The organism is Actinoplanes sp. NPDC051470 (assembly GCF_040682035.1).
Classification (GTDB): domain Bacteria; phylum Actinomycetota; class Actinomycetes; order Mycobacteriales; family Micromonosporaceae; genus Actinoplanes.
Genome location: NZ_JBFBAA010000037.1, coordinates 55,289 through 102,753, shown reverse-complemented (window position 1 = coordinate 102,753; position 47,465 = coordinate 55,289). Strand labels below are relative to the sequence as shown.

41 protein-coding genes and 2 pseudogenes (1 of these 43 cut by a window edge) are annotated in these 47,465 nt (G+C 72.0%); 29 read left to right on the top strand and 14 right to left on the bottom strand.

The window, feature by feature from the left end:
• Nucleotides 1-73 precede the first annotated feature (73 nt).
• Nucleotides 74-694 (bottom strand): hypothetical protein, encoded by a 621-nt coding sequence (locus AB0M54_RS41095; RefSeq protein WP_364320504.1) that lies wholly within the window; start codon nucleotides 692-694, stop codon nucleotides 74-76.
• Between the two features lie 202 nt (nucleotides 695-896).
• Here AB0M54_RS41095 and AB0M54_RS41090 point away from each other — a divergent pair, with 202 nt between their 5' ends.
• The 3 genes from AB0M54_RS41090 (at nucleotide 897) to AB0M54_RS41080 (ending at nucleotide 5,262) form a co-directional block, all read left to right on the top strand.
• Nucleotides 897-3,551, top strand: coding sequence for a valine--tRNA ligase (locus tag AB0M54_RS41090; RefSeq protein WP_364320506.1), 2,655 nt, complete (start codon nucleotides 897-899; stop codon nucleotides 3,549-3,551).
• Complete coding sequence (locus AB0M54_RS41085) at nucleotides 3,548-4,873, top strand: folylpolyglutamate synthase/dihydrofolate synthase family protein (RefSeq protein WP_364320508.1); 1,326 nt, start codon at nucleotides 3,548-3,550, stop codon at nucleotides 4,871-4,873. The genes AB0M54_RS41090 and AB0M54_RS41085 overlap by 4 nt, the downstream gene beginning before the upstream one ends.
• Before the next feature lie 83 nt (nucleotides 4,874-4,956).
• Nucleotides 4,957-5,262, top strand: a complete 306-nt coding sequence (locus AB0M54_RS41080) for a DUF4233 domain-containing protein (RefSeq protein WP_364477561.1) — start codon at nucleotides 4,957-4,959, stop codon at nucleotides 5,260-5,262.
• A 110-nt stretch (nucleotides 5,263-5,372) separates the two neighbouring features.
• Here AB0M54_RS41080 and AB0M54_RS41075 read toward each other — a convergent pair whose 3' ends face one another.
• Nucleotides 5,373-8,588: a VOC family protein gene (locus AB0M54_RS41075; protein WP_364477558.1), complete on the bottom strand. Its 3,216-nt coding sequence runs from the start codon at nucleotides 8,586-8,588 to the stop codon at nucleotides 5,373-5,375.
• Between the two features lie 140 nt (nucleotides 8,589-8,728).
• Here AB0M54_RS41075 and ndk point away from each other — a divergent pair, with 140 nt between their 5' ends.
• Together ndk and AB0M54_RS41065 are read left to right on the top strand one after the other, a co-directional pair.
• Nucleotides 8,729-9,151: a nucleoside-diphosphate kinase gene (gene ndk / locus AB0M54_RS41070; RefSeq protein WP_364320514.1), complete on the top strand. Its 423-nt coding sequence runs from the start codon at nucleotides 8,729-8,731 to the stop codon at nucleotides 9,149-9,151.
• A gap of 6 nt (nucleotides 9,152-9,157) precedes the next feature.
• On the top strand, nucleotides 9,158-10,084 hold the full coding sequence (locus AB0M54_RS41065; protein WP_364477555.1) for a D-2-hydroxyacid dehydrogenase family protein: 927 nt from the start codon (nucleotides 9,158-9,160) through the stop codon (nucleotides 10,082-10,084).
• 138 nt (nucleotides 10,085-10,222) lie between these two features.
• On the opposite strand, the gene AB0M54_RS41060 is transcribed toward AB0M54_RS41065, so the two are convergent.
• The 5 genes from AB0M54_RS41060 to AB0M54_RS41040 are packed head-to-tail and all read right to left on the bottom strand — an operon-like array spanning nucleotide 10,223 to nucleotide 14,263.
• Nucleotides 10,223-10,648 carry a carboxymuconolactone decarboxylase family protein gene (locus tag AB0M54_RS41060; RefSeq protein ID WP_364320518.1) on the bottom strand — a complete coding sequence of 142 codons (426 nt, stop codon included), beginning with the start codon at nucleotides 10,646-10,648 and terminating at the stop codon, nucleotides 10,223-10,225.
• A gap of 59 nt (nucleotides 10,649-10,707) precedes the next feature.
• Complete coding sequence (locus AB0M54_RS41055) at nucleotides 10,708-11,493, bottom strand: ABC transporter permease (protein ID WP_364320519.1); 786 nt, start codon at nucleotides 11,491-11,493, stop codon at nucleotides 10,708-10,710.
• Nucleotides 11,490-12,260: an ABC transporter permease gene (locus tag AB0M54_RS41050; RefSeq protein ID WP_364320521.1), complete on the bottom strand. Its 771-nt coding sequence runs from the start codon at nucleotides 12,258-12,260 to the stop codon at nucleotides 11,490-11,492. Before AB0M54_RS41050 ends, AB0M54_RS41055 begins: the two co-directional genes overlap by 4 nt.
• Nucleotides 12,257-13,228 (bottom strand): ABC transporter ATP-binding protein, encoded by a 972-nt coding sequence (locus tag AB0M54_RS41045; protein ID WP_364320523.1) that lies wholly within the window; start codon nucleotides 13,226-13,228, stop codon nucleotides 12,257-12,259. The genes AB0M54_RS41050 and AB0M54_RS41045 overlap by 4 nt, the downstream gene beginning before the upstream one ends.
• A 30-nt stretch (nucleotides 13,229-13,258) precedes the next feature.
• Complete coding sequence (locus AB0M54_RS41040; protein WP_364477552.1) at nucleotides 13,259-14,263, bottom strand: ArsR family transcriptional regulator; 1,005 nt, start codon at nucleotides 14,261-14,263, stop codon at nucleotides 13,259-13,261.
• A gap of 69 nt (nucleotides 14,264-14,332) precedes the next feature.
• Between AB0M54_RS41040 and AB0M54_RS41035 the strand changes: the two are divergent.
• Nucleotides 14,333-15,245, top strand: a pseudogene (locus AB0M54_RS41035) (alkaline phosphatase D family protein).
• A 129-nt stretch (nucleotides 15,246-15,374) separates the two neighbouring features.
• Nucleotides 15,375-16,067 (top strand): lysophospholipid acyltransferase family protein, encoded by a 693-nt coding sequence (locus AB0M54_RS41030; protein ID WP_364477549.1) that lies wholly within the window; start codon nucleotides 15,375-15,377, stop codon nucleotides 16,065-16,067.
• Nucleotides 16,068-16,081: 14 nt separating this feature from the next.
• Here the strand turns inward: AB0M54_RS41030 and AB0M54_RS41025 are convergent, their stop codons facing one another.
• The 3 genes from AB0M54_RS41025 to AB0M54_RS41015 all read right to left on the bottom strand — a co-directional run bounded on the left by AB0M54_RS41025 (nucleotide 16,082) and on the right by AB0M54_RS41015 (nucleotide 18,185).
• Complete coding sequence (locus tag AB0M54_RS41025) at nucleotides 16,082-16,345, bottom strand: hypothetical protein (protein WP_364477547.1); 264 nt, start codon at nucleotides 16,343-16,345, stop codon at nucleotides 16,082-16,084.
• A complete protein-coding gene (locus tag AB0M54_RS41020) occupies nucleotides 16,342-16,914 on the bottom strand; it encodes a cryptochrome/photolyase family protein (RefSeq protein WP_364477544.1) in 573 nt (190 codons plus the stop codon). The genes AB0M54_RS41025 and AB0M54_RS41020 overlap by 4 nt, the downstream gene beginning before the upstream one ends.
• Before the next feature lie 125 nt (nucleotides 16,915-17,039).
• Nucleotides 17,040-18,185, bottom strand: coding sequence for a hypothetical protein (locus AB0M54_RS41015; RefSeq protein ID WP_364477541.1), 1,146 nt, complete (start codon nucleotides 18,183-18,185; stop codon nucleotides 17,040-17,042).
• A gap of 170 nt (nucleotides 18,186-18,355) precedes the next feature.
• Here AB0M54_RS41015 and AB0M54_RS41010 point away from each other — a divergent pair, with 170 nt between their 5' ends.
• From AB0M54_RS41010 to AB0M54_RS40925, 18 genes are all read left to right on the top strand, one after another.
• Nucleotides 18,356-19,147 carry an alpha/beta hydrolase gene (locus AB0M54_RS41010; protein WP_364477538.1) on the top strand — a complete coding sequence of 264 codons (792 nt, stop codon included), beginning with the start codon at nucleotides 18,356-18,358 and terminating at the stop codon, nucleotides 19,145-19,147.
• A 17-nt stretch (nucleotides 19,148-19,164) separates the two neighbouring features.
• Entirely contained in the window at nucleotides 19,165-21,609 is a 2,445-nt protein-coding gene (locus tag AB0M54_RS41005) for a SpoIIE family protein phosphatase (RefSeq protein WP_364477535.1), read from the top strand.
• On the top strand, nucleotides 21,606-21,959 hold the full coding sequence (locus AB0M54_RS41000) for an STAS domain-containing protein (protein ID WP_364320535.1): 354 nt from the start codon (nucleotides 21,606-21,608) through the stop codon (nucleotides 21,957-21,959). Before AB0M54_RS41005 ends, AB0M54_RS41000 begins: the two co-directional genes overlap by 4 nt.
• A gap of 64 nt (nucleotides 21,960-22,023) precedes the next feature.
• Complete coding sequence (locus AB0M54_RS40995; RefSeq protein WP_364477532.1) at nucleotides 22,024-23,967, top strand: TIGR03960 family B12-binding radical SAM protein; 1,944 nt, start codon at nucleotides 22,024-22,026, stop codon at nucleotides 23,965-23,967.
• Nucleotide 23,968: 1 nt separating this feature from the next.
• A complete protein-coding gene (locus tag AB0M54_RS40990) occupies nucleotides 23,969-24,748 on the top strand; it encodes a TIGR03936 family radical SAM-associated protein (protein ID WP_364320539.1) in 780 nt (259 codons plus the stop codon).
• Between the two features lie 132 nt (nucleotides 24,749-24,880).
• Entirely contained in the window at nucleotides 24,881-27,838 is a 2,958-nt protein-coding gene (locus AB0M54_RS40985) for an Rne/Rng family ribonuclease (RefSeq protein ID WP_364477529.1), read from the top strand.
• A 79-nt stretch (nucleotides 27,839-27,917) separates the two neighbouring features.
• Complete coding sequence (locus AB0M54_RS40980; RefSeq protein ID WP_364477526.1) at nucleotides 27,918-28,415, top strand: hypothetical protein; 498 nt, start codon at nucleotides 27,918-27,920, stop codon at nucleotides 28,413-28,415.
• A gap of 173 nt (nucleotides 28,416-28,588) precedes the next feature.
• On the top strand, nucleotides 28,589-28,903 hold the full coding sequence (rplU, locus tag AB0M54_RS40975) for a 50S ribosomal protein L21 (RefSeq protein ID WP_364320545.1): 315 nt from the start codon (nucleotides 28,589-28,591) through the stop codon (nucleotides 28,901-28,903).
• A gap of 11 nt (nucleotides 28,904-28,914) precedes the next feature.
• Nucleotides 28,915-29,172: a 50S ribosomal protein L27 gene (rpmA, locus tag AB0M54_RS40970; RefSeq protein WP_364320548.1), complete on the top strand. Its 258-nt coding sequence runs from the start codon at nucleotides 28,915-28,917 to the stop codon at nucleotides 29,170-29,172.
• A gap of 71 nt (nucleotides 29,173-29,243) precedes the next feature.
• Nucleotides 29,244-30,737, top strand: a complete 1,494-nt coding sequence (obgE, locus tag AB0M54_RS40965) for a GTPase ObgE (RefSeq protein WP_364320550.1) — start codon at nucleotides 29,244-29,246, stop codon at nucleotides 30,735-30,737.
• A gap of 56 nt (nucleotides 30,738-30,793) precedes the next feature.
• Nucleotides 30,794-31,234: a GNAT family N-acetyltransferase gene (locus tag AB0M54_RS40960; RefSeq protein ID WP_364477523.1), complete on the top strand. Its 441-nt coding sequence runs from the start codon at nucleotides 30,794-30,796 to the stop codon at nucleotides 31,232-31,234.
• 121 nt (nucleotides 31,235-31,355) lie between these two features.
• Entirely contained in the window at nucleotides 31,356-33,854 is a 2,499-nt protein-coding gene (gene pepN / locus AB0M54_RS40955) for an aminopeptidase N (protein ID WP_364477520.1), read from the top strand.
• A 51-nt stretch (nucleotides 33,855-33,905) separates the two neighbouring features.
• The gene (locus tag AB0M54_RS40950; RefSeq protein WP_364320555.1) at nucleotides 33,906-35,036 is read left to right on the top strand and encodes an ATP-binding protein; all 1,131 of its coding nucleotides are present in this window, start codon (nucleotides 33,906-33,908) and stop codon (nucleotides 35,034-35,036) included.
• Between the two features lie 14 nt (nucleotides 35,037-35,050).
• Nucleotides 35,051-35,659: a nicotinate-nucleotide adenylyltransferase gene (gene nadD, locus AB0M54_RS40945; RefSeq protein ID WP_364320557.1), complete on the top strand. Its 609-nt coding sequence runs from the start codon at nucleotides 35,051-35,053 to the stop codon at nucleotides 35,657-35,659.
• A gap of 41 nt (nucleotides 35,660-35,700) precedes the next feature.
• On the top strand, nucleotides 35,701-36,099 hold the full coding sequence (gene rsfS, locus AB0M54_RS40940) for a ribosome silencing factor (RefSeq protein WP_364477570.1): 399 nt from the start codon (nucleotides 35,701-35,703) through the stop codon (nucleotides 36,097-36,099).
• Nucleotides 36,096-36,728, top strand: coding sequence for a histidine phosphatase family protein (locus tag AB0M54_RS40935; RefSeq protein ID WP_364477517.1), 633 nt, complete (start codon nucleotides 36,096-36,098; stop codon nucleotides 36,726-36,728). Before rsfS ends, AB0M54_RS40935 begins: the two co-directional genes overlap by 4 nt.
• A 137-nt stretch (nucleotides 36,729-36,865) precedes the next feature.
• Nucleotides 36,866-37,294, top strand: a complete 429-nt coding sequence (locus AB0M54_RS40930) for a hypothetical protein (protein ID WP_364477515.1) — start codon at nucleotides 36,866-36,868, stop codon at nucleotides 37,292-37,294.
• A 45-nt stretch (nucleotides 37,295-37,339) separates the two neighbouring features.
• Complete coding sequence (locus AB0M54_RS40925; protein ID WP_364320561.1) at nucleotides 37,340-38,185, top strand: DegV family protein; 846 nt, start codon at nucleotides 37,340-37,342, stop codon at nucleotides 38,183-38,185.
• 137 nt (nucleotides 38,186-38,322) lie between these two features.
• On the opposite strand, the gene AB0M54_RS40920 is transcribed toward AB0M54_RS40925, so the two are convergent.
• The gene (locus AB0M54_RS40920) at nucleotides 38,323-39,459 is read right to left on the bottom strand and encodes a hypothetical protein (protein WP_364477513.1); all 1,137 of its coding nucleotides are present in this window, start codon (nucleotides 39,457-39,459) and stop codon (nucleotides 38,323-38,325) included.
• A gap of 31 nt (nucleotides 39,460-39,490) precedes the next feature.
• Nucleotides 39,491-40,252, bottom strand: coding sequence for a putative protein N(5)-glutamine methyltransferase (locus AB0M54_RS40915; RefSeq protein ID WP_364477511.1), 762 nt, complete (start codon nucleotides 40,250-40,252; stop codon nucleotides 39,491-39,493).
• Nucleotides 40,253-40,360: 108 nt separating this feature from the next.
• On the opposite strand from AB0M54_RS40915, the gene AB0M54_RS40910 reads away from it, so the two are divergent.
• The 4 genes and pseudogenes from AB0M54_RS40910 to AB0M54_RS40895 all read left to right on the top strand — a co-directional run.
• Entirely contained in the window at nucleotides 40,361-41,314 is a 954-nt protein-coding gene (locus AB0M54_RS40910) for a ComEA family DNA-binding protein (RefSeq protein ID WP_364477509.1), read from the top strand.
• Nucleotides 41,314-43,590 carry a ComEC/Rec2 family competence protein gene (locus AB0M54_RS40905; RefSeq protein ID WP_364477567.1) on the top strand — a complete coding sequence of 759 codons (2,277 nt, stop codon included), beginning with the start codon at nucleotides 41,314-41,316 and terminating at the stop codon, nucleotides 43,588-43,590. The genes AB0M54_RS40910 and AB0M54_RS40905 overlap by 1 nt, the downstream gene beginning before the upstream one ends.
• Nucleotides 43,591-44,028: 438 nt before the next feature.
• Nucleotides 44,029-45,009, top strand: a complete 981-nt coding sequence (gene holA / locus AB0M54_RS40900; protein ID WP_364477507.1) for a DNA polymerase III subunit delta — start codon at nucleotides 44,029-44,031, stop codon at nucleotides 45,007-45,009.
• Nucleotides 45,006-45,239 (top strand): annotated as a pseudogene (locus AB0M54_RS40895) (hypothetical protein); the annotation flags it as partial. The gene holA and the pseudogene AB0M54_RS40895, both read left to right, overlap by 4 nt.
• Before the next feature lie 1,391 nt (nucleotides 45,240-46,630).
• Here AB0M54_RS40895 and rpsT read toward each other — a convergent pair.
• On the bottom strand, nucleotides 46,631-46,897 hold the full coding sequence (gene rpsT / locus AB0M54_RS40890) for a 30S ribosomal protein S20 (protein WP_364320571.1): 267 nt from the start codon (nucleotides 46,895-46,897) through the stop codon (nucleotides 46,631-46,633).
• A 107-nt stretch (nucleotides 46,898-47,004) separates the two neighbouring features.
• Nucleotides 47,005-47,465 carry the 3' end of a phosphotransferase gene (locus AB0M54_RS40885; RefSeq protein ID WP_364477505.1) on the bottom strand. The gene runs 523 nt beyond the window's last position, so only the last 461 of its 984 coding nucleotides appear in the window; the start codon falls outside the window, past its right edge; its stop codon occupies nucleotides 47,005-47,007.

The following is a 47,465-nucleotide window of genomic DNA, read 5'->3' as shown; positions in this document are numbered from 1 at the left end:
TTTCCGGGGTTAACTCGTTACTGCCCCCTGAAAATTGCTTGGCCCACCCGCGGGTAAGAACCGCGCGGGTGGGCTATTCGCGTTTCTGGGCCACGGTGCGGAAGCCGCGGAGAAGCGTGGCGGCCTCGTCCTCGGCCCGGCCGGGGAACAGGCCCACGGCCAGGCTGCCGTGGTCGGACCAGCCGCAGACCGACATGGCGCCCTCGGAGGTCTTCGTCGCGCCGCATTTCATCGTGCCGCCCAGGTCGCCGGCCGGCACGTCGTGCACCCCGGTGACCGCACCCTGGTCGTCGGCGATCAGGGTGAACGCGGAGTCGAGGTCGTCGCCCGGGCTCCAGATCAGCGCGGTGCCGCCGAAGAACAGCACGCCCTTCTGTGGATCGGCGGCGTCGCGGTAGACGGCGCCGACCGTCTTGTCCAGGTCGACCTCGGCGGACAGGGCGGTGGTGAGGTAGTCGGCGGTGTTGCGACCGTTCTCGCTGTCGTCGACATGGAGCCCGCTGATCTCGGCCGGCGGCGTGAGCGTGGCGTCCTTCTGGGAGTAGATGCGCGCGCCCGTGATGCTGACCACGACGGCGCCGGCGACACCTACGGCCAGCAGGCCGGCGAGCAGGATGGTCCGGGTGCGGGACTTCGGCCTGCTGGCCGGCTCGCTGTCGTCGGAGCCGGTCAGCGGGAACGGGCTGTCGCCCACCTCGATGGGACGGTCAGGCGCTTGACCTGCGTCGACCTGCGCAGATGGCTCACTGGGAGGGGATGTGGTCATGGGGTCGGACTCGGTCGGACCGCTGCTGCGCTCGGACATCGGGGCAGCCTAACAATCCACAGCCACCCGGTTATCCACAACCATGCAATCCCGTGGCCGGCTCCGTACACCACCTCCGTAGAATTGCCGGGTGAGCGAAACAACCCAGACCAGCGCCCCCGACGGCCGTCCCACCGGAGAACTCTCTGCCCAGTACCAGCCGGGTGAGGTAGAGCAGCGGCGGTACGAGTCGTGGGTATCGTCCGGGCTGTTCGTGGCCGACCCCAAGAGTGACAAGCCGGCGTTCTCGATCGTCATCCCGCCGCCCAACGTCACCGGCTCGCTGCATGTCGGTCACGCGCTCGACCACACCATTCAGGACACGCTGTCCCGGCTCAAGCGAATGCAGGGCTTCGAGGTCCTGTGGCTGCCGGGCATGGACCACGCCGGCATCGCCACGCAGAACGTCGTGGAGCGCCAGCTCGCCTCCCAGGGCAAGTCCCGGCACGACCTGGGGCGTGAGGCCTTCGTCGAGAAGGTGTGGCAGTGGAAGGGCGAGTCCGGCGGAGCCATCCTCGGGCAGATGCGCCGGCTCGGTGACTCGGTCGACTGGTCGCGCGAGCGGTTCACGATGGACGACGGACTGTCGCGCGCGGTGCAGACGATCTTCAAGCGGCTGTACGACGACGACCTGATCCATCGCGCCGAGCGGATCATCAACTGGTGCCCGCGCTGCCTGACCGCGCTGAGCGACATCGAGGTCGAGCACACCGACGACGACGGTGAGCTGATCTCGATCCGGTACGGCGCCGGCGACAACGCGATCGTGGTCGCGACCACGCGGGCCGAGACGATGCTCGGTGACACCGCGGTGGCCGTGCACCCGGAGGACGAGCGCTACAAGCACCTGATCGGCACCGAGGTCGAGCTGCCGCTGACCGGGCGGCGGATCCCGATCGTCGCCGACGAGCATGTCGACCCGAGCTTCGGCACGGGCGCGGTCAAGGTCACGCCGGCGCACGACCCCAACGACTTCGAGATCGGGCAGCGCCACGGGCTGCCGAGCATCACGATGATGGACGAACGCGCCGTGGTCACCGTACCCGGACCGTTTGAAGGTCTTGATCGTTATGAGGCCCGGCCGGCGGTCGTGGCGGCGCTGCGGGCGGAGGGCCGGATCGTCGCCGAGAAGCGGCCGTACGTGCACTCGGTGGGGCATTGCTCGCGGTGCAAGACGACGGTGGAGCCGCGGCTGTCGCTCCAGTGGTTCGTGCGGACCGGGCCGCTGGCGCAGGCGGCCGGCGACGCGGTGCGGGACGGGCGGGTGGCGATCGAGCCGGCCGAGCTGGCCAAGCGCTACTTCTCGTGGGTCGACAACATGCACGACTGGTGCATCTCGCGTCAGCTGTGGTGGGGGCACCGGATCCCGGTCTGGTACGGGCCGGACGGCGAGGTCGTGTGCGTGGGGCCGGACGACGCGACGCCCACCGGCGAGGGCTGGCGGCAGGACGAGGACGTGCTGGACACGTGGTTCTCGTCGGCGCTGTGGCCGTTCTCGACCATGGGCTGGCCCGACCGTACCCTCGAACTGGAGAAGTTCTATCCGACGTCGGTGCTGGTCACCGGGTACGACATCCTGTTCTTCTGGGTCGCCCGGATGATGATGTTCGGGCTGTACGCGATGGACGGGAAGCAGCCGTTCGACGTGGTCGCGCTGCACGGGATGGTGCGCGACGGGCATGGCAAGAAGATGTCGAAGTCGTTCGGCAACGTGGTCGACCCACTCGACTGGATCGAGCGGTACGGCGCCGACGCCACCCGGTTCACGCTGGCGCGCGGCGCCAACCCGGGGTCCGACGTGCCGATCAGCGAGGAGTGGTGCCAGGGCTCCCGCAACTTCTGCAACAAGCTGTGGAACGCGACGCGGTTCGCGCTGATGAACGGGGCCACGGTCGCGGGCGGGCTGCCGGAGCAGAGTGAGCTCAACGCCGTCGACCGGTGGGTGCTGTCCCGCCTTCAGCACGTGATCGCCGAGGTGGGCGAGCAGGCGGCGACGTACGAGTTCGCGAAGTTCTGCGACACGCTCTACCACTTCGCCTGGGACGACGTGTGTGACTGGTACGTCGAGCTGAGCAAGCCGGTGCTGGCCGCCGGCGGCGCCGAGGCGGACAAGACGCGGCGGGTGCTCGGGCACGTGCTCGACCAGCTGCTGCGCCTGCTCCACCCGGTGATCCCGTTCGTCACCGAGGAGCTGTGGACGAACCTGACCGGCGAGACGACCGTCGTCACGGCGGCCTGGCCGGCGGCCGAGGCCGGGCGGATCGACGACGCCGCGGAAGATGAGCTGGCCGCGCTGCAGAAGGTGGTGACCGAGGTGCGGCGGTTCCGGTCCGACCAGGGGCTGCGGCCCGGGCAGCGGGTCCACGCCGCGCTCACCGGCCTGGGCAACGTCGGCATCGACACGCACGAGCCGCTGATCCGGTCGCTGGCCCGGCTCGACGCGCCCGCCGACGACTTCACCGCCACGGCGACGCTGAACGTGGCCGGCGGCATCACCGTCGACCTGGACACCCGCGGCACGATCGACGTCGCGGCCGAGCGGGCCCGCCTGGAGAAAGACCGCGCCGCCGCCGAGAAGGAGGCCGCGCAGTGCCGGAGCAAGCTGAACAACGAGTCGTTCGTGAGCAAGGCGCCCGAGCAGGTGGTCACCAAGATCAAGGACCGGCTCGCGACGGCTGAGGCGGATCTCACGAGAATCGCGACGGCCCTCTCGGCGTTGCCACGGTCTGAGGGAGGCTCATCATGAGCGAGTACGACGAGGTTGACGCCGCGCTGCTGAAACGCGGCTTCACCCGGATGGATTTCGACCTCCGGAAGATCAAGGACCTGATGGACGTCCTGGGCAGCCCGCAGCGGGCGTACCCGTCGATCCATCTGACCGGCACCAACGGCAAGACGTCGACCGCGCGCATGATCGACTCGCTGCTGCGGGCGCACGGGCTGCACACCGGCCGCTACACCAGCCCCCACCTGGAGACGATCCGCGAGCGGATCAGCCTCGACGGCGAGCCGATCTCCGAGGAGGAGCTGGTCGCCACCTACAACGAGGTCGAGCCGCTGGCCGAGCTGATCGACTCGCGGGTGACCGAGCCGCTGACCTACTTCGACCTGACCACGGCGATGGCGTACGCGAAGTTCGCCGACGCGCCGGTCGACGTGGCCGTGATCGAGGTCGGCATGGGCGGTGAGGACGACGCCACCAACGTGATCGAGGCGGGCGTCTGCGTGATCACCCCGATCGGGCTCGACCACACCGAGTGGCTGGGCGACACGATCGAGGACATCGCCTGGGCCAAGGCCGGCATCATCCACAAGGACGCCACGGTGATCACCGCGCTCCAGACCGAGGACGCGATGCGGCCGCTGCTCGAACGCAGCGCCGAGATGAGCGCGACGCTGGCCCGCGAGGGCAGCGAGTTCGGGGTGGTGCGCCGGGACATCGCGGTGGCCGGCCAGCTGCTCACCCTTCAGGGTCTGGGCGGCGTGTACGACGAGATCTTCCTGCCACTGCATGGCGCACACCAGGCCCAGAACGCGGCGCTGGCACTCGCCGCGGTCGAGGCGTTCCTGGGCGCGGGCGAAGACAAGCAGCTCGAGCCCGAGGTCGTGCGCGCGGGCTTCGCGCAGGTGGATTCGCCCGGGCGGTTGGAGCGCGTACGCAGCGCGCCCGCGATCCTCCTCGACGGCGCGCACAACCCGCACGGCATGGCGGCGACCGTGGCCGCGCTGGAAGAGGAGTTCTCGTTCCGGCACCTGGTCGCCGTGGTGGCGGTGCTCGGCGACAAGGACGCGTCCGGGCTGCTCGACCTGCTCGAGCCGATCGCCGCGCGGATCGTCGTCACGCGGAACAGCTCGCCCCGGTCGATGCCGCTCGAAGAGCTGAAGCAGGCGGCCGAGGAGATCTTCGGCGAAGACCGGGTGACCGTGGCCGAGAACATGCCGGACGCGATCGAGGAGGCCGTGGTGCTGGCCGAGTCCGACACCGACGGCGAGCTCAGTGGCGTGGGCGTGCTGATCACCGGCTCGATCATGACCGTGGCTGATGCGCGGAAGCTGCTGAAGAGGTGACGTCGGCGCCGGACTCTTCCCCGCCGTCGGATTCCTCTTCGTCTGGGGACCGGCCCTCGGGGCTACGGAATCCGGCGGCGGCGGTGCGCGGGCTGGGGTCGGGCACGCTCATTCTCGAGGCGATCGTGCTGCTGCTGGCGATTCAGCCGATTCGGGTGCTCGGCGGGCATCTGAGCGGGTGGGGGATCGGGGCGGTGGTGGCGCTCGCGGTGCTGTGCGTGGTGGTCGCCGGGAGCATGAAGCGGCGGTGGGCCTGGCCGGCCGGCACTGTGCTGCAGGCGTTGTTGCTGGTCAGTGGGCTGTTTCACTGGTCGCTGGCGGCGGTTGGGTTGATCTTCGGGGCGGCCTGGGCTTACGCGTTGCACGTACGCCGGAAGATCTTGGGTTAAGCCTCTGGTGGCGGCCCGGCCTTTTCTTTTGGCCGGGCCTTTTCTTTTGGCCCGGCCTTTCTTTTGGCCCGGTCTTTCTTCGATCGGGCCGACGTCCGCGGCTCTTGTCCTCAGCGGATGGCGCGCCACTGGGTGATGGCGATGTTGTGGCCGTCCGGGTCGTAGAAGGTGGCGGCCCAGAGCTCGAGCTTGTCGCCGCGGTTGACCGGGCGGGGGCCGTGCAGGAACTTCACGCCCTTGGTCTTGAGTTCCTCGTAGACGGCGTCGACGTCGCCCACCTCCAGGTTGAGGTAGATCAGGCGGCCGATGTCCGGCGACAGCGAGTGGACGGCGCGGAGGACCAGGCGGGTATCGCCCGAGGCCAGGACCGCGCTGCCGGTGCCGGTGTCGATCTGGAAGAAGCCGAGGGTGTCGCGGTAGAAGTCGATCGAGCGGTCCATGTTGGTGACCAGGACCGTGATGCCTACGCCGTGGATCGCGCCGGCCGGACCGGGGCGGGCGCTGGGGTAGGCGGTGATGACCTCTTCGGTGCGCTCGCTCGGTTCGTAGCCTGAGCCCTCCAGGTCTGACCACGGGCGGGTGTTCCTGGCGGCGGGGCGGGCGGTCGCCGAGACGACCACCGGCTTGGGCGAATCGGCCTCGCCGGCCGCGCTGGCCGAATTGGCCGAATTGGCCGGGCTGGCCGGATTGGCCGCGTTCGGGGAGTTGGCCGGGCTCGGGTCGGTCGTCTTCGGGTCGGCCGGGGACGTGATCGGCTCGGCTGAGGCTCGGCTTTCTTGCTGGGCGTTGCTCGATCGGACGTTTGTTGCTGCGGCTGAGGCGACGCCGGCGGCAGCGGCCGCGCCGATCACTGGGCCTGCGCCGGTCTCGCGCGGGGTGTCCGCCGACGTGGGCTCGGATGCCGAAGTCGCGGAGGCCTCCGGCCGTGAGGTGGCCGTGCTGGTGGTGCGCGCTTCGGGCGTCGAGGGCGTGGTCGGACCGGTCGCGGGTGCTCCGCTGGTGGTGGCGGGACCCGGCGTGGGCGCTGCACCGGCGGACGTATGACCCGGCGCGGGTGCTGAGCCTGTGGGGGTGTGGCTCGGCGCGGGTGCTGAGCCTGTGGGGGTGTGGCTCGGCGCGGGGGGTGCGCTCTGGGTGGTGGGGCCGGGTTCGGGTGGGGAGTCCGGGGTGGTGTCTACGCCGGAGATGGTAGGGCGGTCGGTGGGGTCGGCGGCCTCCGCGGCTGCGCGGCGGACCTCCCATGGGGGTGGGCCCGGGTCGTCCAGGAGGTCGTCCAGGAGGGGGTCTTCCAGCAGCGGCTCGTCGGCCAGCGGCTCGGATCGGGTGGCTGCCGGGTCTACGGGGCGGGAGGACTCGGGTGTGCTGCCTGCCACTCGGGGGCCTGGGGTGCGGCTTGTCTCCCAGGGGCGGGAAGCGGCGACGTTGCTGGTGGGTGCGGGGGGTGGTTCGTGGGGGATGCGGCTGGCTTCCCAGGGGCGGGGGGACGTGTCGCCGGTGGCGGCGGCTCGGTCGGCGGCGGCTGCGGCTGCTGTTTGTTCTGGTGGGGTGACCTGGTCTTCCGGTGTGGAAGGGGGGCGCTTCGAGATGGGGATCTCGGTGGGCGGGGTTGCTGGGGTGGCGCCGGCGGCCCAGGAGCGGGGCTCCTCGGGGGCGTCCACCGGAGGGGCTATGAGGTCGTTGTCCAGGCTTCGGCGGGCCTCGGGAGCGAACTCCGGCGGGGGCTGGAGGTCGCTGTCGTCCAAGGGGAGGTCGATGTCCGGGTCGTAGGCGGTGCGCTGCTCGGGGACCACCCCGGCGGGGGGAGGTGGCGGGGTCTCGGCGGACTGGGTGGACGTACCCGGAAGGGGTTCTGAGGGTTTGCGGGGGCGCGGGCTGGGGCGGCGGCGGTCCGATTCGAGGTCCGAGGTTGCGGTGGGTGACTGGGGGGTGTCACTCGCTGCGGTCGGCGGTTCGGCGGCGGCTGCGGAGGGTGACTCTTGGACGGGTTGGTACGCCGGGTGGGTCTGGTCGGTCACGGGGGTGTACGAGGACCTGGCCGGTCGGGGCTCGGGAGGCTGCTCGTAGAACGCGGTGCGCTGGTGAGGGGTGGGCCGGGAGGATTCCGGTTTCGGGACATCTTCTGGTTCGAGAGGAATGTCCGTCTCGGGGTCGGGCGGGGAGTCGGCCTCGGCCCGGTCGGACCTGGGAGGCGCCTCGGCCCTGGACCGGTGGGTCGTGTCTGGATCGGTCAGGTCGGCTGCCCCGACGCCGGACTCTTCTGCTTCGGTCTGGCGGGGCGGCGCCTCGGCCCAGGGAGGAACGTCTGATTCCGCGCGGCGGGGTTCGGGGGCGGTTCGCCAGGGGGCGGGGCCGGCTGCGCGCGGGTCGATGGTGGGGTCGTCGGGGTCGTGGAGCCTGGGCGACGCCTCGGCGGGGGAGGGAGCGTCGGGCCTGGGCGGGGCGTCGGCGGGCGTCGACGGCCTGGGCGGGGCCTCGGCGTAGGAAGGGTCGTCGCGGTGGGGTGGGGCGTCGGCGGGCGGGGGGTCGCTGAGCAGCGGGTCGTCGGTCAAGGGGTCGTCGTCGACCAGGGGGACCGCCGTGGCGTGGGGCTCGGCGTGGTGGGGGCGGCGGGCCGCGCGCTGGGGGAGAACCTGGGGGTTGTCGTCGTGGTCGACGTACTCGCCCTCGAGGACCACGCCGGCGGGGGTTTCGTGGACCACCACCGTGGTGCCGGGGCGTTCCTCGGTGGCGACCGGCGCGGCGGCGGGGGACATGGGCTCGTCGGGGCCGCGGCCCCAGGAGCGGTCCCGGTTCACCCACGGCGGCGGCTCGGGCTCGCCCAGGAGATCGTCGTCGAGGAACTCCTCGAGCGGCTCGGCGGGAGCCGGCGGCGGGGGGTCGCCGTCGTCGGAGCGGTCCTCGACGTCGCCCCACTCGATCTTGCAGCGGCGCATGTCGTCGACGTCCACCGAGATCGGCAGGGTTTCGTTGACTCGGGGCCACTTGCCGATGGGTACGCGCGGGTCGCGCACCAGCACCTCGGTCACGGGGAGTCCGGGCGCCACCACGACCAGCTGGAGCTCGGCCCGCCCGTACGCGCCAGAGGGTGGTGGGTCGGAAATGGCCTTCACCTGACCGTGGCCGGTCACCCAGGCGCGGGCGCCGCGCCGGACCACGTTGACCATGCCCAGGGCGATCGCCAGCGCCAGCAGCGCGGCGCCCAGGGCGACGATCGGCCAGCTCGACAGGCCGAGCCCGAACACCATCACGAACACCGCGAAGGTGCCCAGCACCGCCGCCACGAGCTTGCGCGCCGGCGCGACGGGCCGCCCGGTTTGGTTCGCCACAGTGGACCCCCCTTTTGTCCCTGTCAGGCTATGGCGCGGCAGGGGTGGAGGGAAAGTGCGGTAACCGGAGGTTGGCGGCGTGGCCGGTGTCGGTACCGATAGGCTGACATTCCGCGTGTCGACCATCGGAGGAACCAACCGTGACCAGCCCGTCCGGCGAGCGTTCGCTCGTGCTGATCAAGCCTGACGCCGTGCGCCGGGGCCTGGTCGGCGAGATCATCGGCCGGTTCGAGCGCAAGGGACTCGCGGTCGACGCGATGGTGTTGCGGTCGATGGATGCCGAGATGGCCGACCAGCACTACGCCGAGCACGTCGACAAGGCGTTCTACCCGCCGCTCAAGGACTTCATGACCTCCGGGCCGCTGGTCGCGCTGGTGGTGTCCGGCGACGAGGTGATCGAGGTGGTCCGGGCGATGATCGGCGCCACCGACGGCCGGAAGGCCGCGGCCGGCACGATCCGGGGCGACCTGGCCCTGTCGAACCGCGAGAACCTGGTGCACGCCTCCGACTCGCCCGAGAGCGCCAAGCGGGAGCTCCAGCTCTGGTTCCCCGAGCTCGGCTGACCGGCCGTGCGGGTCGCCGTCCTCGATGACTACCAGCAGGTGGCCTCGGGGTACGCCGACTGGTCGGGCCTCGATGTCACGTTCTTCGCCGGGCTGGGAGCCGGGCTGGGAGCCGGGCTGGGAGCTGATCTGACCCCGTTCGACGTGATCGTGGCCATGCGCGAGCGCACCCCCTTCCCGGCCGAGGTGCTCGACCGCCTGCCCAACCTGCGCCTGCTCGTCACGACGGGCATGAAGAACGCCGCCATCGACCTGGCCGCCGCGCAGCGGAACGGCATCGTGGTCTGCGGCACCAGGTCGGGTCCACCCGGCGCGGTGGTCGAGCTGACCTGGGGGCTGATCCTGGGGCTGTCCCGACACCTGGTCGCCGAGGACCAGCAGATCAGGGCGGGCGGCTGGCAACACACCGTGGGCCTGAGCCTGAGCGGGCGACGGCTCGGCGTGATCGGTCTCGGGCGACTGGGCACACCGGTCGCCGCGGTCGGCGCCGCCTTCGGGATGGACGTGGTGACCTGGAGCCGGAGCCTGGAGAAGGCGGGCGGGATCACCAAGGACGAGCTGCTGGCCACCTCCGACGTGGTGACCCTGCACGTGCCGCTCACCCCGGCGAGCCGGGGACTGATCGGCCGGGCCGACCTGGCCCGGATGAAGCCGTCGGCCCTGCTGATCAACACGTCCCGTGGCCCGCTGGTCGACGAGGCCGCCCTGCTGGAGGCCCTGTACGCGGGCACGATCGGCGGCGCGGGGCTCGACGTGTTCGACATCGAGCCCCTGCCGGCCGATTCGCCCTGGCGCAGCGCGCCCCGGACCCTGCTCGCCCCGCATCTCGGCTATGTCACCGGCGCCACCTACGAGGTGTTCTTCACCGACGCCGTCGAGGACATCCGGGCCTTCGCCGCCGGCCATCCGATCCGCACGCTCGCGTCATCCTGACGGTCGCCCACCTGGGTGGTGGGTGGGTTGCGCTGACCGACGACCCGCCGCCTCCCCCACCCCGGCACTGGGTGGGCCGAGAATCTAGCGCGGGGAAATGACGATCTCGAGAACTGTCCACAGGCACAGGACGCTGCCCTAGGCGTCCGGCAGGTCCTGCTTGGTGGCGATGGCCAGGCGGTTCCAGACGTTGATGGTGACGATGGCCATCAGGAGGTTGCCCAGTTCGGTCTTGTCGAAGTGGCGGGCGGCCTCGTCCCACACGTTGTCGGGGACGCCGTGTTCGCCGAGCTTGGTGACGGCGTCGGTCAGGGCGAAGGCCGCCCGCTCCTGCTCGGTGAACAGGCTGCCGGCCTCGCGCCAGGCCGACACCGCGAACAGGCGCCGGCTCGACTCGCCGGCCTTCTGTGCCTCGGTGGCGTGCATGTCGACGCAGAAGCCGCAGCCGTTGACCATCGAGGCGCGCAGCTTCACCAACTCGTACAGCTGAGGGTCGTTGTTCTGGCGGGCGTAGATCTCCATGCCCAGGACGGCCTGGTAGGCCCCGGGCGCGACATCGTTCATGTTCAGTCGGCTCATGTGAGGGGGACGAGCCGGCTCCGGGGAACGTGACGTGACCGTGGTCACAGGGTGTCCAGGCTGGCCGTACGCCGGGATTCCAGCTCGAAGATCTTGAGCAGGGCGGCCGCGAGCAGCGCCCAGGCCGAGCCGACGAGCACCTCCAGACCGAGCTGCGGCACCGCCTCGGCGAAGGGGGAGCCGGCGGAGAGCAGGCGGGCCGCCGCGGCCGCGTGGGTGATCGGCAGGACCTGCCCGATCGCGGCCATCCACCCGGGCAGGGCCGCGGCCGGCACGTTCACGCCGGTGAGCAGGAGCATCAGGGCCACCGAGACGTTGGAGACCACCCAGACGTCACGGAACCGGAGGCCGAGCGCGCCCAGGGTGAGCCCGAAGAAGCCGCAGGACAGCGATCCGGCGGCCAGCGCCACGGCCAGCCCGGGCAGCGCGGCCGGCGGGATGCGCAGCCCGAGCAGCAACGCGCCCCCGGCCAGCGTGAACACGGCGATGAGCAGGCCGTTCCCGGCGTACGGGAGGGCGCGCCCGAGGAACACCGCGGTCCGGCTGCGTGGTGACAGCAGGACGTGCCCGAGGGTGCCGTAGCGCCGCTCGTTGGAGATCGCCATGGTGCCGCCGAACACGCAGGCCAGCGAGGCCGCGAGCACCGCGTTGCCGACGATGAAGAAGCGGTCGTCGCCGACCTGGAGCTGCCGGCCGAGGTAGGCGAAGAACAGCAGCTGGAACAGCGGCCCGATCAGCAGCGTGCCGACGAACATGCCGGGCGAGGTCCAGTTGAACAGGGCGCGGTAGGCGATCGTGCCGCCGACCGTGAGCAGGCGGATCGTGTTCATGCCAGGGCCAGGGTGGCGGCGGCGCGGGCGCGGCGTTCGACGTGGGTCAGGGCGATCGCTCCCAGGGTCAGGCCGGCGAGGGAGACGGCGGCGCAGATCGCCACGGACGGCCAGACCGGGCCGCCGGTGGTGGCCTCGCGCAGGGCGCGTGCGGCCCAGGTGGTCGGCAGGGCGGCGGCGATCGGGGTGGTCCAGGTGGGCAGGACCGTGATGGGTACGAGGATCCCGGACACCAGCCACACCGGATACTCGAGCGTGTTGGCCAGCGCGTTGGCGTTGCGCAGCAGCACGAACGTGGCCGCGAGCAGCAGCCCGAACATGCCCAGCGACAGGATCACCACGGGCGCCGCGACCGCGAACGCGACCGGGTGGGCGAGGTCGAGCCGGATCCCGTAGAGCAGCCGGCCCCACAGCAGCGTCGCGAGCAGCGCGTAGGTGCCGGTGAGGGCGGTGGCCAGGGTGATCGGCAGCAGCACGAGCACCGGCCGGCGCGGCGCCAGCATGATCATCTCCAGGGTGCCCTGCCAGCGCTGGTTCTGGATGGCGCCGCCCGAGCCGAACAGCACCGAGGACCAGACGCCCATCATCCCGGCGCCGACCGCGGCCTCGAGCAGGCGATCGGCCGAGCCGCCGGAACGGAACAGGTACACCGCCATGGTCGCCTGGACGATCGGGATGAACAGGCTGATGGTCAGCTCGAGCCCCGAGCGGCTGAGCTGTTTCACGTGAAGCAGCGTGCCGACGGTGATCATCCGCAGCGTTCTCATGAGGCGCTGACGATCGCGACGTAGGCGTCTTCGAGCGTGGGCTCCCGGGTGGACACCCGGCCGAGGCGCACGCCCCCGAGCGCGTGCAGCACCTCACCTTGCACGTCCACCCCGGAATCGGACTGGACGGTGAGGATCTGCAGCGCCCCGCGCGCCTCGACCGCGGCCTCCCGCACCCCGGGCAGCCCCTGCAAGCCGGCCACGGTGTCGTCCGGCACCCCGTACGCCTCGACCTCCACCACCCGGCGCCCGTCCGCGTGCCGGCGCAGTTCGGCCGGCGTGCCCAAGGCCTGGATCCGCCCGTCGGCGATCACCGCGATCCGGTCGCAGAGCTCGTCCGCCTCGGCCATGTAGTGCGTGGTCAGCAGCACCGTGGTGCCGGTCGCGGCCAGGTCGGCGACGGTGCGGCGCAGTTCCCGGGCGGCCACCGGGTCGACCCCGATGGACGGCTCGTCGAGGAACAGCACCTCGGGGGAGTGCAGCAGGCCACGGGCGATGTGCAGGCGCTGGCGCATGCCCCGGGAGTAGCCCTCGACCCGTTCCCGCTCGCGGCCGGTCAGCCGGACCAGTTCCAGCAACTCGGCCATCCGCCGCTTCTGGTCGCGGGCCGGCACCCCGTACAGCTCGGCGAAGTAGCGCAGGTTGTCCAGGCCGGACAGCCGGTCGTAGAGGCCGCGGTCGCCGCCGAACACGTACCCGATCCGCCGGCGTACCTCCCGGGTCTCCTGCTCGACGTCGAACCCGCAGATCCGCGCCGTGCCCGAGGTCGGGATCAGCAGCGTGTTGAGCATCTTGATGGTGGTGGTCTTGCCGGCCCCGTTCGGGCCCAGCAGGCCGAACAGCTCGCCGCGGGCCACGGTCAGATCAACACCGCGCACGGCCTCGATCTCGGTGGTCCGGCGCCGGACAAAACCGGTGCGGCTCCGGTACGTACGCCGCAGTCGCGCGGCCTCGATGGCATCCCCCATGGCCCGGGACGGTAATGACGTGAACCGTCCTCAGGAAACGAATTCGGCCGCTCCCGAATCCAGCAGGGTGACCAGCGCGACGCCGGCCGGCTCGAGCCCGTAGAGCACCCGGCGCCCGGCCCGCCGGCGGTGCACGACGCCCGCCGCCTGGAGCGCGCTCAGATGTTCGGACACCGTCGAGGGGGCCAGGCCCAGCGCGGTGGCCAGCCCGGTCGTGGTGGCCGGGCTGGTCAGGGCGCGCAGCACGGTGGCGCGCCCGCGGCCGATCAGGATGGCCAGCCGATCCGCCGGAGCCGATGGCGCGACGCGATCGGCGAGGACGGCGGCGCCCCGGGACTGGTAGGTCACCATGATCACGTCGGGATCGTCGCCGGAACACAGCAGCGCGCCGCGCGAGAAGATCAGCGGGACCAGCAGCAGTCGCTTGTCGAACGCGTCGAAGCTCTGCTCCAGAGGCTTCACCAGGGTGAGGATCGGGCGCTCCCAGAGCACCCGGTCATGCAGCTTGGCCAGCAGCGCGTCCGGCCCGTCGGCGGCCAGCGCCCGGGCCCGGAGCAGCACCTCCTCCTCGAGCGCGGCGCGCATGGCCGGCCAGTACGGCGCCAGCGCCGCCGCCCAGTAGGCGGCCAGCCCGTCGGACAGCCGGGCGAGCGCCGCCGCCCGGTCGATACGGAACGGCCGCAGGATCTCCGGCTCGCCGTCCGGGTAGTGCTTGGCGAACTGTGCCTCGATCACCTCGGCCGGGGTCGCGCGGAGACCGGCCAGCTCTTCGTCGAGGCTCGGCAGGGCGCTCGGCGGGTGTGGGCCGAGGAAGTCGGGCCAGACCGAGCCGAGCCGGAAGTACAGGAGGACCGGCTCGACCGCCGGGTCGGTGCGCAGGATCTCGCGGGCCCGCGCCGCCCAGTCCTGGTACGGCCACGGCACCGGGCCCGGGTTGCGTTCGAGCAGGAAGAGACCGCAGAGCAGTTCGCAGAGCGGGCTGATCGCGATCCGGGTGCGGGCGAGCGTCGGCTCATCGATCTCGATGCGGATCACCCGGACGAGTTTAGGTGCCGTCCATCTTCCGAGGGTGCCCTCGTCACATCGAGCCGATAGGCCATCATCATGACCTCGATCAGGAGAAGGACCCTGCTGCGGGCCGGTCTGGCCGGGCCGGCGGCTTTCGTCTTCGTGCCACACGGGCGGCCGGTGCTGACCCATGGCGTGCAGAGTGGCGACGCGGCGGCCGAGTCCGCCGTGGTGTGGACGAGGGCCGACCGGCCCGGCCGGATGTGGGTGGAGGTGGCCCGCCGGCCCGACTTCCAGGGCGCGCGGCTGGTCCGCGGCCCGGTGCTCACGCCGGACACCGATCACACCGGCAAGGTGCGGTCTGGAACAACCTGGTGACCGAGGAGAAGTCCAAGGTCGCCGAGACCCTCAAGGAATACCGCGGGCAGTACGCCTACAACCTGCTCGACGAGCACTACCGGCGGTTCGCGGCCCAGGTGCCGCAGCTGAACCAGTGGGACGACCACGAGGTGACCAACAACTGGTACCCGGGGGAGATCCTGGACGACGCCCGCTACACCGAGAAGCGGGTGGACGTGCTCGCGGCCCGGGCCATGCGGGCGTACCACGAATGGGTGCCGACGCCCGAGTCGGCGGGAACGGTTTACCGCAAGCTGTCGTACGGTCCGCTGCTCGACATCTTCGTGCTCGACATGCGGACGTTCAAGGACGTCAACGACGGCAACACGTACGCCGACCCGGACCGCGGCCTGCTCGGCGCCGAGCAGCGCGAGTGGCTGATCAACGGCCTGAGGCGCAGCCCGGGGCGTTCGGCCCGAACGCGATGGACGCCACGTTCGGGCCGGAGGTGGTGTTCAGCCACACCCCGCCGGCCGCCAACACCTCACCCGCCCAGGGCTTCCAGCACTTCGGCGAGGTGGAGATCGACGGGCGGAGCAAGGCGTTCACCGTGCACCTGCGCGACCGTGACGGCGTGTCGCTCTGGACCACCACGCTGCCGGCTCCCTGATCCGGTAACCGCAGGTCGAACTCCCGGCCCGGGGTCACCCGGGCCGGGAGATCGGCGCGGACTTTCAGGGTGGCGTGGTTTAGTCTCTTCACGCCCCCTCTACACGTTGTTCCCTCCCGGAGGAACCCGTTGCCGCTGCTCTATTCGTTCGGAAAGATCACCGTCGGTAATGCGATGATCTTGGGCTGGCGGCCGCGTGTCGAAGGCCTGGAGAACATTCCGAAGAGCGGCGGCGCGATCTTCGCGAGCAACCACCTGTCCGTCGCCGACGAGCTCTTCCTCGGCGCGACGGTGCCGCGACACCTGGCCTTCTGGGCCAAGTCGGACTACTTCGACGGCACCGGTCTGCGCGGCCGGTTCAACCGCTTCATCATGGAGGGCCTCGGCGCGATCCGGGTCGACCGGTCCGGCGGCCGGGCCGCGCTGGGCGCGTTCGACGCCGCCATCCCGGCGCTCAAGGCCGGTGACATGGTGGTCGTCTATCCCGAGGGCACCCGCTCGCCGGACGGCAAGCTCTACCGCGGCCGCACCGGCGCCGCCCGGCTCGCCGTCGGCGCGGGCGTCCCGATCATCCCGGTCGGCGTGATCGGCACCGAGAAGATCCAGCCCATCGGTCAGCCGTACCCGAAGCTGGTGGGCTGGGGCAAGGCCACGATCAAGTTCGGGAAGCCGATCGAGGCGGCCGGCCGGCCCGACGACCGCACCGCGTTGCGGGTGCTCACCGACGAGGTGATGGCCGAGATCCAGAAGCTGACCGGCCAGGAGTACGTGTCGCGTTACGCGCCCACCAAGCCGCAGAAGGACGACGACCCAGCCGCCTAGCGCCTGTCAAAAACCTAGGGCGCACGACTGCCGCGGGCCGCCTCCTGCTCGACCAGCTGGTCGAGATCCTTGAGCCGGTCCAGCCCGCGCAACGGCTGACGCATCCGATAGTTGTCGCGCAGCTTCGGCTCGTTGCGGTGCAGGAAGGCCCAGTAACCGGCGGTGAACGGGCAGGCGTTGTCGCCCACCCGCACCCTGGGGTCGTACCGGCAGCCGCCGCAGTAGTCGCTCATCCGGTCGATGTAGGCGCCACCGCCCGCGTACGGCTTGGAGCTCATCCGAGCCGGCGTCGAGATCGGCGAACCATCGGGGTACGCGGCCGGCGGCGCCCAGTTCGTTGGCGCGGCGGTAGCCCGGCTCGAAGTACCAGTAGAGGTGCCAGACGAAGTCGCGCCGGCCGAGGATCTGCCGGACGAAAGCCCTCGACCGAGGCCAGCGGCGCGTCGCCCGCGCGGTGGGCGTCCTCGGCCCGGTGGATCACCTCGATCGGGTCGAGCAGGCTCAGGTTGATCGGCGCCGGGAGCAGGCTGTGCGCCATCCACGGATCACCGGCCAGCATCGCGTCCTCGTACCGGCCGAACGTGGGCAGCCGGTGCTCGACGAAGTGGTTCAGCCGGGCCAGCGCCTCACGCCGGGTCGCCGGGAACAGCCGCGGCCCGTCGCGGCCCAGGAACGTGACGCCGTCCTCGCGTTCCCAGCGGTCCAGGTCGGCGCGAACCTGCTCGTCGATCTCGTCCTCGACGATCTTCGGGGGCTCGGGTACGCCCAGAGCAGCCGTCCTCGGCGGTGGCTCCCGGTTGTCGGCGTCCAGGTTCCACCGGCCGCCGGCCGGCTCGGCCCCGTCCATCAGCACTGGAAGCGGCGGCGCCGGAACACCGCCTTCGACTCGATCAGCAGGACCGGCTGCTCCGGCGCGTCGAGGAAGTGCGGGCCGAGCTGGTCGGCGAACAGCCATCGGGTCACGGGTTTTTTCTACCCGCGGTTGAGCACCGCACTCCGCAGAACCGCGGTGAGATCGGCGCTGTCGGCGATGGAACGCCTGGTCATCAGCACGGTCACCAGGCTGCCGTGGTCGGCCCAGGCGCACACCACGACGGTGTTGCGGCCGGCCCGGCCCTTGCCGCAGCGCTCGTGCACGCCGGTCTCGCCCATGTCGAACGGCCGCACGTCCTCGATGTCGTAGTCCGGGGTGAGCTGCCGGATCTGCGCCTCGACGTCCTGCTCCGGGGTGATCCGCAGGCCGGTGGTGCCGAAGATGGTGACCCGCTTGCCGTTGCCGTCGGCGTAGATGCCGGCGAACGCCTGGCCGCCGTCGCTGAGTTCGGCGGCCAGGCGCTGGGCGGCGCGGCGGCTGGTGGCGTCGTCGCGGCGGTCGAGGTCGGAGACGGAGTCGGGCAGGCTGGCGCTGACCGGGTACTGGCCGGCCGCAGGCCACAGGAAGATCGCCGGGACGCCGGCGCAGAAGACCAGGCTGAGCAGGGCGAACGTGCCCAGGGTGCGCAGCGGGCGGCGCTTCTTGCGCGGCGGCGGCAGGCCCTTCCGGGGCGGGCGCTGGGGTCCCGGCAGGCCGGGCGGGCGCGGCGGGCCGGGCGGCCGCTGGACGACCTGCCGGGCGTATTCCGGCGGGACGGAGGTGGGCCGGGGCTGGACCGGGACGCGGTTGACCGGCGGCGGGGGCTGCTTCTGGGCCCGCTTCGCCTCGCGCTTCTCGGCGCGCGTCGGCTTCGGAGGCGGCGGTGGCGGCAGAGGCGGTGGCGCCGGGGCAGGAGCCGGGGCGGGCGCGTCGATGCGGGTCGGTGGCGGCGCCGGCGCCTCGATGCGGGTCGGCGGCATCGGCGCGGGCGCCGGCATGGGCGCCGGGAGCTGCAGCGGGTCCCAGGGGGTGTCCTGGCCGGCCCACGGGTCGACGGCCGGCGTCGTGCCCCAGTCGTCGTCCTCGTCCGCGGCGGCGGCCGTGCGGCGCGGCCAGAGGGACTTCTTCGGCTGCGGCGGAGGGATGGCGGCCGACCCGCTCCAGCGCGCCGGAGCGTCCACAGTCGAGGGGTCACCGTCCGCCGCGATCCTCGTCGGGTCGGGCGATCGGGCGTCCGGGGGATTCCCGCCCGGCTGATCGGCCATCCGTTCGTATCCTCCTAAGGCTGGGCGTCGCACCCCTGGTGTGACGCCAAACCCCAGGTTATCCGGGGTGTGCCAGGCCTTGGACGGCCGTCGAACCAGACACCGGCTCACAAATGCCGGACAACCTGACCGTCGTGCGGAACGCTCCGGAGTCGTAAGGTGACCCCACGATGAATACGACCGCGCGCAACGCCGTGACCGTGACCGGTAACCCCTCCGGGCAGCCGATCATGTTCGTCCACGGCTACGGCTGTGATCAGAACATGTGGCGCCTCGTCACTCCCGCCTTCGCCGACACCCATCGGATCGTGCTGTTCGACCACGTCGGCAACGGCAAGTCCGACCTGCGGGAGTACGACGAGAAGAAGTACTCCACCCTGAACGGGTACGCCGACGACGTGCTGGAGATCATCGACGAGCACGGCCTGAGCGACGTGGTCTTCGTCGGCCACTCGGTGAGCGCGATGATCGGCATCCTGGCCGCGATCCGCGAGCCCGAGAAGTTCGCCAAGCTGGTGCTGATCGGCCCGTCGCCGCGTTACCTCGACGACGAGGGCTACACCGGCGGCTTCCAGCGCGCCGACCTCGAGGACATGCTCGACTCGCTGGACAGCAACTATCTGGGCTGGTCGAGCGCGATGGCGCCGGTGATCATGGGCCATCCCGAACGGCCCGAGCTGGCCGACGAACTGAAGAACAGCTTCTGCCGCACCGACCCGGAGATCGCCCGGCACTTCGCCCGGGTCACGTTCCTCTCCGACAACCGCGCCGACCTGCCCCGGCTGCGGACGCCGGCGCTCGTGCTCCAGTGCTCGGACGACGTCATCGCCCCGACACCCGTGGGGGAGTACGTGCATGCCCAACTCCCGGGTAGCACACTGGTCTACATGAATGCCACGGGTCACTGTCCCAACCTCAGCGCGCCCGACGAGACGATCGCCGCCATTCGGGCCTACTTGTAGGCATGGATGACCGGGACGTGACTCAGGATCTGCGCGTGCCGTGGGAGGAGGATCCCAGCGAGTTGTATGAGCACGCTCCGTGCGGATATCTGACCACCACGCCCGACGGCACCATCGTCAAGGTCAACGAGACGTTCCTCGCCTGGACCGGCTACACCCGCGCTGAGCTGGTCGGCGTCCGTCGCTTCCGCGATCTGCTGACGCCCGGCGGGCAGATCTACCACGAGAGTCACTACGCGCCGCTCCTGCGGATGCAGAACGATGTGCACGAGGTCGCCTTCGATCTGGTCTGCGCCGACGGCCGCCGGCTGCCCGCGCTGATCAACTCGATGCTCGGCCGCGACCCGGCCGGACTGCCCCGCCTGATCCGAACCATGATCTTCAACGCCACCGAACGGCGCGGGTACGAGCGGGAACTGCTGAACGCCCGCCGCATCGCCGAGGACTCCGAGCGCCGGGTGCGCGTACTCCAGACGATCGTCGCGGGCCTGGCCGCCGCGGCCACCGAGGCCGAGGTCGCCGAGGTTCTGGCCGGCGCGCCCGGTCCGGCCTTCGGCGCCACCGCGAGCAGCGTCTGGCTCACCGGCGCCGACCGCGGCGGGCTGATCGAGGTCTCGGCGGCCGACCCGGGCGTGACCGCCGGCGCGGCGGCCGAGGTGGCCCGCCGGGGCGAGCTCGAGGTGATCAGCGCGCCGGAGAAGGCCGAGGACCGGTTCGGCGGGCTGGCCGAGGCCATGCGCGACGCCGGTCGGACCCTGGCCGTGCTGCTGCCGCTGGCCACCGGCCCGGCCGACGACCAGACCGAGGTTCGCGGGGTGCTCGCGTTCAGCTTCGCCGAGCCGCGCGAGCTCAGCGAGAGCGAACTGCTGGTGATCCGGCTGCTCGGCCAGCAGGGCGGGCAGTCGCTGGACCGGGCCCGGCTGTACGACGCGGCGCGGCTGCGCGAGGCGCGGGTCACCTTCCTGGCCGGGACGACCCGCGAGATGGACGAGGAGAACCGGCTCACCGCCCGGGCCAAGCGCCTGGTCGAGCGGCTGGTGCCGGAGGTCGCCGAGTGGGCCTCGGTGCGCCTGCAGGTGGGTGGCCCGCCCGGGCTGCTCGCCGAGTCGGGCGGCCCGCCACCCGACCCCGAGCTGATCGCCGACCAGATCGCCCGGGTCACGGTCAGCGGCGAGGCGCTGTGGCCGGCTGCCGACGCCACCGAGGTGGGCACCGCGGTGCTGCCGCTGACCGCCCGCGGCCTGGTGCTGGGCACGCTGGCGCTGCGGCTCGAGGGCGCCCGCCGGACCGTGGCCGAGTCGGGTTTCCTGACCGAACTGACCTCGCGCGCCGCGCTGGCCCTGGAGAACGCCCGGCTCTACGAGCAGGAGCGGGCGGTCGCCCGTACGCTGCAGCGCAGCCTGCTCTCCGGGTCGACGCCCCGCGACTCGCGGTTCGTGGTCGAGACGCAGTACCACGCGGCGGCGCAGGGCCTGGAGGTCGGCGGCGACTGGTTCGACGCCTTCATGATCTCGCCGGACAAGCTGGCCGTCGTGGTCGGTGACGTGGTCGGCCGGGGCATCGACGCGGCCGCCACCATGGGCCAGCTGCGCAGCGCGGTCCGGGCCGTGGCCTCGGCCGACGCCGGACCGGCCAAGGTGCTGCGGAAGCTCGACCGGTTCGTCGACCGGGTGATCACCGCGAAGATGGCGACCGTCGCCTACTGCGAGATCAACCTGGCCACCAACGTGATGACGTACGCCTGCGCCGGCCACCTCCCGCCGCTGCTGCATGAGCCGGCCAGCCAGGCCCGCTACCTGATGGGCGCCCGGTCCGCGCCGCTCGGCTCGCGGGCCGGCAAGCGCGACCGGGTGGAGGAGAAGGTCAAGCTGGCCTCCGGCAGCCGCCTGCTGCTCTACACCGACGGCCTGGTCGAGCGCCGCAACCGCCCGATCGACCAGGGCCTGGACACGATGGCCCGGGAGTGGGCCCGGCGCCGGGACGCGCCCACGGCCGGGCTGGCCGCCGGGTTCGCCGACCTGATGGTGGGCACCGACCACACCGACGACGTCTGCCTGCTCTGCCTGACCCTGGGCACCGACGAGCGCCTGGAGCGTTCCATCGGCGCTGACCCGATGCAGATTGCACTGCTCCGCAAGGAGATGAAGGCCTGGCTGATCACGCACCAGGTGGACGAGGAGAGCGTCCAGGGCGTGCTGCTGGCCTGCTCGGAGGCGGTCGCCAACGCGATCGAGCACGGCTATCGGGACGACCCGTTCGGTCAGGTCGAGATCGTCGCGACGGTGTCGGGCGAGGCCGTCGAGGTGGTCGTGGCCGACCGGGGCGTGTGGCGGCCGGCCCGCTCCGACGTGTCGCGTGGGCGGGGGCTTCAACTCATCCGACAGGTGATGGATCATGTGTCGTTCGATCGGAGCGCCGGCACCGTGGTGACCATGCGGCGCACCCGGAAGGAGAACGCGTGAACCACGAGGCGGGCAAGGCGGTCGCCTACTCGCGCCGTGGACCGGTCGCCGTGGTCTCGATCACCGGCGAGATCGACCTCGCCACCGCGGCCGCGATCGGCCGGGAGATCGTCGGGTACGTGGGCGGCGAGGACCCGGTCGTGATCGACCTGACCTCGGTGTCGTTCCTGGACAGCGCCGGGGTGCGGCTGCTCGACTGGATCGTCGGCGACATGGACGATCGGGGCCGCGGCATCCGGCTGGTCGTCGGCGCGACCGGGCCGGCCCGGATGACGCTCCAGCTGTGCGCCTTCCGGGACGATCTCCTCGCCACCGATCTCGACAAGGCCGCGGCCGACCTGGGCGGGTAAGCCGCACGTCCGCCGCCCCGCCCACCACCCAAAGCCGGACTGAAGGCGGCTAGTCTGGGTCCCCATGAGCGTCGCTTCCGTCTTCCCCCAGCTCGAACTGCTGCTGCCCCGGGTCAGCAAGCCGATCCAGTACGTGGGTGGCGAGCTCGGCGCCGTCGTCAAGGACTGGGACTCCGCCAGCGTCCGCTGGGCGCTGATGTATCCCGACGCGTACGAGGTGGGCCTGCCCAACCAGGGCGTGCAGATCCTCTACGAGGTGCTCAACGAGCAGCCCGACGTGCTGGCCGAACGCACCTACGCGGTCTGGCCCGACCTCGAGGCGCTGATGAAGGAGAACGGCGTCCCGCAGTTCACCCTCGAGGCGCACCGCCCGGTTCACGCCTTCGACGTGCTGGGTGTCTCGTTCGCCACCGAGCTGGGCTACACCAACCTGCTCTCCGCGCTCGACCTCGCCCAGATCCCGATGCTGGCCGCCGACCGGGGCGACGAGTTCCCGATCGTGCTGGCCGGCGGGCACGCCAGCTTCAACCCCGAGCCGATCGCCGACTTCATCGACGCCGCCGTGCTGGGCGACGGTGAGGAAGCCGTGCTGGAGATCACCGGCATCATCCGGGAGTGGAAGGCCGAGGGCCGTCCCGGCGGGCGCGACGAGCTGCTGCTGCGTCTGGCGCGTACCGAGAGTATCTATGTCCCTCGCTTCTACGACGTCGACTACCTGCCCGACGGGCGGATCCAGCGCATCGTCCCCAACCGGCCGGACGTGCCGTTCCGGGTGCACAAGCGGACCACGATGGATCTCGACGCGTGGCCGTACCCGAAGAAGCCGCTGGTCCCGCTGGCCGAGACGGTCCACGAGCGGTACGCGGTGGAGATCTTCCGGGGCTGCACCCGCGGCTGCCGGTTCTGCCAGGCGGGCATGATCACCCGCCCGGTGCGTGAGCGCTCGATCACCACGGTGGGCCAGATGGTGAAAGAGGGCCTGGAGTTCTCCGGGTTCAACGAGGTGGGCCTGCTGTCGCTGTCCAGCGCCGACCACTCGGAGATCGGCGACATGTGCTCCGGCCTGGCCGAGCAGTACGCCGACACCAACGTCTCGCTGTCCCTGCCCTCGACCCGGGTCGACGCGTTCAACATCGACCTGGCCCAGGAGCTCTCCCGCAACGGGCGGCGCACCGGCCTCACCTTCGCCCCCGAGGGCGGCTCGGAGCGGATCCGCAAGGTCATCAACAAGATGGTGACCGAGGAGGACCTGATCCGGACGGTCGTCACGGCCTACTCCAACGGCTGGCGGCAGGTGAAGCTCTACTTCATGTGCGGCCTGCCCACCGAGACCGACGAAGATGTGCTGCAGATCGGCCGGATGGCCCACGAGGTGATCAAGGCCGGCCGGGCCGCCGCCGGCACCAAGGACATCCGCTGCACGGTCTCCATCGGCGGGTTCGTGCCCAAGCCGCACACCCCGTTCCAGTGGGCGAAGATGGAACGGCCCGAGGTGATCGACGCTCGGCTCAAGATGCTCAAGCAGGAGATCAACTCGGACCGGTCGCTGGGCCGGGCGATCGGCTACCGCTACCACGACGGCGAGCCGTCGCTGATCGAGGGCCTGCTGTCCCGCGGCGACCGGCGGGTCGGCCAGGTGATCCGCCGGGTCTGGGAGAAGGGCGGCCGGTTCGACGGCTGGTCCGAGCACTTCTCGTACGCGCGGTGGGTCGAGGCCTGCGCCGAGGTGTTGCCCGCGTTCGGCGTCGACCTCGACTGGTTCACCACCCGCGAGCGCGAGCAGCTCGAGGTTCTGCCCTGGGACCACCTCGACTCCGGTCTCGACAAGGACTGGCTCTGGCAGGACTGGCAGGACTCCATGTCCGAGTACGAGCAGGACGACTGCCGCTGGACGCCCTGCTTCGACTGCGGCGTGTGCCCGTCCATGGACACCGAGATCCAGATCGGGCCCACCGGCAAGAAGCTGCTGCCGCTGACCCCGGTGAACAGCCTCCGGGTGCCGGTCTGAGATGGCGCCCAAGAACCAGCCCGCCGGCGGTCAGGCGCCGGTGGTCCAGCGGATCCGGATCCGGTACGCCAAGCGTGGCCCGTTGCGCTTCACCTCACACCGCGACTTCGCTCGTGCGTTCGAACGGGCGTTGCGGCGTGCGGCCGTACCCATCGCCTTCTCCCAGGGTTTCCACCCCCACCCCAAGATCTCGTACGCGAGCGCGGCGCCCACCGGCGTGGCCAGCGAGGCCGAATACCTGGAGATCGCTCTCCAGGCCCCGGTCGACCCGGCCGAGCTGCGGGTCGCGCTGGACGCGGCACTGTCGCCCGGCCTGGACGTGCTCGACGCGGTGATCGCCCGTGAGGGGACCAGCCTGGCCGAGCGGATCGACGCGTCGCGGTGGCGCCTGGAGCTCCCGGGCGTGGCGACGGCCGACGCCGCGGACGCTCTGCAACGGTTCATGAGCGCTCCGGAAGTGCAGGTCGAGCGCATGACCAAGCAGGGCCGGCGGACCTTCGACGCGCGGGTGGCGGTGACTTCCGGCACCGTGATCGACGAACCTGGCGCACCTTCCGGGGAGGTCGCGTCGCCGTGTGCGATACTCGACCTTGTCGTACGGCAGGTCACGCCCGCCGTTCGACCCGATGACGTCCTGTCCGGTCTACGCGTGGTGGCCGGTCTGGAGCCGCCGGCGCCGCCTCGAGCGACCCGGCTGGCCCAGGGTTCACTCACCGCGCAGGGGAATTTCGTCGATCCGTTGGACGCGGATCGCGAGGACGTACCCATCGGAGGGCGTTAGCCGATTCGGCTGGCGTCCGTCGGAGACTTCGGTCGACTCGGCCGCCACCACGGCGGGCGGGCCCGAAAAACTTGCGGCGACCCTGCGTGGCAGCGCTCACACGCGCCCGGGGCCGCCAGAACTGGAGAGCCCATGCTCGATAACGAGCCTCAGGGTGGAAACGAGGGCGAGGTCACACCTCAGCCTGCGGAGGCCACCGAGAGCAACGCAGCCGTCACGCCCGTGAAGCGGACGAGGGCCCGGAAGAAGGCCGCCCCGGCGGCCGTGCCGCCGGAACCTCCCGCCGACGAGCCCGGCGCGGCCGTCGAGGCAGCCGCGACCGAGGCGCCGGCCCGCGTCCGCCGGACCAGGAAGAAGGCGGCGCCGGCCGTTTCCTCCTCGCCGGTCGACGAGGTGGCCGGGGTGCCGGCCGAGGCGCCGGCCACGCCGGAGGCCGAGGCGCCGCCCGCGGAGAAGCCGGTCAAGCGCACCCGGGCCCGGAAGAAGGCCGCGCCGCCGCCGGTCGAGGAGCCGGTGGCCGTCGTCGAGCCCGAGGACGAGGAAGACACCGCGATCGTCGTCCTCCCGCTGGAGGACGAGCTGGTCGAGGAGGACAAGCCGGCCCGGCCGCGGGCCGCCGCCGTGCCCGCCGCGGTGCTGTTCATCCCGCCCGACGCGCAGGTGGCGGAACTGCCCGCCCCGGCCCGTCGCAGCCGGAAGAAGGCCGTCCCGGCCGTCGTCGAGGCCGAGGTCCCGGAGCAGCCGGTGGCCGAGGACGAGCCGGTCGAGGAGGCGCCGCGCCGGAGCAGCCGTCGCCGTCGCCGCGGCGGGGCCGAGGAGGCGCCCGCCGAGACCGAGGCCCCCGCGGCCGCGGTCGTCGAGCTGCCCCCGCTGGACGAGATCGACGAGAGCGCGGACGACGTCGAGGACGAGGACTCCGCCGACGAGGGTGACGACGACGATGACTCGGCCGCCGGCCGCCGCCGTCGCCGCCGTGGCCGTCGTGGCCGGGGCCGGGGCAAGGGCCCGTCCGACGAGGGCGATGACGCCGAGCCCGCCGCGGCCGACGCCGGCGAGGCGGAGGCCGAGGGCGAGGACGACGAGGAGAGCGACGAGGGCGACGGGGTGACCCGCCGCCGCCGCCGGCGCCGGCGCAAGGGCTCCGGTGGCAGCGACGATTCGGGTGGCGTCGAGGACGGCGTGCACACCGTGGTGCGGGTCCGTGAGCCGCGCCGCAGCGACGAGGTGCAGGGCGTCTCCGGCTCGACCCGGCTCGAGGCCAAGCGCCAGCGCCGCCGGGACGGCCGCGAGCAGCGCCGGACCCGTCCGCCGATCCTCAGCGAGTCGGAGTTCCTGGCCCGCCGCGAGGCGGTCGACCGGGTGATGGTGGTGCGCCAGAAGCCCGACCGCACCCAGATCGCCGTGCTCGAGGACGGCGTCCTGGTCGAGCACTACGTGTCCCGGTCCACCTCCGGCACCATGGTCGGCAACGTGTACCTGGGCAAGGTCCAGAACGTGCTGCCCAGCATGGAGGCGGCGTTCGTGGACGTCGGCCGGGGCCGCAACGCGGTGCTCTACGCCGGCGAGGTCAACTGGGACGCCACCGGGCTGGAGGGTCGCGCCCGCTCGATCGAGCAGGCGATGCGCTCCGGCGACTCGGTGCTGGTCCAGGTGACCAAGGACCCGATCGGGCACAAGGGCGCCCGGCTGTCCAGCCACATCGCGCTGTCCGGCCGGCACCTGGTCTACGTGCCCAACGGCAACGCCTCCGGAATCAGCCGCAAGCTGCCGGACACCGAGCGCAAGCGGCTCCGCGACGTGCTGAAGAAGCTGGTGCCGGATGGCGCGGGCGTGATCGTGCGGACCGCGGCCGAGGGCGCCAGCGAGGACGAGCTGGCCCGCGACGTCAAGCGGCTGCAGGCGCAGTGGGAGGACATCCAGGCCAAGGCCGCGCAGGGGCACGCCCCGGCCGCCCTGTCCGAGGAGCCCGACCTGGTCATCCGGGTGGTCCGCGACCTCTTCAACGAGGACTTCAACGACCTCGTGGTCCAGGGCGACCAGGCCTACGGCGAGATCGAGAACTACCTGAACAGCGTCTCGCCCGACCTGGTCGAGCGGCTGCACCGGCACACCGGCGTCTCCGACGTCTTCGCCGACAAGCGGATCGACGAGCAGATCCTCAAGGGCCTGGACCGCAAGGTCTTCCTGCCCTCGGGTGGCCACCTGGTGATCGACCGCACCGAGGCGATGACGGTGGTCGACGTCAACACCGGTAAGTACACCGGCGCGGGCGGCAACCTGGAGGAGACGGTCACCCGCAACAACCTGGAGGCGGCCGAGGAGATCGTGCGTCAGCTGCGGCTGCGCGACCTCGGCGGCATCGTGGTGATCGACTTCATCGACATGGTGCTGGAGAGCAACCGCGACCTGGTGCTGCGCCGGCTGACCGAGTGCCTGGGCCGTGACCGGACCAAGCACCAGGTCACCGAGATCACCTCGCTGGGCCTGGTGCAGATGACCCGCAAGCGGATCGGCGCGGGCCTGCTGGAGGCGTTCAGCGAGACCTGCGATCACTGCAAGGGCCGCGGGGTGATGATCCACACCGAGCCGGTGCCGGAGAAGCGCTCGTCCGGCGCGGTGAACCAGGTGAAGTCGGTGGCCGCGGCGACCACGCCGGCCACGCCGACCAAGTCGTCGTCCCGGCGGCGGGGCCGGAACACCGAGCCGGCGCCGGTGGAAGAGCCGGTGGCCGAGCTCGTGGTCATCGACGAGCCGGACGACGAGCCGCTGGAGTTCGAGGTCGCGGTCGAGGCGGACGAGCCGGTGGCGCCGGTCGAGCCGGTGGCGCCGGCGGCTCCGGTCACCGGGTCGGGCATCATCGGCTCCAAGAAGGTGCTGACCACCAGCGACAACGACGACGACTACGACATGAGCGGGTACGACCTGTCCCGTTTCGAGTCGAACGGCTCGGCGGCGCCGCTGGCCGGTTCCGACGACCCGGACGCCGCGGGTGACGAGGACGAGGACGAGGACGACGAGCCGGTGGGCGCCGGCGCCGGTGGCCGGCGACGGTCGCGGCGCGGGGGAACCCGGCGGCGTACCCGCCCCTGATCGATCCGGGGATGGCGGTTCGGTAAAGAAAGTTAACTGCCGAGCCGCCATCGCCATCGACGTCGGTTACTCTCTCCCGATGCGACGCCTGCTACTCCTGCTCCCGCTGCTGTTCAGCCTGCCGATCGCCGCGTGCTCGTCGTCGCCCGACGCCGCCGCGACGACGGCGACCCCGGGCGCGATCCCGCCGCCGGCCACCGCGGCCGCCCCCAGCGGCGCCCCGGCCAAGGCGGCCGGGGGTGACGCCGCGCTGTCGAAGGACACCAAGGCCATCTGCACCCAGGCCGACAAGGTGACCGCCCAGTTCGGCGCGACCTTCACGCGGGACCTGAAGGTGCTCACCGGGGCCACCGACGCCGTCAAGGCCGAGGTCGAGCAGAAGACCAAGCGTGACGTGCAGAACTTCTCGTTCGCCCTGAAGGACCTCTCCACCCTGGCCGGCGACGCCGGGCTGAAGAAGGCCCTGGGCGAGATGAGCACCGAGGTCAAGGCGCTCAACGGCGACGTGCGCAAGCTGGACGCCGACAAGCTGGGAGAGCTCAGCGGAACGCTGGACAAGGCCTGCGGGCGGGGCTGACCCCGGTTTGGGCTCTGCCGCCTCGATGAAGTAGGCTAATCAACGGCGCTTTTCCAGGCGCCCTCTTCCTGTGCGGCCCTTGGGGTCGAGCGTTAGACGAGCACGGTAAGACGAGCACCATCCGCCAAGCAGCGCAATCGTGGGCTGCGTAAGTGTCAGGGAGTCCGCGTCCGATGTACGCGATCGTCAAGACCGGCGGCAAGCAGTACAAGGTTGCCGAGGGCGACGTGATCGAGGTCGAGAAGCTTGCTGGTGCTCCCGGCGACTCGCTGACGCTCGCTCCGCTCCTCCTCGTCGACGGTGACGATCTGGTGACCGATGCGGCCAAGCTTGCCAAGGTGACGGTGTCCGGCGAGATCGCCGAGCACACCAAGGGTCCGAAGATCCGGATCCACAAGTTCAAGAACAAGACCGGCTACCACAAGCGCCAGGGTCACCGTCAGCCGCTGACCCGCGTCAAGGTCACCGGCATCTCCACCGGGAAGTAGGGGGCGCAGTCATGGCTCACAAAAAGGGTGCTTCCAGCTCGCGGAACGGTCGCGACTCCGCCGCCCAGCGGCTCGGTGTCAAGCGTTTCGGCGGCCAGCTGGTCAACGCGGGCGAGATCCTGATCCGCCAGCGCGGCACGAAGTTCCACCCGGGCGACCTGGTCGGCCGGGGCGGCGACGACACGCTGTTCGCCCTCGCGCAGGGCAACGTGTTGTTCGGCACCAAGCGTGGCCGCAAGACGGTCAGCATCGTGCCGGTCGCGCAGTAACTTCTTTTTTCCGGCGGGCCGCGGACCTCAGGGTCCCGCGGCCCGTTTGTGTTTTCGGGCAGGAGACAACAGTGACCACCTTCGTCGACCGCGTCGTCCTTCATCTGCAGGCAGGTGACGGCGGGCACGGCTGCGTGTCCGTGAAGCGGGAGAAGTTCAAGCCGCTCGGCGGCCCGGACGGCGGCGACGGCGGCCACGGCGGCGGCATCACGCTCGAGGTCGACCCGCAGCAGCACACCCTGCTCGACTTCCACTTCCGGCCGCACGTCAAGGCGACCAACGGCGCCGGCGGGGCGGGCGCCAACCGGGACGGCGCGAACGGCGCCGACCTGGTGCTCAAGGTGCCGGACGGCACGGTCGTGATGACCACCGAGGGCGAGGTGCTGGCCGACCTGATCGGGGCGGACGCCTCCTTCGAGGTGGCCCGCGGCGGCCGCGGCGGGCGCGGCAACCACTCGCTGGCCAACACCCGGCGCAAGGTGCCGGGTTTCGCCGAGCTGGGCGAGCCGGGCGACCAGCTCGACGTGGTGCTCGAGCTGAAGAGCGTCGCCGACGTCGGCCTGGTCGGCTTCCCGTCGGCCGGCAAGTCGTCGCTGATCTCGGTGATCTCGGCGGCCAAGCCCAAGATCGCCGACTACCCGTTCACCACCCTGGTGCCCAACCTGGGCGTGGTGCAGGCCGGCGAGGAGACCTTCACGGTCGCCGACGTGCCCGGCCTGATCCCGGGCGCGGCCACCGGCAAGGGCCTGGGCATGCAGTTCCTGCGGCACATCGAGCGGACCTCGGTGCTGCTCCACGTGCTCGACTCGGCGGCGCCGGAGATCGAGCGCGACCCGCTGGCCGATCTGGACGCGATCGAGGCCGAGCTGGCCGCGTACGGCGGACTGGAGGACCGGCCGCGGATGGTCGTCCTCAACAAGATCGACATCCCGGACGGGCGGGACCTGGCCGAGATGGTCAAGCCCGACCTGGAGGCGCGCGGCTACCAGGTGTTCATGGTGAGCGCGGTGACCCGCGAGGGCCTCAAGGAACTGATCTTCGCGCTGGCCCGGGCGGTCGACGAGCACCGGCTGGCCGCGCCGCCGGCCGAGCCGTCCCGGACCGTGGTGCGGCCGCGCGCGGTCGACGAGAAGGGCTTCACCGTCGAGCAGGACGGCGAAGGCGTGTGGGTCGTCCGCGGCGTCCAGGTCGAGCGCTGGATCCGGCAGACCAACTTCGACAACGACGAGGCCGTGGGCTACCTGGCCGACCGGCTGGATCGCCTCGGGGTGGAGGCCACCCTGGCCAAGAAGGGCGCGCAGCCGGGCGACCCGGTGCGGATCGGCGCCCAGGAGTTCGACTACCAGCCCGCCGCCAGCGCCTACGTCCAGGGCCCGCGTGGCACCGACTCCCGGCTGGAGGACGAGAACCACCGGCCCAGCGCCGCCCAGCGCCTGGCCGCCCGCAAGGCACGCCGGATGCGCTCGGACGACGAGCTGCTGCACATGTCCGACGACGGCACGATCACCACGGTGGCCAACGCGACCCGACCGGTCCTGGTGGAGGGCGACGACACCGAGGGATAGATTCCCGGCCAGCTGGGCGCAACCCTGGCGAAACGGACGACGACTAGGCTTCGAGCGTGCAGATCCAGGCGCGCGAGGCGCTCGACCCCGAAGTCGCCGCCCTGGTCACGGCGCAGCAGCGAGAGCTGGCCGAGTCCGGCGACGAGTTCGTCTACCCGGCCCCTGACGTCCATTACCTGGTCGCGCTGATCGGCGGCCGGGCCGTCGCCTGCGGTGGCTGGCAGCCCCTGGAGGAGGGGGTGGCCGAGCTGAAGCGGATGTTCGTGCGGCCGTCCTACCGCGGTCAGGGCATCGCCCGGGCACTGGTCGTGGCGCTCGAGGAAGAGGCGCTGGCGGCCGGCCACACCACGGTGCGGCTGGAGACCGGCGTCTACCTCACCGGCGCGATCGCGCTCTACCGCTCGGCGGGTTACCGGCCCATCCCGGTGTACGGGGAATACGTCGGCAACCCGCTCAGCGTGTGCTTCGAGAAGCGCCTTCCGGCGTTGGTTCAATAGGCGTAGAGGCCCATGGCCGACCGGGCGCGGCGGCCAGGATGTCAGCACGTTGGTGACGCCGTGCTGTCGACACGCGCGCGAGACGAGGATATCCCGGACTTTCTACCGGCATGATTGGCGTATGCCCAGCCTGACCCGTGCCGAGGCCGCCGATCGGGCCGCGACGATCGAAGTCGAGTCGTACGAGATCGACCTGGATCTGACCGATCCGGCCGGCTCGTTCCTGTCCCGGACCGTGGTGCGGTTCGCCGCGACCCCGGGTGGCTCGACCTTCGCCGACCTGGAGCCGGCCGAGCTGATCTCGGTCACCCTGAACGGCGCCCGCGTCGACCCGGCCGGCCTGGCCGACAAGCGGCTGCCGCTGACCGGGCTGGCCGCCGCCAACGAGCTGGTGGTCGAGGCGCGGATGCGGTTCGCCAACGACGCCGAGGGGCTGCACCGCTACGTCGACCCGGGCGACAAGCGCACCTATCTCTACGCCAACCTGTTCCTGGACGGCGCCCGCAAGGTGTTCGCCTGCTTCGACCAGCCCGACCTGAAGGCGCCGTACACGCTGCGGGTCACCGCCGCGCCCGAGTGGGAGGTGGCCGCCAACGGCCGGGTCGCCTCGGCCGGGGACGGGCGCTGGGAGTTCGCGCCGACCGCGCCGCTGGCCACCTACTTCGTGTCGCTGCTGGCCGGGCCGTACCACGTGGTGCGGGACGAGCACGGTGACGTGCCGCTGGCCGTCTACGGCCGGCAGTCGCTGGGCGCGCACCTGGACGAGCAGGCGCCCGAGCTGTTCGAGATCACCAAGCAGTGCCTCGACCGGTACGCCGAGATCTTCGAGATCCCGTACCCGTTCGGGCACTACCAGCAGGCCTTCGTTCCCGAGTTCAACGCTGGAGCGATGGAGAACCCGGGACTGGTGACGTTCCGGGACGAGTTCATCTTCCAGTCGGCGGTGACCGACAGCGAACGGCAGATGCGGGCCGCCGTGATCGCGCACGAGATGGCCCACATGTGGTTCGGCGACCTGGTCACCATGAGCTGGTGGGACGACCTGTGGCTGAACGAGTCGTTCGCCGAGCACATGGGATATCGGATCACCGCCGAGGCGACCCGCTTCACCAGCGCGTGGACCAGTTTCGCGGTGGCCCGCAAGTCCTGGGGCCTGCGCGCCGACCAGCTCCCGTCGACCCATCCGGTGGCGCCGGCCCGGGTCGACGACACCGAGCTGGCGCTGCTCAACTTCGACGGCATCTCGTACGCCAAGGGCGCGTGCGTGCTCAAGCAGCTCGTCGCCTTCCTCGGTGACGACGTCTTCTTCGCCGGGGTCAACGAGCACTTCGCCGCGCACCAGTTCGGCAACGCCACGCTGGCCGACCTGCTCGGCACGCTGACCAAGGTGAGCGGCCGCGACCTGACCGGCTGGGCCGAGGCCTGGCTGCGGACGGCCGAGGTGAACACGCTGCGCACCGAGGTGACGCTGGCCGAGGACGGCACCTACGCCGAGGTGGCGGTGGTGCAGACCGCGCACGAGAAGTACCCGGTGCTGCGCCCGCACCGGATCGGGATGGGCGTGTTCGACCACCGGGCCGACGCCACCGTGACCCGCCGCCGGCTGATCGAGGTGGACATCCCGGCCGGCGCCGCGCGGACTGTGCTGCCCGAGCTGACCGGAACCCCGGCCGCCGACCTGCTGCTGCTCAACGACGGCGACCTGGCCTTCGCCAAGATCCGCCTGGACGACGCCTCGCTGGCCGCCGTGCCGATGCTCCTGCCACTGCTCGGCGACTCGCTGGCCCGCGCGGTGATCTGGGGCGCCGTCATCGACGCCGCGCGGGACGCCGAGCGGCCGGTGGCCGAGCTGGTCACCCTGGTGATGGCCGCGCTGCCGATGGAGACCGAGGTGGTGGTCATCGAGGACGTGCTCGCGATGACCCGCCGGCTGGCCGACCGCTACTCCACCCCGGAGACCCGCCCGGCCGCGCTGGAGCTGATGGCCCAGGCCTGTGACCGGCTGCTGACCGTCGCCGAGCCGGCCGGGTCGCGGCAGCTCGCCGCGGCCCGGATGCTGATCGCGTCGACCGTGGACACCGGGCGGATCCGGGGCTGGCTGAACGACGAGGGTGTGCCCGAGGGCCTGGCCGTCGACGCCGAGGTGCGCTGGTACATCCTCTACCGGCTGGTGAAGCTGGGCGCCGCCACCGAGGCGGAGATCGAGGCCGAGTTCGCCCGGGACCGCACGGCCACCGGCGAGCGGTTCGCGATGCGCTGCCGGGCCGCGCTGCCCACCCCCGAAGCGAAGGCCGCCGCGTGGCGGCGGATCGTCGACCCGGGCACCTCGGCGCGGATGGCCGAGGCGGCGGCGCTGGGCTTCTGGCAGCCCGAGCAGGCCGCGCTGACCGACGCGTACGTGGCCCGCTACTTCACCGAGATGCCGGAACTGTTCAAGGAGCGGGGCGGGTCCGGGGCCGAGCTGATCGGGACCGCGCTCTATCCGTCGCTGGCCGTGGCCGAGTCGACCCGCGCCCTGGCGGCCGGCCTGCTCGCCCGGCCCGACGTGAACGCCACGCTGCGGCGCACGGTGATCGACCAGGACGACGACATGCGCAAGGCACTACTGGCGCGTCGTTGATGAGCGTGTCTGGGTTTGCGCCCAGTTTCAACCCGTAAGCTGGCATTTGTGGTGAATGAGCGGGCGGAGCGCCTGGAGAGCCTTGGCCGGCTGGCCGGTGGTATCGCGCACGACTTCAACAACCTGCTCGGCGTGATCCTCAACTACGCGCACTTCGTGATCGAGGAGGCGTCCTCGGACAAGCCCGACCTGGCCGCGATCGCCGACGACGCGCGGCAGGTGGTCCGGGCCGGCGAGCGCGGCACCGACCTCACGCACAAGCTGCTGGCCTTCGCCCGCCGCGAGGTGGCCCGCCCGCGGGTCGTCGACTTCAACGAGGTGGTCACCGGCCTCGACGAAGCCGTGCGGGCCGAGATCAACGACCGGATCAGCCTGACCGTACGCCCGGGGCCGGATCTGCCCCCGGTGACCTGCGACCCCGGCCAGATCGAGCAGATGCTCGCCAGCCTGGCCGCGAATGCCCGCGACGCCATGCCCGACGGGGGCGAGCTGGTGATCGACACCGCGTACCAGCGGATCGGCGCCGGGCATCGCGAGCTGACCCCCGGCGAGTACGTGCGGCTCCGGGTCAGCGACTCCGGCGAGGGCATGCCGCCGGACGTGGCCGAGCGCGCGTTCGAGCCGTTCTTCAGCACCAAGAGCGGCAACACCGGGCTCGGGCTGGCCACCGTCTACGGCCTCGCCGGCCAGTCCGGCGGCGCGGTGTCGCTGACCTCAGAGCCGGGGGTCGGCACCACGGTCACCGTGCTGCTGCCGGTCGGCTCCTCCTCGCCGGTGGATCCGCTGGCCGCCGCCCAGCCACCGAGCGACGGGCACGGCGAGACGCTGCTGGTGGTCGAGGACGAGGCAGCGCTGCGCGACGTGGCCGGACGGATCCTCTCCGGCGCCGGGTACCGGGTGCTCACCGCCGACGGCGGCCGGCAGGCGCTGGAACTGGCCGCGCTCCACGAGGGCAAGATCGACCTGCTGGTCAGCGACGTGGTGATGCCCGGGATGCTGGGCAACGAGCTGGCCGAGCGGCTGACCGACGTGCGGCCCGGCACCCGGGTGCTGTTCATGTCCGGGTACGCCCAGCCGGTGCTCGCCTCGCAGGGGACGCTCGCGCCCGGGGTAGCGCTGCTGGAGAAGCCCTTCACGGCCAGTGATCTGCTCAGTGCCGTACGCAAGCGTCTCGATGGTTGATCTATTCTTCGTCGATGGGCGGCAAGCGCGTCGGGATCATGGGTGGCACGTTCGACCCGATCCACAACGGTCACCTCGTCGCGGCGAGTGAGGTGGCCGGCCGGTTCCACCTCGACGAGGTGGTGTTCGTGCCGACCGGCGAGCCGTGGCAGAAACCGCGCGGGGTCACACCGGCCGAGGACCGCTACCTGATGACGGTCATCGCCACCGCCTCGAACCCGCAGTTCCAGGTCAGCCGGGCCGACATCGACCGGAGCGGGCCGACCTACACCGTCGACACGCTGCGCGACCTGCGGGCCCTGCACGGGCCGGACGCCGAGCTGTTCTTCATCACCGGCGCCGACGCGCTGGCCAAGATCCTCTCCTGGAAGGACGCGCTCGAGGTCTTCTCGCTGGCGCACTTCATCGGGGTGACCCGGCCCGGCTTCGAACTGACCGACGAACACCTCCCCGCCGACACGGTCACGCTGGTCGAGGTGCCCGCGATGGCCATCTCATCGAGTGACTGCCGCACGCGGGTCGCCGCCGGGAAACCGGTGTGGTACCTGGTGCCGGATGGTGTCGTGCAATACATCGCCAAGCGCGGCCTGTATCGCGACTCGGGGAATGTCACCCCTGTGTGAGACGCTTGAGTCTCGAAGGACCTTAGTCAGAGGGGATGCTCTTGCCCGTCACCGAACGCGCTCTGGAACTCGCCATGGCGGCCGCCCAGGCCGCAGCGGACAAGAAGGCGCAAGACATCGTCATCATCGACGTGGGCGACCAGCTCGCCATCACCGACGCTTTCGTGATCGCTTCCGCCTCCAACGAACGACAGGTCGCCGCGATCGTCGACGCCGTCGAAGAGGCTCTGCTCGCGCTCCCCGAGAAGGCGAAGCCGGTTCGCCGCGAGGGCGAGCGTCAGGGCCGCTGGGTGCTTCTCGACTTCATCGACATCGTCGTCCACATCCAGCATGCCGAGGAACGCGAGTTCTACGCCCTCGACAAACTGTGGAAAGACTGCCCCAGCCTGGAGTTCGTCGACCGCGACATGGCCGACGCCGAAGCCACCGGCGCGGCGTGACGCGGCTCATCGTCTGGCGCCACGGCAACACCGACTGGAACGCGAAGCACCGGGTCCAGGGTCAGACCGACGTGTCCCTGAACGAGCTGGGCCATCAGCAGGCTGTCGAGGCGGCGGCGCTGCTGGTCCGGTTCAAACCCGGCGCCATCGTCTCCAGCGACCTGCGCCGGGCCGCCGACACGGCCGCCGCGCTGTCCGCGGTGACCGGGCTCGAGGTCTCGACCGACGAACGGCTCCGCGAGCGCTACTTCGGGCTCTGGGAAGGTCTGACGATGACCGAGGTCGCCGAGCGGCGGCCCGACGAGTACGCCCGCTGGACCCGCGGTGAGGACGTCATCGGCGGCGACGTCGAGACCCTCGACGACCTGGGTAAACGGGTGAGTTCGGCGCTGATCGACGCGGCCGGGCTGGTCCCCTCCGGCGGCACCGTGGTGGTGGCCACCCACGGGGCCGGCGCCCGCTCCGGCCTCGGGCACCTGCTGGGCTGGCCGCGCGAGCAACTCCGCACGTGGCGGGCCCTGCAGAACTGCCACTGGGTCGAGCTGACCCACGACACGTCCCGGGGCTGGCAGCTGGCCGCGTACAACGTCGGGGCCTTCTCCGACCGGCCCGTCCCGCCGCCGGTCTGAGTCGTCCGGTCCCGTCCCGGGCCCGCCTGGGTCGCCCGGCCTGTTCCGTGGCCTGGCCTGGGTCGCCCGGCCTGTTCCGTGGCCCGGCTGAGTCGTTGCGCCAGGAACCGATCTCGGTGCCGTAGCGTCTCATCCCGATGAAGATCACCCGACCTCTCGTCCTGATCGCGGTCGTGGCGGCCCTGGCCACCGCCGGGTGTGCGCGCTCGACCGACACCAGCGGCCAGCCGTCGGCCGCCTCCCCCGGTGGTCAGCCGCCGGCCGCGTCGTCGGCGTCGCCCGGTCTGCCGGAATCCTCCGACCTGCCGGCGCCCAGCAAGGGCGGCGATCCGGGGGACACCGGCGCCCAGACCATCACCGGCAAGGTCTCCGCCGGCGTGGAACCGAACTGCCTGGTACTGACCGGCGGCGGAAAGAGCCACCTGCTGATCTTCGCCGACGCCGCGCTGAAGGCCGAGGCGAAGGAAGGCGCCACCGTGGTCGTCACCGGCCGGGCCGACCCGAGCCTGATGACCACCTGCCAGCAGGGCACGCCGTTCCTCGTCACGGCCGTCCGGCCCGGCTGAGGCTCTCTCCGCGCCGACCCGCCCGTCATCAGCTACGGTGCCCCCATGACCGTCGCGGTCGTCACCGACTCCACCGCCTACCTGCCCGCCGAGCTGGGCGGCACGTATGACCTGACCGTCGTGCCCCTGACCGTGGTGATCAACGGCGATTCCGGTCTCGAGGGCAGCGAGATCACCCCCGCCGAGGTGGCCCGCGCCCTGAACGCCCGGCGCTCCGAGGTGAGCACGTCCCGGCCGGCGCCGGCCCAGTTCGCCGAGGCGTACCGCAAGCTGCTGGCGGCCGGCGCCGACGGCGTGGTCTCGATCCACCTCTCGGCGCAGCTGTCCGGCACCTACGACGCGGCCCGGCTGGCCGCGGCCGAGGTGGGCGACCGGGTGCGGGTGGTCGACAGCCAGACCACCGGCATGGGCCTGGGCTTCGTGGCGCTGGGCGCGGCGACGGCCGCCCGGGCCGGCGGATCGCTGGACGCGGTACGCCAGGTCGCGGTCGACGAAACCGCCCGCACGAGCACCCTCTTCTACGTCGACTCGCTGGAGTTCCTCCGCCGGGGCGGCCGCATCAACGCCGCCGAGGCCCTGGTCGGCACCGCCCTCTCGGTGAAGCCGATCCTGCACGTCGTCGAGGGCGCGATCGTCATGCGCGACCGGGTCCGGACGGCCGGTCGTGCCCTGGCCAAGCTGGTCGACCTGGCGGTGGACGCCTCGGGCCCGGGCGAGGTCGACATCGCCGTGCACCACCTCGGCCGGCCCGACCGGGCCGCCGCCCTGGCCGACGCGGTGTCGATGCGGCTCGGCGACCGGCTGCGCGACTGCTACATCGCCGAGATAGGCGCGGTGGTCGCCGCGCACGTCGGCCCCGGCGTGGCCGGCGTGGTGGTGCATCGCCGCTGACGCCCTTTGGTCTGAGCACACCCGTGCGTCGGGCTGCTCTCTCTTCGCTCTGAGCACACCCGTGTATCGGGCTGCTCTCTTTGCTCTGAGCACGCCGATGCCTCGGGCCGGTCTCTTTGCTCTGACACGCCGGCGCATCAGGCCGGGCGGGTCCAGCGGGGTGGGTCGAGGTCGGGGACCGGGGTCAGCTCGGGGCGAGCGTCGGACCAGGGGCGGATCGTGCCGTCCCAGTCGACCTCGTCGGCCGCCGGGAGCAGGGCGCCCGGCGTGGCCACGGCGCGGGTCCGCAGGCCGTCGACCAGGGTCAGCTCGGTCGCCCCGGGCAGCGTCTCGGCCTGGCGGGCGTACTCCTGGATCCGCTGGATCGTCTCGGCCCGCCGCACACAGTCGTGCAGCGGCTCCCCGGGCGCGGCCTGGTAGGGGATCGTGCGCCCGCCCGGGCCGCTGACGTACGCCATCGGGGTGATCGCGCGCGGCGAGGCCAGGTACATCACCTCGGCCCGGGCGAACAGCTCCGGCAGGTGGGCGCTGCCGTCGGCCGTCACGATCAGCGTCGCGTGGTCCGGCGCGAAGGCGACCGGCTCGCCGCCGACCTGCGCCGACAGCCGGGCCAGCCAGCCGTCCAGCAGCAGGTGCGACGTCCAGTAGGCGCCGTCCCCCGCGAACTGCACGATCACCGGCTCGTCGGCCACCCCGTGGAGCACCGCCCCGGACAGGTTGCCGCGCGCGGCCGCGAACACTTCGTCGGCGGTCACGCCCCAGCTCGCGAGCTGGTCGGCGCCGACGTACGTCATGGTGTCGGGCTGATCGACCACGACGAACTCGGACAGGAACGGCAGCCGTGGCCGCCGCAGCGGCGCGTCCGGGCCGCTGGCCGGGATGCCGGCGCGCAGGTGAGCCGGCCGGAGCAGCGGCCGCAGCATCGGGCACACCTCGGCCCAGTCGCGCGGCAGCCCGGGTTCGCTGAGGCAGCCGGCGACGTAGCTGTCGACCTCGGCCCGCCGCTTCCGCCGCCCGCCGCCTCGTCGCGCCCGCGTCTTCTCTCTCGCCGCGGCCGGCGCCGGGCCCGCGGTCGTGGCCTTCTGGCCTCGCCGGGGCAGCGACTTCAGCAGCGGCTCGAGCGGCAGGACCGTCGCTTCGTCGGCGCCCGGCCGGGTGAAACGCACCGCGAACGCGGCCGACTGGTAGCGGGCGTCGGTCACCCCGGCCCGTCGCAGCCGCCGGATGATCTGGCTGGCCAGCCGCGCACGGGCGATCCGGTGCAACAGCCCCACGGCGCGGCCCCTCTCTGCCAGGTCGCAGACCCTACCGCACCGCCACGATCACCGTCGCCTCAAGATCTTCGTCGCTCACCACCTCGGGACGCAGGCCGGACGCCCGGGCCGCCGCGGTGGCCGGCTCGATCTGGGCCCGGGTGATCTCGGACAGCAGCACCCCGCCGGGCGCCAGCCACCCGGGCGCCCCGGCGGCCACGGCGCGGAAGACGTCGAGCCCGTCGCCGCCGCCGTCGAGCGCGGTGTGTGGCTCGTGGTCGCGCGCCTCGGCCGGGAGCAGCGGGATGTGCCCGGTCGCCACGTAGGGCACGTTGGCCAGCAGGACGTCGATGGCCAGCGGCCGGGGAAGCGCCGCATAGAGGTCGCCCTGGAACACCTCGCCGATGCCGGTCAGGTTGTCACGGGCGCAGGCGACCGCCACCGGGTCGACGTCGGCCGCGTAGAGCGTGATCGCCGGCCGCTGACGCGTGACGGCCAGGCCGAGGGCGCCGGACCCGCAGCACAGGTCGACCACGACCACGACCGCGCCCGGAGCGGTGCGCCGGACCGCCTCGCGGACCAGGAGCTCGCTGCGGACGCGCGGGACGAAGACGCCTGGGCGCAGGCGGACCCGTACCCCCGCGAAGTCGGCGTGCCCCACCACCTGCTCGAGCGGCTCGCCCCGCGCGCGCCGCCCGACCATCGCGGCCAGAGCCGCGTCGCCGGAAGCGGCCTTGACCAGCATCGCGGCCTCGTCCTCGGCGAACACGCAGCCGGCCGCCCGCAGCGTGGTCACCACCTCGTCCTCGGTCATGGCCACAGGTTTAGCATCTCGTCCAAGCCGGCCCGGGAGTTATCCACAATCGACGGTTATCCACAGGGCCGGGGGCGACGGGCCGGCCCCGCTGCCTAGCTTCGCCGCGTGCCCAAGCGTGATGACAACGACGAGGTGGTCCAAGCCCGGTTCCGGTCGGTGCTGGCCGCCGACCCGCCGATCCACGACGCCTTCGCGGACCGCAGCCCGGTGTCCTGGTCCGAGCTCATCCCGAGCTGGCCCGACGACGTCGACCTGCCCGACCAGCCGCCCGACCAGCCGCCCGAATCACCGCCCGATCCACCCGGGCCGGGCCCGCGGGCGCCGGCCGACCTGGCCGCCATGGCCGCGGTCCGGCAGCCGTGGCGACCGGCCGCGGCGGAGGATCCCGGCGACGCGCCGCCGCGGCTCGGCGCGGCCGGGGCGTTCGGCGGGCGGCTGGCCGCTTTCGATCTAGGCCGGCCCGGCGTGAAGGCGCTGGCCGCCGTGGCTGCGCTGGTCGTGATCATCGCGGGCTTCCTGGCCTGGCGGGCGCGACCGCAGACCGAGACGCTGGCGCCGGACGAGCCGAAGGCGCCCGCCGCGGTGAAGCACGACGAACAGGACCCGATGGCGATCCCGCCGCCCAGCGGATCGGCCTCGGCCCAGGTGGTCGTCGCGGTCGCCGGCAAGGTCGCCAGGCCCGGGCTGGTCACGCTGCCGGCCGGTGCGCGGGTGGCCGACGCGCTGGCGGCGGCCGGCGGGGCCCGGCGGGGCGTCGACCCCGGCCCGCTCAATCTGGCCCGCAAGGTCGTCGACGGCGAGCTGATCATGGTCGGCGCCCCGCCACCGTCGGTCGCCGTGGCCGTCGCGCCCGGCGCTGCTCCCGGCGGCCCGCTCAATCTCAACACCGCGACGGTCGCCGACCTGGACACCCTGCCCGGCGTCGGGCCGGTGCTCGCCCAGCGGATCCTCGAGGCCCGCGACGCCCAGGGCGGCTTCAAGGCGGTCGGTGACCTGCGCAAGGTGAGCGGCATCGGCAGCTCGCGATTCGAGCAGCTCAAGGACCTGGTGACGGTGTGATCCCCGACCTGCGGCTGGCCGGCTTCGCGGTGGCCACGTGGCTGGCCGCGCTCGGCTGCCTGTACGCCTCGGCGCCACTCGGCTTCGGGCTGGCCGGGACGGCCTTCGCGCTGGCGGCCGTGGGCGGGGCGGTGTTCCGGCGCCGGCCACGAGGGGCGGCGTGGATCGTGATCGCGCTGCTGCTCGGGGCCGGATGCGGCGCGGTGGCCACGGCCGCCCGGGTGCTCGCCCGCGAGTCGGTGCCGCTGCGTGAGCTGATCGAGAGCGGAGAGACCGTACGCGCGGAACTGATCGTGCGGGACGACCCACGATCGCTCGCGAGGTCGGCCGGTCAGCCGCCCACCTATCTGGTCGCGGTGGATGTCCGCCAGGTCGGGAACCTCGGCCTGCACGCCCGGGGGCTGGTCCTGGGCAGCCACGACGGCTGGCGCCCGCTGCTGCCGGGCCAGCGCGTGACGACCACCGGCCGCCTCCTGCCACCCCGCGGCGGCGACCTGCGCGCGGTCGTGTTCTCCGTCCGCGAGCCGCCCGAGCCGCACGGCGAGCCGTCCTGGGCGCAACGCGCGGCCGGGGTGCTGCGGGCGGGCCTGCAACGAGCCTGCGAGCCGCTGCCGGACGACGCCGGCGGCCTGCTGCCCGGCCTGGTCGTGGGCGACACCAGCCGCCTCGACCCGGCACTCGAGGCCGACTTCCAGGCCACCGGGATGACTCATCTGAACGCGGTCAGTGGTGCGAACGTCGCGATCGTGCTGGGCGTCGTGCTGTTCGCGGCGCGCCGGTTGCGGGCCGGTCCGGTCCTGGCCGCGGTCGTCTGCGCGGTCGCGTTGGTGGGGTTCGTGATCCTGGCGCGCCCGTCGCCCAGTGTCGTGCGGGCGGCGGCGATGGGCGCGATCGGCCTCATCGGACTCGCCACCGGCCGGCCGCGGGCGGCGCTGCCGGCCCTGGCCGCGGGCGTGGCCGGGCTGGTCGTCGTCGACCCGGAACTGGCCGGTGACGCCGGGTTCGCGCTGTCCGTGCTGGCCACCGGCGGCCTGCTGCTGCTCGCCCCGACGTGGCGGGACGCCCTGCGCCGCCGCGGCTGGCCGGCCGGCGCGGCGGAGGCCCTGGCCGTGCCGGCCGCCGCTCAGGTCGCGTGTGGACCGGTGGTGGCCGGCCTGTCCGGGACGGTGAGCCTGGTGGCCGTCCCCGCGAACCTGCTCGCCGTCCCGGCCATCGCCCCGGCCACGCTGCTCGGGATCGCCGCCGCGGTGGTGTCGCCGGTGTGGGCCGGCGGGGCGGAGTTCGCGGCCTGGCTCGGGCACTGGCCGGCGCGGTGGCTGGTGCTGGTGGCGAGCTACGGCGCGCGGTTGCCGGCCGGGGCGCTGCCGTGGCCGGGCGGTGTCACGGGCGCTCTGCTGCTCGGTGTGATCACGGTGGCGTTGCTGGTGGCGGCGCGGCGGGTGATCGTCCGGCGGCTGGTGGCGGTGATCGCCCTGGGCGGTGTGCTCGGCGCCCTGCCGGTGCGGATCCTCGCCTCGGGCTGGCCGCCGGCCGGTTGGCTGGTCGTGGCCTGTGACGTCGGCCAGGGCGACGCCGTCGTCCTGCCCGCGGGGGACGGCCGGGCCGTGGTGGTCGACGCCGGCCCGGAACCCACCGCGGTCGACACCTGCTTGCGGCGGCTGGGCGTACACACCGTGGTGGTGTTCGTGGTCAGCCACTTCCATGTGGACCACATCGGCGGCGTGGCCGGCGTCTTCCGCCACCGCGCCGTCGAGGCCGTGATCGGGCCGGACTTCGCCGAGCCGCCGGCCGGTCGACGGGCAGTATCCGAATTGTCGGCTGTCACGAACGTCGGTCCAGGGTGGACATATCGGGCAGGCGGCGTCACGCTTCAGGTGATCGGTCCGCCCGAGCTCCTGCACGGCACCTCGTCCGACGCCAACAACAACTCGCTCGTGCTGCGAGCCGTGATCGACGGCCGGGTGATCCTGCTCCCGGGCGACGCCGAGACCGAGGAGCAACATGCGCTCCTCTCGCAGGCGCTACGTGTCGAAGCGGACATTTTGAAGGTTGCTCATCACGGCAGCGCGTATCAGGAACCGGCGTTTCTGGACGCGGTTGATCCTCAGGTGGCGCTGGTCAGCGTCGGCCGGGACAACGACTACGGTCACCCCAACGGGGCGCTGCTGGAGAGGTTGCGGCGTGGCGGCGCGCGCGTTCTGCGTACCGATGAATCGGGTGACCTCGCCGCGGTCGCGACCGGCAACGGTCTGTCCGTCGTCACGAGGGGGCATTGATCATCTTTCTGTTCACGCGGCACCCATAACGTCCGCCGACCTCACCCGTTCGTGGCTGCCCGAGGCCTTCGTGCGGAAGGGCGGGGCGGTCACGGTCAAGCCCGGACCCAACCCCAACACCCTTTGGGTACGCGCGACGCAGACCTCCCCATTGACTACCAGCGCCGATCGCGGGGAGACCTCCGCGTGACCGCTGCGGGTTGTCCCGCGTCTCGGCCGACACGCCCGGGTTAGGCCGTTGGTGCGGGGAGGGGTCGGATGATCGGGTTCGATGTCATGCGACCGGGTTGTCCGGGGCCGCGGAGACATTCAGCCTGATCGAGGGGATTTGCGGTTCCCGGGGCATGTTCGCGGGTCGATATGTTGGTATTCGTCCGGTGTCCAGCGCTTGACGGCCCGGGGGTGTGGCCGGTCGAACTGTCACACCCGCGTGCGACGATGTTGGGCGTGAGCGACGCACCCCCCGCCCCGTTGCTGCTCGTCCAAGGCGACGAGGAGCTGCTGGCCGCCCGTGCCGTGGAGGCGGCCGTCGCGTCGGCCCGCGCGGCTGAGCCGGGCGCCGATGTGCGGGAGTACGAGGCCGGCCAGCTCACGCCCGGTGAGGTCGCCGAGATGCTGAGCCCGTCGCTGTTCGGCGGGCGGCGGGTGCTGGTCGTCCGCGGTGGTCAAGACGCGCGTAAGGATCTGGCGGTGGCGCTGCTGGCGTACGCGAAGAATCCCGACCCCGACGTGACCCTGATCGTCACCCACCCGGGTGGCGCCAAGGGAAAAGCGTTTGCCGACGGGCTGAAATCGGCCGGCGCGACCGTGGTGGCCGCGGCCAAGCTCAAGGGCGACCGTGAGCGGGTCGCGTTCGTGCGCGACGAGTTCCGGCGCCACGGCGGCAAGTGCGACGAGGCGGCGGCGTCGGCGCTGATCCAGGCGGTGGGCAACGACCTGCGCGAGATCGCGGCGGCCTGTTCACAGTTGCTGGCCGACACCGACGGCAAGATCACGCCGGGTGTGGTGGCGCGCTACTACCGCGGGCGGGCCGAGGCGAGCGGCTTCACGGTGGCCGACGCGGCCATGATCGGTGACGTGCCCGGCGCGTTGGAGGCGTTGCGCTGGGCGCTGCATGTCGGCGTCGACCCGGTGCCGATCGCCGATGCCATCGCCGACGGCGTGCGCACCGTCGCCCGGGTGGCGTCGGCCGGGCGCGGAAATCCCTACCAGATGGCCAGCAGCCTCGGCATGCCGGCGTGGAAGATCCAGCGCGCCCAGGAACGTGCCCGCGGCTGGAGCCCCGAGGGCCTGGTCGACGCGATGCAGGCGGCGGCCGACTGCAACGCGGCCGTCAAGGGCGGGGCCGAAGATCGCGGCTGGGCCCTGGAGCAGGCGGTCTTCGCCGTGGCCGCGGCCCGCAAGGGCCCGGCGAGATGAGCCGCATGATCCGGTCGCGCCGGGCGGCTCCCGCGCACGACCTTCCGCTGTACGCCCGCCTGCTCGGCCTGCGACAACTCGCGCCGAGCGGCTTCCTCTGCTTCGTGTTCCTCGAGGGCACGGTGGCGCTCGGCGTCCTGCTGGCCCTGGCCGAACTGGTCAGCTGGTGGGGCGTGCTGGTGCTGCCGCTGACCGTCGCCGGCATGGTCAAGCTCAACGACATCATCGCCGGCGTGCTCAGCCGCCCGGCGACCACCGCTACCTCCGGCGGACCGGGCGGCGAGCGCCCGCTGGTCCGTCCGGCCGTGGCGGCCTCGGCCCCGGCGCCGGCCCATTCCGAGTTCGCGATGGACGACCTTTCGCTGTCCCGCGCGCGGACCGTCGACCTGCGAAGCCTCGGCCCCTCGTTCCCCGGCCTGGCCGAGAGCGATGGGGGCGATCGGCTCCGGTCCGGCACGACGCCGGGTCAGCGCAGTGTCATCCGGCGCGACGTGTGGCCCGGCAACCTCCTCGACGATCCGGCCGACCAGACCGGGCCCGGCGTCGGCCTCGGCAGTGGCTGGCTGGGCGGCGCGTCCGACTCGGGGGAGACGCGCGGTGAGCGGGCGTGGCCCGGCGACCTGCTGGGTCCGCCCGGTGGGCCGGCCGAGTTGCCGATTCAACCCGTTGGGCCGGGCGAAGCCGGTCGGGGGCGCGGTCGGCCGGGGGAGTCGGCTGAGCCGAGTCCTGAACATGGTCGGCCGGAAGAGCAGCCGGGTGGGCCGATCGGGGCGTTCTGGGATCTCAGCCGGTCGGATGACCAGCGTGGGCTCGGTGAGCGGCGCGGGTTCGACGATCTGTCTGGAGAACGGCGCGGGTTCGGTGATCTGCCCGGTGAGCGGCGCAAGTCCGGTGATCTGCCGGGGGAGCGACGGGGGTCCGGTGAGGTGCGGCGCGAGCGGGGGCTGTCCGGTGAGGCGCCCGCCGACCGCGGGCATTCCGGGGAGTCGAACATCACGACGGTTCCCGACCCGGCTTCGCCGAACGAGGCCGCTCACGTCTGGGCCGAAGACCCCGAGACCACTCGGCGGCGGTCCCGGCAGTCGGCCGCGCGCCGCTACGAGTGACCGGTTCGTCACTTTCTTTCTGAGGAACAGCTTAGAACCTGTTCGTTTTTGGCTTTGGCTGGTCACGAGGGCTGCGTTGCGATCATACGGTCGCGGTGCCCGCGCGCTGTTGGAACGCGAGAGCAAGTCCTTCCTCGCCCCTTGGGCCGGCCACCGTTTTCCGGCGGTGGCCGGCCCCCCAAAGCGGAGCGTGGCCGCGATGAGGGCCGGTCGCGATGGGGAAGCCGGCGAGGCGGGATGCTGGCGAAGCGGGAAGCCGGACTCGGTCATCGCCGGCGCGATCCCGGGCGAGAGAGACCTGGTCGCGGGCGCAGGACCTCAGGATGGGCGCAGGATACCTTGATTGCGGCCGCCGGGAGCTCAAGGCAACCGCAAAGCCCTGAATGCGGACGCGGCGGGCCTGGCTTGGACACGGCAAACGGGCACCGCGGCGGAACCCCCGAAGGAGAACCGGCGATGCCCGGGTGTGCCGATGCGCCGGCGTCAGCCGCGGGTTGAGCCGCGGCCGCGCGGGATCAGGCGGACAGCGACGTAACGCGCTTGGCGATCGCCGACTTGCGGTTCGCCGCCTGGTTCTTGTGGATGACGCCCTTGCTCACGGCCTTGTCGAGCTGGCGCGACGCAACGCGCAGCAGGGTCGTGGCCGTCGCGGAGTCACCGGCGTCGCTCGCCTCGTTGAGCTTGCGGATGACCGTCTTCAGCGACGACTTGACCGACTTGTTGCGCAGCCGGGCCTTCTCGTTCTGCCGGTTGCGCTTGATCTGGGACTTGATGTTCGCCACGCGACAGCCTTGTCCTGACTAGTTCGGAAGGTTCCGAGCGGATGATGTCTTCCGTCGCGGGTCACGCCAGCAGTCAGCGGCGCGTCACCACAACGCGAAGAACCACGTTACCAGTCCGCCCCAGTCCCACCAAAACCGGTCGGCCACCCCCGGCGGGCGGCCAGCCAGGCGAGGGCCTGGACGCCGCTGTAGCGGTGGTGCTGCCGGGCGGTCGGCGCGGCCGTGCCGGTGGCGCCGCCGGCCCGGGTCAGCCAGTAGCCGCTCATCGCGGCCAGGGCGCCGTCCACGCCCTCCGGCGGGGGTGACCAATCGGCCAGCATGGCGTCGGCGTCGTGCCCGCTCGCCCAGGCGCTGACCAGCAGCGTCACCGTGTCGAACCAGGGTGCGCCCAGGCAGGGCCAGGTCCAGTCGCAGAGCCAGGCGTCGCCCGCGGTGTCGATCATGACGTTGTCGATGCGGAGGTCGCCGTGTGCCACTCCGCCGCCCGCGACCAGGGGCGGGAATCCCTGTTCGAGAGCGGCCAGCTCGGCGTGGTGTGACCGGGCCCACGGCGGAACCAGATCGGGGG

Coding starts and splice junctions, on each gene's coding strand:
- nadD (WP_364320557.1), top strand. CDS start 35,051: ATGGGCGGCAAGCGCGTCGGGATCATGGGTGGCACGTTCGACCCGATC.
- AB0M54_RS40925 (WP_364320561.1), top strand. CDS start 37,340: ATGACCGTCGCGGTCGTCACCGACTCCACCGCCTACCTGCCCGCCGAG.
- rpmA (WP_364320548.1), top strand. CDS start 28,915: ATGGCTCACAAAAAGGGTGCTTCCAGCTCGCGGAACGGTCGCGACTCC.
- AB0M54_RS40995 (WP_364477532.1), top strand. CDS start 22,024: ATGAGCGTCGCTTCCGTCTTCCCCCAGCTCGAACTGCTGCTGCCCCGG.
- rplU (WP_364320545.1), top strand. CDS start 28,589: ATGTACGCGATCGTCAAGACCGGCGGCAAGCAGTACAAGGTTGCCGAG.
- AB0M54_RS41010 (WP_364477538.1), top strand. CDS start 18,356: ATGAATACGACCGCGCGCAACGCCGTGACCGTGACCGGTAACCCCTCC.
- AB0M54_RS41055 (WP_364320519.1), bottom strand. CDS start 11,493: ATGAACACGATCCGCCTGCTCACGGTCGGCGGCACGATCGCCTACCGC.
- pepN (WP_364477520.1), top strand. CDS start 31,356: ATGCCCAGCCTGACCCGTGCCGAGGCCGCCGATCGGGCCGCGACGATC.
- AB0M54_RS40990 (WP_364320539.1), top strand. CDS start 23,969: ATGGCGCCCAAGAACCAGCCCGCCGGCGGTCAGGCGCCGGTGGTCCAG.
- AB0M54_RS41060 (WP_364320518.1), bottom strand. CDS start 10,648: ATGAACGATGTCGCGCCCGGGGCCTACCAGGCCGTCCTGGGCATGGAG.
- AB0M54_RS40930 (WP_364477515.1), top strand. CDS start 36,866: ATGAAGATCACCCGACCTCTCGTCCTGATCGCGGTCGTGGCGGCCCTG.
- AB0M54_RS40985 (WP_364477529.1), top strand. CDS start 24,881: ATGCTCGATAACGAGCCTCAGGGTGGAAACGAGGGCGAGGTCACACCT.
- AB0M54_RS40915 (WP_364477511.1), bottom strand. CDS start 40,252: ATGACCGAGGACGAGGTGGTGACCACGCTGCGGGCGGCCGGCTGCGTG.
- AB0M54_RS41085 (WP_364320508.1), top strand. CDS start 3,548: ATGAGCGAGTACGACGAGGTTGACGCCGCGCTGCTGAAACGCGGCTTC.
- AB0M54_RS41015 (WP_364477541.1), bottom strand. CDS start 18,185: ATGGCCGATCAGCCGGGCGGGAATCCCCCGGACGCCCGATCGCCCGAC.
- holA (WP_364477507.1), top strand. CDS start 44,029: ATGTTGGGCGTGAGCGACGCACCCCCCGCCCCGTTGCTGCTCGTCCAA.
- AB0M54_RS40980 (WP_364477526.1), top strand. CDS start 27,918: ATGCGACGCCTGCTACTCCTGCTCCCGCTGCTGTTCAGCCTGCCGATC.
- AB0M54_RS41020 (WP_364477544.1), bottom strand. CDS start 16,914: ATGGACGGGGCCGAGCCGGCCGGCGGCCGGTGGAACCTGGACGCCGAC.
- AB0M54_RS41050 (WP_364320521.1), bottom strand. CDS start 12,260: ATGAGAACGCTGCGGATGATCACCGTCGGCACGCTGCTTCACGTGAAA.
- AB0M54_RS41045 (WP_364320523.1), bottom strand. CDS start 13,228: ATGGGGGATGCCATCGAGGCCGCGCGACTGCGGCGTACGTACCGGAGC.
- AB0M54_RS41025 (WP_364477547.1), bottom strand. CDS start 16,345: ATGAGCTCCAAGCCGTACGCGGGCGGTGGCGCCTACATCGACCGGATG.